This is a genomic window from Niveibacterium sp. 24ML (genome assembly GCF_026586805.1).
GTDB lineage: Bacteria > Pseudomonadota > Gammaproteobacteria > Burkholderiales > Rhodocyclaceae > Niveibacterium.
Genome location: NZ_JAPFHA010000006.1, coordinates 111,224 through 168,894, shown reverse-complemented (window position 1 = coordinate 168,894; position 57,671 = coordinate 111,224). Strand labels below are relative to the sequence as shown.

47 protein-coding genes, 1 other RNA gene, 1 pseudogene and 1 riboswitch (2 of these 50 running past the window's edge) are annotated in these 57,671 nt (G+C 66.0%); of the genes and pseudogenes, 29 read left to right on the top strand and 20 right to left on the bottom strand.

The genetic code is table 11. From position 1 onward, the window contains the following. Together OPU71_RS07580 and OPU71_RS07575 are read left to right on the top strand one after the other, a co-directional pair. A pseudogene (locus tag OPU71_RS07580) lies at positions 1-1,495 on the top strand (ribonucleoside triphosphate reductase); it begins 761 nt to the left of the window's first position. An 8-nt stretch (positions 1,496-1,503) separates the two neighbouring features. Beyond that, positions 1,504-2,235, top strand: coding sequence for an anaerobic ribonucleoside-triphosphate reductase activating protein (locus OPU71_RS07575; protein ID WP_267726868.1), 732 nt, complete (start codon positions 1,504-1,506; stop codon positions 2,233-2,235). A gap of 67 nt (positions 2,236-2,302) precedes the next feature. On the opposite strand, the gene OPU71_RS07570 is transcribed toward OPU71_RS07575, so the two are convergent. From OPU71_RS07570 to OPU71_RS07560, 3 genes are all read right to left on the bottom strand, one after another. Beyond that, entirely contained in the window at positions 2,303-4,357 is a 2,055-nt protein-coding gene (locus OPU71_RS07570) for a PhoX family protein (protein WP_267726866.1), read from the bottom strand. A gap of 105 nt (positions 4,358-4,462) precedes the next feature. Further along, positions 4,463-5,926 carry a carbonic anhydrase gene (locus OPU71_RS07565; protein ID WP_267726862.1) on the bottom strand — a complete coding sequence of 488 codons (1,464 nt, stop codon included), beginning with the start codon at positions 5,924-5,926 and terminating at the stop codon, positions 4,463-4,465. Positions 5,927-5,985: 59 nt separating this feature from the next. Continuing rightward, the gene (locus OPU71_RS07560; RefSeq protein ID WP_267726859.1) at positions 5,986-6,927 is read right to left on the bottom strand and encodes a DMT family transporter; all 942 of its coding nucleotides are present in this window, start codon (positions 6,925-6,927) and stop codon (positions 5,986-5,988) included. Between the two features lie 3 nt (positions 6,928-6,930). Here OPU71_RS07560 and OPU71_RS07555 point away from each other — a divergent pair, with 3 nt between their 5' ends. The 5 genes from OPU71_RS07555 to OPU71_RS07535 all read left to right on the top strand — a co-directional run bounded on the left by OPU71_RS07555 (position 6,931) and on the right by OPU71_RS07535 (position 13,713). Beyond that, positions 6,931-7,311 carry a Crp/Fnr family transcriptional regulator gene (locus OPU71_RS07555; RefSeq protein WP_267726858.1) on the top strand — a complete coding sequence of 127 codons (381 nt, stop codon included), beginning with the start codon at positions 6,931-6,933 and terminating at the stop codon, positions 7,309-7,311. Positions 7,312-7,493: 182 nt separating this feature from the next. Continuing rightward, positions 7,494-8,483, top strand: coding sequence for a substrate-binding domain-containing protein (locus OPU71_RS07550; RefSeq protein ID WP_267726857.1), 990 nt, complete (start codon positions 7,494-7,496; stop codon positions 8,481-8,483). Positions 8,484-8,518: 35 nt separating this feature from the next. Next, complete coding sequence (locus OPU71_RS07545) at positions 8,519-11,578, top strand: ATP-binding protein (RefSeq protein WP_267726854.1); 3,060 nt, start codon at positions 8,519-8,521, stop codon at positions 11,576-11,578. A 462-nt stretch (positions 11,579-12,040) separates the two neighbouring features. Next, a complete protein-coding gene (locus OPU71_RS07540) occupies positions 12,041-12,820 on the top strand; it encodes an alpha/beta family hydrolase (RefSeq protein ID WP_267726849.1) in 780 nt (259 codons plus the stop codon). A gap of 206 nt (positions 12,821-13,026) precedes the next feature. Beyond that, the gene (locus OPU71_RS07535) at positions 13,027-13,713 is read left to right on the top strand and encodes an alpha/beta hydrolase (protein WP_267726846.1); all 687 of its coding nucleotides are present in this window, start codon (positions 13,027-13,029) and stop codon (positions 13,711-13,713) included. 38 nt (positions 13,714-13,751) lie between these two features. On the opposite strand, the gene OPU71_RS07530 is transcribed toward OPU71_RS07535, so the two are convergent. From OPU71_RS07530 to OPU71_RS07515, 4 genes are read right to left on the bottom strand one after another with little or no spacing between them, the layout of a single operon-like run. Then, positions 13,752-14,771, bottom strand: coding sequence for a TIGR00266 family protein (locus tag OPU71_RS07530; RefSeq protein ID WP_267726844.1), 1,020 nt, complete (start codon positions 14,769-14,771; stop codon positions 13,752-13,754). Between the two features lie 17 nt (positions 14,772-14,788). After that, positions 14,789-15,469: a TIGR00266 family protein gene (locus tag OPU71_RS07525; RefSeq protein ID WP_267726842.1), complete on the bottom strand. Its 681-nt coding sequence runs from the start codon at positions 15,467-15,469 to the stop codon at positions 14,789-14,791. Between the two features lie 11 nt (positions 15,470-15,480). Continuing rightward, complete coding sequence (locus tag OPU71_RS07520) at positions 15,481-16,143, bottom strand: TIGR00266 family protein (RefSeq protein ID WP_267726840.1); 663 nt, start codon at positions 16,141-16,143, stop codon at positions 15,481-15,483. Beyond that, positions 16,118-17,317, bottom strand: coding sequence for a M48 family metallopeptidase (locus OPU71_RS07515; protein ID WP_267726838.1), 1,200 nt, complete (start codon positions 17,315-17,317; stop codon positions 16,118-16,120). The genes OPU71_RS07520 and OPU71_RS07515 overlap by 26 nt, the downstream gene beginning before the upstream one ends. A 364-nt stretch (positions 17,318-17,681) precedes the next feature. Between OPU71_RS07515 and OPU71_RS07510 the strand changes: the two genes are divergently transcribed. The 4 genes from OPU71_RS07510 (at position 17,682) to OPU71_RS07495 (ending at position 22,119) form a co-directional block, all read left to right on the top strand. Continuing rightward, positions 17,682-19,115 (top strand): alkaline phosphatase, encoded by a 1,434-nt coding sequence (locus OPU71_RS07510; protein WP_267726836.1) that lies wholly within the window; start codon positions 17,682-17,684, stop codon positions 19,113-19,115. 29 nt (positions 19,116-19,144) lie between these two features. Continuing rightward, the gene (locus OPU71_RS07505) at positions 19,145-20,521 is read left to right on the top strand and encodes an alkaline phosphatase (protein WP_267726833.1); all 1,377 of its coding nucleotides are present in this window, start codon (positions 19,145-19,147) and stop codon (positions 20,519-20,521) included. A gap of 164 nt (positions 20,522-20,685) precedes the next feature. Next, positions 20,686-21,375: a hypothetical protein gene (locus tag OPU71_RS07500; protein WP_267726830.1), complete on the top strand. Its 690-nt coding sequence runs from the start codon at positions 20,686-20,688 to the stop codon at positions 21,373-21,375. A 66-nt stretch (positions 21,376-21,441) separates the two neighbouring features. Continuing rightward, positions 21,442-22,119 (top strand): glycine-rich domain-containing protein, encoded by a 678-nt coding sequence (locus tag OPU71_RS07495; protein ID WP_267726828.1) that lies wholly within the window; start codon positions 21,442-21,444, stop codon positions 22,117-22,119. A gap of 66 nt (positions 22,120-22,185) precedes the next feature. Here the strand turns inward: OPU71_RS07495 and OPU71_RS07490 are convergent, their stop codons facing one another. Further along, on the bottom strand, positions 22,186-22,992 hold the full coding sequence (locus OPU71_RS07490) for a mechanosensitive ion channel family protein (protein ID WP_267726826.1): 807 nt from the start codon (positions 22,990-22,992) through the stop codon (positions 22,186-22,188). A 285-nt stretch (positions 22,993-23,277) separates the two neighbouring features. Between OPU71_RS07490 and OPU71_RS07485 the strand changes: the two genes are divergently transcribed. Further along, complete coding sequence (locus tag OPU71_RS07485) at positions 23,278-27,306, top strand: EAL domain-containing protein (RefSeq protein WP_267726824.1); 4,029 nt, start codon at positions 23,278-23,280, stop codon at positions 27,304-27,306. Positions 27,307-27,321: 15 nt separating this feature from the next. On the opposite strand, the gene cobU is transcribed toward OPU71_RS07485, so the two are convergent. Then, on the bottom strand, positions 27,322-27,846 hold the full coding sequence (cobU, locus tag OPU71_RS07480; protein WP_420712364.1) for a bifunctional adenosylcobinamide kinase/adenosylcobinamide-phosphate guanylyltransferase: 525 nt from the start codon (positions 27,844-27,846) through the stop codon (positions 27,322-27,324). Between the two features lie 65 nt (positions 27,847-27,911). Then, a riboswitch (cobalamin riboswitch) is annotated at positions 27,912-28,137 on the top strand. 171 nt (positions 28,138-28,308) lie between these two features. Here cobU and OPU71_RS07475 point away from each other — a divergent pair. From OPU71_RS07475 to OPU71_RS07460, 4 genes are all read left to right on the top strand, one after another. Next, a complete protein-coding gene (locus OPU71_RS07475; protein WP_267726821.1) occupies positions 28,309-30,132 on the top strand; it encodes a TonB-dependent receptor domain-containing protein in 1,824 nt (607 codons plus the stop codon). Positions 30,133-30,173: 41 nt separating this feature from the next. After that, entirely contained in the window at positions 30,174-31,187 is a 1,014-nt protein-coding gene (locus OPU71_RS07470; protein WP_267726819.1) for a FecCD family ABC transporter permease, read from the top strand. Continuing rightward, the gene (locus OPU71_RS07465) at positions 31,187-31,963 is read left to right on the top strand and encodes an ABC transporter ATP-binding protein (protein WP_267726817.1); all 777 of its coding nucleotides are present in this window, start codon (positions 31,187-31,189) and stop codon (positions 31,961-31,963) included. Before OPU71_RS07470 ends, OPU71_RS07465 begins: the two co-directional genes overlap by 1 nt. 74 nt (positions 31,964-32,037) lie before the next feature. After that, positions 32,038-33,930, top strand: a complete 1,893-nt coding sequence (locus tag OPU71_RS07460; protein WP_267726815.1) for a M48 family metallopeptidase — start codon at positions 32,038-32,040, stop codon at positions 33,928-33,930. Here OPU71_RS07460 and OPU71_RS07455 read toward each other — a convergent pair whose 3' ends face one another. Continuing rightward, the gene (locus OPU71_RS07455; RefSeq protein ID WP_267726813.1) at positions 33,931-34,797 is read right to left on the bottom strand and encodes a cobalamin-binding protein; all 867 of its coding nucleotides are present in this window, start codon (positions 34,795-34,797) and stop codon (positions 33,931-33,933) included. 185 nt (positions 34,798-34,982) lie between these two features. On the opposite strand from OPU71_RS07455, the gene OPU71_RS07450 reads away from it, so the two are divergent. The 9 genes from OPU71_RS07450 (at position 34,983) to OPU71_RS07410 (ending at position 41,194) form a co-directional block, all read left to right on the top strand. Then, on the top strand, positions 34,983-35,186 hold the full coding sequence (locus tag OPU71_RS07450; protein WP_267726811.1) for a hypothetical protein: 204 nt from the start codon (positions 34,983-34,985) through the stop codon (positions 35,184-35,186). Continuing rightward, positions 35,186-35,482 carry a cell division protein ZapA gene (locus OPU71_RS07445; RefSeq protein ID WP_267726809.1) on the top strand — a complete coding sequence of 99 codons (297 nt, stop codon included), beginning with the start codon at positions 35,186-35,188 and terminating at the stop codon, positions 35,480-35,482. The genes OPU71_RS07450 and OPU71_RS07445 overlap by 1 nt, the downstream gene beginning before the upstream one ends. 101 nt (positions 35,483-35,583) lie before the next feature. Further along, positions 35,584-35,764: non-coding RNA, 6S RNA (gene ssrS / locus OPU71_RS07440), on the top strand. Positions 35,765-35,820: 56 nt separating this feature from the next. Then, positions 35,821-36,312 carry an EVE domain-containing protein gene (locus tag OPU71_RS07435; protein WP_267726807.1) on the top strand — a complete coding sequence of 164 codons (492 nt, stop codon included), beginning with the start codon at positions 35,821-35,823 and terminating at the stop codon, positions 36,310-36,312. A gap of 70 nt (positions 36,313-36,382) precedes the next feature. Beyond that, on the top strand, positions 36,383-37,192 hold the full coding sequence (locus tag OPU71_RS07430) for a sulfite exporter TauE/SafE family protein (protein WP_267726805.1): 810 nt from the start codon (positions 36,383-36,385) through the stop codon (positions 37,190-37,192). A gap of 105 nt (positions 37,193-37,297) precedes the next feature. Then, a complete protein-coding gene (locus OPU71_RS07425) occupies positions 37,298-38,065 on the top strand; it encodes an ABC transporter substrate-binding protein (protein ID WP_267726803.1) in 768 nt (255 codons plus the stop codon). 65 nt (positions 38,066-38,130) lie between these two features. Next, complete coding sequence (locus tag OPU71_RS07420; protein WP_267726800.1) at positions 38,131-38,886, top strand: amino acid ABC transporter permease; 756 nt, start codon at positions 38,131-38,133, stop codon at positions 38,884-38,886. A gap of 22 nt (positions 38,887-38,908) precedes the next feature. Beyond that, entirely contained in the window at positions 38,909-39,640 is a 732-nt protein-coding gene (locus OPU71_RS07415) for an amino acid ABC transporter ATP-binding protein (RefSeq protein ID WP_267726959.1), read from the top strand. A gap of 39 nt (positions 39,641-39,679) precedes the next feature. After that, on the top strand, positions 39,680-41,194 hold the full coding sequence (locus OPU71_RS07410; RefSeq protein WP_267726797.1) for a DcaP family trimeric outer membrane transporter: 1,515 nt from the start codon (positions 39,680-39,682) through the stop codon (positions 41,192-41,194). Between the two features lie 56 nt (positions 41,195-41,250). Here the strand turns inward: OPU71_RS07410 and OPU71_RS07405 are convergent, their stop codons facing one another. Continuing rightward, positions 41,251-41,922 (bottom strand): GntR family transcriptional regulator, encoded by a 672-nt coding sequence (locus OPU71_RS07405; RefSeq protein ID WP_267726793.1) that lies wholly within the window; start codon positions 41,920-41,922, stop codon positions 41,251-41,253. 284 nt (positions 41,923-42,206) lie between these two features. Here OPU71_RS07405 and scpA point away from each other — a divergent pair, with 284 nt between their 5' ends. The 4 genes from scpA (at position 42,207) to accC (ending at position 49,269) form a co-directional block, all read left to right on the top strand. Beyond that, positions 42,207-44,357: a methylmalonyl-CoA mutase gene (gene scpA, locus OPU71_RS07400; RefSeq protein ID WP_267726789.1), complete on the top strand. Its 2,151-nt coding sequence runs from the start codon at positions 42,207-42,209 to the stop codon at positions 44,355-44,357. A 204-nt stretch (positions 44,358-44,561) separates the two neighbouring features. Continuing rightward, the gene (gene meaB, locus OPU71_RS07395) at positions 44,562-45,536 is read left to right on the top strand and encodes a methylmalonyl Co-A mutase-associated GTPase MeaB (protein ID WP_267726785.1); all 975 of its coding nucleotides are present in this window, start codon (positions 44,562-44,564) and stop codon (positions 45,534-45,536) included. Between the two features lie 93 nt (positions 45,537-45,629). Continuing rightward, a complete protein-coding gene (locus tag OPU71_RS07390; RefSeq protein WP_172200875.1) occupies positions 45,630-47,162 on the top strand; it encodes an acyl-CoA carboxylase subunit beta in 1,533 nt (510 codons plus the stop codon). Between the two features lie 118 nt (positions 47,163-47,280). Continuing rightward, complete coding sequence (gene accC, locus OPU71_RS07385; RefSeq protein ID WP_267726778.1) at positions 47,281-49,269, top strand: acetyl-CoA carboxylase biotin carboxylase subunit; 1,989 nt, start codon at positions 47,281-47,283, stop codon at positions 49,267-49,269. Positions 49,270-49,478: 209 nt separating this feature from the next. Here the strand turns inward: accC and OPU71_RS07380 are convergent, their stop codons facing one another. The 9 genes from OPU71_RS07380 to OPU71_RS07340 all read right to left on the bottom strand — a co-directional run. Continuing rightward, on the bottom strand, positions 49,479-51,056 hold the full coding sequence (locus OPU71_RS07380; protein ID WP_267726774.1) for a hypothetical protein: 1,578 nt from the start codon (positions 51,054-51,056) through the stop codon (positions 49,479-49,481). Between the two features lie 38 nt (positions 51,057-51,094). Further along, positions 51,095-51,565, bottom strand: a complete 471-nt coding sequence (locus OPU71_RS07375) for a VOC family protein (protein ID WP_267726770.1) — start codon at positions 51,563-51,565, stop codon at positions 51,095-51,097. 468 nt (positions 51,566-52,033) lie between these two features. Beyond that, positions 52,034-52,477 carry a hypothetical protein gene (locus OPU71_RS07370; protein ID WP_267726769.1) on the bottom strand — a complete coding sequence of 148 codons (444 nt, stop codon included), beginning with the start codon at positions 52,475-52,477 and terminating at the stop codon, positions 52,034-52,036. 2 nt (positions 52,478-52,479) lie between these two features. Further along, complete coding sequence (locus OPU71_RS07365; protein WP_267726767.1) at positions 52,480-53,001, bottom strand: hypothetical protein; 522 nt, start codon at positions 52,999-53,001, stop codon at positions 52,480-52,482. Further along, positions 52,995-54,092, bottom strand: a complete 1,098-nt coding sequence (locus tag OPU71_RS07360) for an FIST signal transduction protein (RefSeq protein ID WP_267726765.1) — start codon at positions 54,090-54,092, stop codon at positions 52,995-52,997. The genes OPU71_RS07365 and OPU71_RS07360 overlap by 7 nt, the downstream gene beginning before the upstream one ends. Beyond that, the gene (locus tag OPU71_RS07355; RefSeq protein WP_267726764.1) at positions 54,089-54,568 is read right to left on the bottom strand and encodes a PhaM family polyhydroxyalkanoate granule multifunctional regulatory protein; all 480 of its coding nucleotides are present in this window, start codon (positions 54,566-54,568) and stop codon (positions 54,089-54,091) included. The genes OPU71_RS07360 and OPU71_RS07355 overlap by 4 nt, the downstream gene beginning before the upstream one ends. Before the next feature lie 54 nt (positions 54,569-54,622). Continuing rightward, positions 54,623-55,300 (bottom strand): hypothetical protein, encoded by a 678-nt coding sequence (locus OPU71_RS07350; RefSeq protein ID WP_267726763.1) that lies wholly within the window; start codon positions 55,298-55,300, stop codon positions 54,623-54,625. Positions 55,301-55,334: 34 nt separating this feature from the next. After that, positions 55,335-56,186 carry a class I SAM-dependent methyltransferase gene (locus tag OPU71_RS07345; RefSeq protein ID WP_267726761.1) on the bottom strand — a complete coding sequence of 284 codons (852 nt, stop codon included), beginning with the start codon at positions 56,184-56,186 and terminating at the stop codon, positions 55,335-55,337. A gap of 50 nt (positions 56,187-56,236) precedes the next feature. Then, positions 56,237-57,671, bottom strand: partial view of a substrate-binding domain-containing protein gene (locus OPU71_RS07340; RefSeq protein ID WP_267726759.1) — the 3' portion only. The gene runs 473 nt beyond the window's last position; 1,435 of the gene's 1,908 nt are visible here — the last part of the coding sequence; the start codon falls outside the window, past its right edge; it ends in the stop codon at positions 56,237-56,239.

Genomic DNA, 57,671 nt, shown 5'->3' with positions numbered 1-57,671 from the left:
GGATCGCCTCGGCTACGACGAGGTGCGCCAGTGCATGCAGGAGCTGGTCTACAACCTCAACGTGCCATCGCGCTGGGGCACGCAGACGCCCTTCACGAACCTGACTTTCGACTGGGTCTGCCCGGAAGACCTGAAGGAGCAGATCCCCTACATCGCGGGCGAGGAAATGCCCTTCGCCTACGGCGATCTGCAGGCCGAGATGGACATGATCAACCGCGCCTTCATCGAAGTGATGATGGAGGGCGACGCCAAGGGCCGCGCCTTCACCTTCCCGATTCCGACCTACAACATCACGCCGGAATTCGACTGGGACCACGCCAACTGCGTGCCGCTGTTCGAGATGACGGCCAAGTACGGCCTGCCTTACTTCCAGAACTTCGTGAACAGCGAACTCAAGCCGAACATGGTGCGTTCGATGTGCTGCCGGCTTCAGCTCGACCTGCGCGAACTCTTGAAGCGGGGCAACGGACTTTTCGGCTCGGCCGAGCAGACCGGATCGCTGGGCGTGGTGACGATCAACTGCGCGCGGCTGGGTTACGTGCACCGCGGTGACGAGGCGGCGCTGTTTGCGCGCGTCGATGAACTCGTCGAACTCGCCCGCACCAGCCTTGAGATCAAGCGCAAGGTGATCCAGCGCCACATGGATGACGGCCTCTTCCCCTACACCCGCCGCTATCTGGGCACGCTGCGCAATCACTTCTCGACCATCGGCATCAACGGCGTGAACGAGATGATCCGCAACTTCACCGACAACGCGGACGACATCACCACGCCGGCTGGCGAAGCGCTTGCCCTGAAGCTGCTCGATCACCTGCGCGCACGCATGAGCCAGATCCAGGAAGAAACCGGCCACCTCTACAACCTCGAAGCCACGCCGGCCGAAGGCACCACCTACCGCTTCGCGAAGGAAGACCGCAAGCGCTGGCCCGAGATCCTGCAGGCCGGCACCGACGACCACCCGTACTACACCAACTCGACGCAGTTGCCGGTCGGTTTTACCGGCGACCCCTTCGAGGCGCTGGAGCGCCAGGAGGCGATGCAGTCGAAGTACACCGGCGGCACCGTGCTGCATCTGTACCTGGGCGAGCGCATCGACTCCGCTGACGCTTGCAAACAACTCGTGCGCCGTTCGCTCGAACGCTTCCGCGTGCCCTACATCACCATCTCGCCGACCTTCTCGATCTGCCCCAAGCACGGCTACATCGCCGGCGAACACAAGTTCTGCCCGAAGTGCGACGAGGAACTGCTGGCGAAGAAACGCGCTGCCGCGCCCTTGCACTGACCCCCACACAGGAGCCCGAACATGATTCACGAAACCCGTACCGAACGCTTCGCCGGCCACCCGGAATTGAGCGATGCCGAACGCCAGCCCTGCGAGATCTGGACCCGAGTGATGGGCTATCACCGCCCGGTCGCATCTTTCAACCGCGGCAAGCAGGGCGAGTTCTACGAGCGCCAGTACTTCCGCGAAACCGCGTGCTGCGGCAAGGTCTGACGCCGCCGATGGACTTGCCCGAACACGACGCGCCGCGCCCACCCTGGCAGCAGCGCATCCAGGTCGGCGGCTTCAACGCGTTCTCCACCGTCGATTGGCCCGGCCGGCTGGCCGCCGTGGTATTCCTGCGCGGTTGCCCCTGGCGCTGCGGCTACTGCCACAACCCCGAGCTGCAGACCCGTACCGGCCCGGCGCCGATCGCCTGGGACGATGTCGAAGCGCAGCTCGCGCGCCGGCGCGGCTTCATTGACGGGGTGGTGTTCTCCGGCGGCGAACCGACCGCCGATCGCGCGCTGCCCGATGCGATTGCACGCGTGCGGGAACTGGGCTTTGCGGTTGGCCTGCACACCGGCGGCGCCTATTCGGAGCGGCTCGAAGCCTTGTTGCCGCAGCTCGACTGGGTTGGCTTTGACCTCAAGACTGACCCTGCCGAGTACGAAACCGTCACCGGCGTGCGCGGCAGTGGCGCGCGCGCCTGGGCGTCGGCGAAGGCGCTGGTGGCCGCCGGCGTCGCGCATGAGTTCCGCCTCACCTACCACGGCGCGCTGGTTTCGCCCGCTGCGGCGCAACGGGTTGCACAGCTTGCGGCGCACCTGGGGGTGGAGGACTTTGCCTTGCAGGCCTTCCGCGCCGAAGGCTGCGGGCAGGACTGGCTGATGCGCGAGGCTGCGCTGCCGGCGGCGCTCGTGTCGCGGATCGAACCCTTGTTCCCCCGCTTCAAGCTGCGCAGCGCCAGCTGAAGGGGCTGCGGCAGAATGAAAAAAGCCCGCACATCGCTGTGCGGGCCTTTTCCGTTCTGGCGGGAGGTCAGCTGCCGACCTTGCCGCCGTCGTCGCGCCAGATCACCACGGTGGCTGAGCGCGGGCGCCCGCCGGCGCCGTTGTCCGGCCACTTGCTGAAGGCGAGCGGATTGCGCGCGATGTAGTCGTCCATCCCCTGGCCGGCGGCCGGCGTCGGCCGGTTCGGGTGGCTGCCCACTTCGCCCGGGTGCTGCACGTTGATGAACACCGTTTTCTGATCCGGCGTGAAGCTGATACCGGTGATCTCGCAACCGGCCGGGCCGACGAGGAAGCGGCGGATTTCCTTTGTCGTCGGGTCGGCCACCAGCATCTGGTTGTTGCCCTGGCCGGCGTAATCACCGGTGTTGGCGAAGCTGCCGTCTGACTGGATCCACATGCGGCCGTCGGCGTCGAAGGCAAGGCCATCCGGGCTGTTGAAGGTGTTGTCGACGGTGACGTTGGCCGACCCGGCCTTCGGCGTGCCGACGTTGGCGGCGATCGTCGGGTTGCCGGCGATGACGAAGTGATCCCAGTCGAAGCTCAGCGCCGCGGCGTCCTTGCCGGCTTCGCGCCAGCGGATGATCTGGCCGTAGACGTTCTTGGCGCGCGGGTTGGCGTCGTCGGTGGTGGTGCGGCCGCTGTTGTTGGTCAGCGTGCAGAACACTTCGCCGGTCTTCGGATTGGCGGCCACCCATTCCGGGCGGTCCATCTTGGTCGCGCCCACTGCGTCGGCGGCGTTGCGCGTCATGATCAGCACGTCGGCCTGCGTTGCGAAGCGGGTGTCGGCGGCGAGGGTGGGGTTGGCCACCTTGTCGAGCAGGATCCATTCGCCCACGCCCATCGAATCGCCGGTGGTGGCGCCATCCAGGAAGCGCGCCACGTAGAGCTTGCCGGCATCGAGCAGGTTGCGGCCGCTGGCCGGGTTGGCCGGGTCGTATTTGGCGTCGGAGATGAACTTGTAGATGTACTCGCCGGCCTGGTCGTCACCCATGTAGACCACCACGCGGCCATCCTTGGCAATCACCAGTTCGGCGTTCTCGTGCTTGATGCGGCCCAGCGCGGTGCGCTTCTTCGGCGTTGAAGTGGGGTCGAAGGGATCGATCTCCACCACCCAGCCGAAGCGGTTGGATTCGTTGGGCTCGCTGACATAGTCGAAACGCTTGTCGAACTCTTCCCAGCGGTAGCCGGAGCTCTTGCCGGAGAGGCCGTAGCGCTTCATCAGATCGTTGCGGGTATCCGCGCCGCTGGTGGTGCCGAAGTAGCCGTTGAAGTTCTCTTCGCAGGTGAGGTAGGTGCCCCAGGGCGTGAAGCCATTGGCGCAGTTGTTCAAGGTGCCGAAGACCAGGGTGCCGGTCGGGTCGGCGCTGGTGGCCATTGCGGCGTGGCCGGCCGCCGGGCCGGTGATCAGCATCGGCGTGTTGGTATGGATGCGGCGATTCCAGGCGGAGCCGACTTGCACCTTCCAGCCGCCGGCTTCCTTCTTGATGTGCACCACAGAAACGCCGTGCGCATGCTGTGCCTTGCGCACCTTGTCCAGCGTCCACGGGGCGAGGAAGTCGGTCTGCGCCGGATCGGCCTTGAACAGGTATTCGTAGTTGCAGTACTCGTGGTTGAGCACCAGCAGGCCTTCATCGCTGCGCGGCTTGCCGGCGGCGTCGTTGAAGGGGAAGAAGTGCATGCCGTCGTGGTTGTCGCCAGCCTGCAGCGCTTGCTCGGCGCCGCTCTCGGAGGCATCGCCCTTCCATGCCGGCGAGTTCGCGAACAGGGCGTCACCCCAGCGGTACAGCACCGCGTGGCTGTAGCCTTCCGGCACGACGATGGCATCGCTGCTGGAGGTGGCGACGGCCTTGAAGTTCATCATGGCAACCGGCGCGGGCGGCGTCGGTGCAACCGGCTCCGGCGTCGGGGCTGCCGTGCTGTCACCGCCACAGGCGCTGAGCGAGCCGCCCAGAAAGGCCAGCGCGCTGAAGCCAAAGGTGTTCTTGAGCATCGTGCGGCGCGACATCGTGCGCGCAACGACCTGGTCGATGTGTTCGTTCGCGGACGGGTTGACCGAAATCGCGTCGAAGTCTTTTTCTTGCATTGTTATCAGCTCCTGAAGGGGCGCCGCGCTGCGGATTGCAGGGCGACAAGCGGCCGTGATCTTCAGGGAGCTGTGTTGCTGCTTGTTTACCGGCGTGTTACAGCTTCAGCGCGACTCCTTGATGATGCGGTCGCCCGGCGGCTGGATCGGACGCGCGTTGTTGCGGTAGAAGCGCGAGAAGATCGAAATCTGCTCCGGCGAGATCAGCACCGGCTGCCGCATCACCATCCACAGCACGCCCTCGCTGCATGGCGGCGTGGTCAGCGAGCCCATGTAGGTGAAGTAGCTGCGGTCGGCCGGCAGCAAGTCGGCCGGGTTGATCGCGACACTGGGCTGGTACGACACGTTCTTCTCCAGCGGCAGGTTGTTCCACAGCGTCTGGATCAGCGGATGCTCGGCACCGCGATCGAGCAGCACCGCGATCACCGCGAGCTTGCCGTCGAGATCCTTGTGTACCAGGTGCGCCACCATGTCGAAGCTGCGGCCATCAATCCGCTCTTCGGCCGGGCGGTGGAAGTGGAGCTGCTGCAACTCATAGTTGCGGCCCATGATCTGCATGTTGAGCCCGGCGCCCACGCTGACCTGGATCGTGTGGCCGTTGTCGACGATACGGAAGTAGCTGGGCTTGTAGTCGAACTTGATCGGTTCGAGCGCCACCTTGATGCCGTCGCGGATGTCGATCGGCGACTGCCGCGTGCCGCTTGCGCAGGTGGCAAATTCGGGCTTGAGGCGCGACCAGTTTTGCGGCCCGGTCTCGCCCTCGTAGCTCCAGTGGCCGTGCACATGCGCAGCCGGCATGGCTTCTGCCGCGTGGGCCGCAGTTTCGGTTGGCGCGGGCTTGGGCGCGGGTTTGCGCGCCGGCGGTGGGCGGTAGTAGCGCGGCGTGCTGCTGGGGGCTGCCGTGGGCGGTGGCGCGACCGGTGCGCTCGCGTGAGCTGGCGCCGGCGCTTCGGCAGCGCGCGGCGCGGGTTTGGGCGGCAACTGGATCAGTGGCTTGCCGGTGATCGGTTTCTCCGGTAGCGGCGGTTCGGCTTTCGCTTCGTCCTTCACCATCTGCAGATCGGCGTGGCGCACGGCCGGACTTGCGCGCTCGATCCTTGGTGCTGGCGCAGCGGGTTTGGCGCGCTGGCTGGCTGCCTCGGCCGCATTCGCGATCCTGGCCAGTTGCTGCAGCGATGCGGGCTTGCAGACTTCCTTGTAGAAACGGTCGTCCAGCGTACCGGGCTGGATCGTGATCGGCTTTTGTGTGCCGGCGGACTCTTCGCGAATCGTCAGGCCCTTGCTGTCGAGGTACACCCGCTTGACGGTCAGGAAGGTCTGGCTGCGGCAGTCGTAGCGATTGAGCGCCTTGATCGTCTTGTAGCCTGCGCTTTCCACCTCTTCGTCGGCGAGTACGATGCGGCCCCAGGCCACCTTGGTGCCGGCATCCGACGCCAGAACGCTGTCGCGATCCAGATCGATTACCCGACCCTTCTCGCGCGCGATCTGCAGCCAGTCGGCGCCGCAGGCTGGCGGGGCGATGGCGCTGAGGGCGGTGAAGGCGAGCAGGCTCAGGAAAGGGGTGCGCATGGTGCTGCTCCGGCAAGGGCTCCTGACCGTATTTTCGGCCTGCGCTGGCAATGCTTGAGCTAATCGCGCAAGACCAGAACCCCCGCCGACAGGATCAGCACCCCGCCGGCCAGCGTGCCGAGGCCGATCGGCTGGCCCAGCAGGGCAATGCCGGCCACGGCGGTGACCACCGGTTCGAAGGTGGACAACATTGCCGAGCGCGTGGCCCCGAGCCGGCGCAGGCCCGCCAGAAAGCTGCTGACGCCCAGTACGGTGGACAGCAAGGCGATCGCGAGTACGCCAGCCCAGGCGGCCGCGCTATGCGGCAGCACCAGGCCGGTGGGCAGGCTGAGCGCGGCCATCGCAAGGCAGGCGGCACTGCACACCACAGCCGCCTGCGAGAGCGCGGGCACCGAGGCGGGCAGGCGCCGCCCAGCCAGGGTGTAGAGCGCGTACATCAGGCCGGCGAGCGCGCCAAGCGCAACGCCGGCGGGCTGCGCTCCGTGCGCATAGCCGATCGTGAGGGCGCAGCCGAGCAGCGCGCAGCCCAGCGCGAACAAGCGTCTCGGCGTGGCGCGTTCGCGCAGCAGCAACCAGGCGAACGCGGTGACGAAGGCCGGGTAGAGGTAGAGCAGCAGCGCCACCACCACCGCCGGCGCCATCGTCAGCGCGGTGAAGTAGCACAGCGCGACACCGGCATAGCCAAGGGCACCCATGCCGGCCAGCAGCCAGAGCGCACGCCCGCGCGGCAGCGGCAAGCCCCGTACGCGGACAATCGCCCACAAGATGGCGGCGGCAAGGCCGAATCGCAGCGTCAGCAGATCGGTCGGGCGCAGGCCGTCTTGCCAGGCGAAGGCGCTGAACAGCGGCATCAGGCCAAAGCAGCTGGCCGCCAGCAGGATGAAGCCGGTGCCGGCAAGTTTGTCTCGATCGAATCGGGGCATCGGGGTCAGGTATCTTGGGGCGTGGGGGACTTGCACCGGCACGCTGCGGTAGTCATCGGTGGGCTGTTGTCCGGACATCCCGTGCTCTCACAGCTTGATGCCGAAACGCCTGCCGCGCCGATTTTCGCACTGATCGAACGCAACGGCGGATTTACACGCCGCATGCTCGCCGGTTTGTCGATCCGGCTGCCTTCGCGGGGGCAGGATGTCGAGTCCTGTTCGCTGCGCTCGTCGACCCGGCGATTGTTTGGCGACCTGCTGCGCAATGCCGACGAAGCCGGCGGCCACGGCGCCGAGATCGACCTGGAAAACAGCCAGCGGCTGCTTGCCTCGCGCCTGAACCTGACGCCCGAGAGCGTTTCCCGCATCCAGCATGCGCTCACCGAAGCCCGGCTCATTTCGGTGAACGGCAAGCACATCAAGATCCACGACCTCGCCAAGCTCAACGCCTACGAGGGTTGAGGGCCTCCGGGCGCGTGCCACGGCCGCCGCATGGTGTGATGCCTGCGCGAAATCAGACAACAAAGGCTCAGGTTTCCGGCCGCGCGGTCGATGATCAGGCTTGTATCGGCCGAATCGCGACGCCCGGGGGCATGGTGCCGCTGTGTGCCGAGCCCGTCGCCATCACTGCCTTGGGGGGCGCCATGAAGCTGCTTCGCCTGATTTCAGCCGTGTTGCTGGGCCTGAGCCTGTTCGCCTGCAGCGATTCCAGCGGCCCGAGCATTACCACCACGGCCTCGTCGGGGCCGGCCGACAAATCGGCGAGCCCGGTGGCGGCCAAGCCGCGGGTGGGCCTGGTGATGAAAACGCTGACCAACCCGTTCTTCGTCGAGATGGAGAAGGGCGCCCGCCGCGCCGAGTCCGAGCTGGGCATTGAATTGCTGGTCAAGACGGCGGCGCAGGAAACCTCGATCGAACAGCAGATCCTGCTGGTCAATGACCTCACCGCGGCGAAGGTGGATGCGATCGTGATCGCGCCGGGCGATTCGCAACGCTTGATCCCTGCGCTCAAGAAGGCGGCCGATGCGGGTATCAAGATCGTGAACATCGACAACCGGCTCGACGCGCAAGCCGTCAAGCAAGCCGGCCTCGCGCCGGTGCCCTTCGTGAGCGTCGACAACCATGCCGGTGCCTACAAGGCCGCGCGCTTTCTGGTGCAGGACGTGTCGGCGCCGACTCAGGCGGCGATCATCGAAGGCATTCGCAGTGCCGACAATGCGCGCCAGCGCATGGAAGGCGCCCGCCGGGGGCTGCTTGAAAACAAGGCGGTCACGGTGGTTGCGTCGGAAACGGCGAACTGGAAGATCGACGAGGCCTACGAAGTGAGCAAGGCAATCTTCGCCAAGCATCCGCAGGTCAAGATCGTGTTTGCCGCCAACGACATGATGGCCCTGGGGGTGCTCAAGTATCTGCAGGACAGCAAGCGTGAGGGCGTGAAGCTGGCCGGCTACGACGCCCTTGCCGAAGCGTTGGCCGAGGTCAAGGCCGGGCGCCTGACTGCAACGGTAGATCAGCAGGCCGCCGAGCAGGGCTTCCAGGGCGTGGCGCTGGCGCTCAAGCTGGCGCGCGGCGAGGCGGTGCCGCCTGAAACGGTGATCGACACCCGCCTGGTCACTGCCGCGGCACAGCCCTGAGCGCTGCCCGAAAGCGGTATCGCGAGTTCGCGCCGGTGCGACGGCCCCTCAACATCACGGTCAAGATGCTCGGCTACCTGCTGGTGGCCGGCATCGTGCCGCTTGCGGTGCTCGGCGGGGTGGCGCACCAGATCTCCGCCCGCGTGCTGGTCAGTCAGGCCGAAGCGGCCCAGGTGCAACTGCTGGGCGTCTTCGGTTCCTACCTGAAGCTCTACCAGGATCAGATTGAAGACCTGAGTGCCAACATCGCCGGCAACGAGGCGATCGGCGCAGCCTTGCGCGGGGCGGAAGGGGGGCAGGCGAGCCAGATCGACGCGCTGCGCACTCGCGCCCAGGTCGGCTACATCCTCAACAACTATGTGCGGGTGAAGGGCCTCATCGCGATCGACCTGTTCTCGAACCAGGGCGAGCACTTCCACATTGGCGAGACGCTCAGCTTCGGCGAAGTGGATCACCCCCTCGTGGGGCGCCTCACGCGCGAAGCGGCAGCCGCGCACGATCAGGCGATCTGGCGCGGCATCGGGCCGAACATCAATGTCACCTCATCGCACCGCATGGCGAGCACGGTGATCCGGGAGATCCAGCATTTCTCGCCCGACACCGGGCGATCTGACAGTGTTGGCGTGGTGGTGATCAGCCTCAGCGACGAGATCATGCGCGAGTTCGTGCGCAGCAGCGGGCTCGCGGCGGGGACCACGCTGATGCAGATCGACCGCGCCGGCCGCGTCGCGCTGCATTCAGACGGGCGCCTGATCGGCGAAGCACTGGCGCCGGCCCTGCTGGATCTGGTGCACGCGGGCTCCGCATCGCGCGAACTCACGCTCGATGGCGAGCCGGTGCTGATGCGCTCGCGCCCGATCGCCGGGGATCGTGGCTACATCGTTGCGCTCACCCCGCGTCGTCTGATCACCGAGCGGGTCGCCCAGCTGAGCTACGCCACCCTGGCCTTGTTTGCGGTCGGCCTGATCGGCGTGGTGATGCTGACCTTGCGCTACGCGAAGAACGTGGTGCAGCCGATCCGGGCGGTGTCCGAGGGCTTCCGCCGCCTGCAGGCCGCCCCCGGCGCACCGCATCAGCCCTTGCCGCAGGCCACTTCACCGGATGAGATCGGCCAGTTGGTGCAGGGCTACAACGGCCATCTGGCGATGCTCGACGAACTGCGGCGTACCGAAGACAAGCGCCGCGAAAGCGAGACCATGCTGGTGACGGCGATCGAGGCGATCGACGAAGCCTTCGTCGTGTACGACGCCGATGACCGCCTGCGCTACTGCAATGAAAAATACCGCGACATCTACCGGGATTCCGCGCCGGTGATCCAGCCCGGGGTGCGCTTTGAAGACGTGATCCGCTACGGGGCCGAGCGCGGCGCGTATGCCGACGCGATCGGGCGTGTCGACGAATGGGTGGCCGAACGGCTGGCCGAGCATTTGCGCGGCGATACCCAGGTGGAGCAGCGCCTGGCGAACGGGCGCTGCCTGCGGGTGGTCGAACGCAAGACGGCGCAAGGGCTGATCGTCGGTTTCCGGGTAGATATCACCGAGCTCAAGCAGGCCAAGGACGCGGCGGAGAGCGCCAGTCGCGCCAAGAGCGAGTTCCTCGCCAACATGAGCCATGAAATCCGCACGCCCTTGAACGCCATGCTGGGGATGATGCAGCTGGCGCTGGAGACCCCGGACGACGTCGAGCGCCGCGCGTGCATGGGCAAGGCCCTGCGTGCCACCGATGGGCTGCTGGTCATCATCAACGACATCCTCGACTTCTCGAAGATCGAAGCGGGCAAGCTCGCGATCGAGCATGTGGCCTACGCCCCCGCCGAACTGCTCGCCGAGTTGCGCGAGCTGTATGACCCGGTGGCGGCCGAACAGGCGCTCGCCCTCACGCTGGCGGCCGAAGGTTTGCCGGCGGCGGTGTGGGGCGATCCGCTGCGGGTGCGGCAGGTGTTCTCCAACCTGCTCAGCAACGCGCTCAAGTTCACCCGCCAGGGCACGGTGCAGATCGGCATGTCGATCTGCGAGTGCGATGGCCGGCCTTGCATGCGCGCCGAAATCACCGACAGCGGCATCGGCATCGCGCCCGAGGACCTCCCCAGGCTCTTCAGCTCATTCTCGCAAGCTGATGCCTCCACCACGCGCAGGTTCGGCGGCACCGGGCTGGGCCTGGCGATCAGCAAACGCCTGGTCGAATTGATGGGCGGGCGCATCGGCGCGGTGAGCGAGCCGGGGCAGGGCAGCACCTTCTGGTTCGAGCTGCCCTTGCATGAAGCCCCGGCCTCGGCGCTGCCCGCCAAGCCTCAAGGCGCGCCGGAAGCCGAGGCGCTGTCGCTTGCCGGCAAGGCGGTGCTGCTGATCGAAGACAACCCGCTCAACCAGGAGGTGGCAACGCGTTTCCTGCAACGGGCGGGGCTTGTCATCACACTTGCCGACAACGGGCTCGAAGGCTTGAAGGCGCTGCGTACGGGGCGTTTTGATGTAGTGCTGATGGACTGCCAGATGCCGGTGATGGACGGCTACGAGGCCACCCGCCAGCTGCGCGCCGAGGGCTGGACGCTCCCGGTCATTGCGATGACGGCCAATGCCCTGCTTGGCGACCGCGAAAAGTGCATCAGCGTGGGCATGAACGATTACATCGCCAAGCCGGTGATTGCGGATCAGCTCTACCAGACGCTGCGCCGCTGGATCTTTGGCCTGCACACGGATGCCGGGCCGCAGGCAGGGCAGGTGCCGCCCGGTGTATCGCCCGCCACAGGCGGCGCGCGCGCGCACCTGGATCTGGCGGCGGCCCTGGCACGCATGGATGGCATGCGCGAGCTCTACGACGAACTGGCCGCCATGTTCCCGGCCGATGCCGAGCAGACGCTGCAAAGCCTGCAGACGGCATTGGCCGCCGGCGATCTTGCTAGTGCCGCGCGCGCGGCGCACACCCTCAAAGGCAACGCCGCGAGCCTGGGGGCAGAACGCTTGCTGGACTGCGCCTTCGTACTTGAACGTGCTTGCCGCGACGCTGCGCCGGGCCAGGCCATGGCGGCGATGCCGGCGCTTGTCGAGGAACTCGATGCGGTGAAGGCCAGCCTCGCCGCGATGTCGAAGCTGGCCTGAGCGCGCCCCGGCGCCAAGCCTCAGGGCTTTGCGTTGCGCCGCCTCTTGCGCGCCGAACCCGCGCATCCGTGCCAAAAATTGAAGACCTGCCGTACTTCCGGGCCGCCGAACGAGGCCTCGCCGGCCATCAGTTGCTGGCGGCAGCAAATCGAGCGCTTGAAGGATTGGATGCACTGCTTCCGCGGAGCGAACCTGCGCGCATCCAGGCCGGGCAGGGGATCTCTTCATGGTCGCGGGCGCGGTGATCCGCTGCAAAGTGTTCGATCACGCTGCTCGGCTAAGGTCTCCGGGTTTGGTCGGGGGCCAGCGTTGGCGCAAGGCCCGGCTGACGACCTTGACTCGCATCAACGCGCGGGTCGCAGCGGGCCTTGCCAGCGTCCGCCGCGGGATCGGAAGGGGCGCATCGATCTGGGCGCCACGCTGCGCGGGTGCCTTGGAGGGCGTGATAGCCTTGCATCCCTCATGTTCCGGGGTGTGCTCGAAATGGCGGGTTGGATTCGCGTTTGTGTCGGCGCGCTGCTTGCGCTGCAAGGCGTATCGGCGCTGGCGCTTGAAACCGCCATCGTGACGCCGCGCGGTGCGCGCGTCAGCATGCTGGTCGACGTACCCGATGGCGCCGGGCCGTTTCCCGCCATTGTGATCGCGCCGGGGCAGGGCTATCACATGCGCTTGCCCCTGATGGCGCAGAGCGCCGAACGGCTAAGGGCCGCCGGCGTGCTGGTGTATCGCTTTGATTGGGCCTATCGCGGCCAGCCCGGCGCGGCGGGCGAACCCTCCGAAGGGCTGCTCGCCGAGGCGCAAGACCTCAGCAGTGTGATTGACGCCATGCGCAAGGATGCGCGCGCCAACCCGAAGCAGTTGTTCATCGCCGGCAAATCGATGGGCTCGGTGGTGGCCTGGCGTGTGATGCGCACGCAGCCGGATCTGCGGGCTGGCGCATTCCTGACGCCGATCTGCAGTGACGAGAAGGACGGCAGGATCGAATCCGCCGCCGAGGAAAACTACCCGCACGATGCGCAGCACAAGCGGCCGACCTTGTTCCTGGCCGGCGATCAGGACCCCCTGTGTGCGCCCAGCGTGCTCTACCGTTATGCCGCGTCGCTTGGCGGCCGGGCTCGTGTTGCCGTCGTCGCCGGAAACCACAGCCTCGCGGTGCCGGCGGACGAACCGGCCAGCGCGGCCAATCTGGACCTGGCGACGCACAGCCTGGTCCGCTTTGTGGCGGACCAGCTGAAGCGCTGATCGTCGGCTGTGCTGACCCGCATGGACCTTCGATGCGGGCCGCTCACGATGCACGGCTGCACGCTGCACGAACTCCCGGCGGGAGGGGCGCTTGTTGCGAGTTCTCGGCTGGGCATCTTGCAGCCTGCGCACCCTTGCCGTGATCATTCGCAGCCTGGCGCGGCCGCTTGGGGCTGGCGTTTTGCATCACTCTGGAGTGTGTGACGATGATTGAGACCTTGCCCGCGATTGAGATCGAGACCGCGCCCAAGCCTGACTTTTCGGTGATCTGGCTGCATGGGCTGGGGGCCGACGGGAGCGATTTCGAACCCATCGTACCGGAGCTCGGCTTGCCGGACGATGCGCGGGTGCGCTTTGTCTTCCCGCACGCGCCGATGATGCCGGTGACTTGCAACGGCGGTTACATCATGCGGGCCTGGTACGACATCAAGTACCTCGATGGCAGCACGCGCGATGTGGATGAGGCCGGCGTGCGTGCTTCATGCGAAGCGGTGCGCGCCTTGATTGCGCGCGAAAACGCGCTCGGCGTGCCGACGCACCGGATCGTGCTGGCCGGATTCTCGCAGGGTGGGGCGATTGCCTACACGGCGGGGCTGTCGCATCCGCAGAGGTTGGCCGGGGTGATTGCCCTGTCGACCTACCTGCCGGCGCGCCAGATGCTGCTCGATTCGCTCAGCGCGGCGAGTCGCGCGACGCCGATCTTTGCCGCGCATGGCACTCACGACGATGTGGTCGGGCCCGCCTTGGGCGAGGCGGCACGTGCCTGCCTTGCGGCGGAAGGCTACCCGATTGCGTGGCACACCTATCGCATGGCGCACTCGGTGTGCATTGAAGAGATTGCAGAGATCGGCCGCTGGCTGGCCGAGCGCCTGCGCGAAGCGGCGCCAGCCTGATCGCCGGGCGGGGCGCCCGGCAGCCCCGCGCCGGTGCCTCAGGCTTCCTTGCCCACGCGGCGATACTGTTCGGCCCAGGCCAGCAGTGCGCCGGAGGTGCGGGTCTGCACCCACACCCGCCCCTTGCCGCGGAAGCGGCAGACGAAGCCTTCGCCCGAGAAGAACAGAGATTTGTAGCCGCCGAATTTCTCCAGCTTGTAGTCCAGCCCTTCGGTGAAGGCGACGATGTTGCCGGTGTCGACCACATACTCGCCGTCGACTTCCTTTTCGATCATGCCGCCGTAGGTGTTGAACCACAGATCGCCGGTGCCGGAGGCGCGGATCAGGAAGAAGCTCTCTCCCGAGAAGAAGCCCTTGGTAAAGCCTTGCCACTTGGTCTCGAGCGTGACGTCCGGGTCGCAGGCGACGAAGGCGCCGTTCTGCAGGAAGAGCACCTCGCCCCCCTTCAGGTAAACGTGTGCCAGATCGCCCGGTGCGCCGGGGGCGATACCGATTTCGCCGGCCACCGTGTCGGCACTGAACTCGTTGACGAAGATCGACTCGCCGGTGACAAGGCGCCCGAGCCCGCCGCTGAGCTTGGTCTTCATGCGGATGCTGGTGTCCATCGTCGCCATTGCGGCGGCTTCAACCTTGATGCTGTGGTTGGCCGGCAACTGCACGGTGAGGAAGGCGAAGTCCGGCGCGCCATCGATGCGGAACTGGAAGCCGGGCTGCTCGGCCGCCGCACGCGGCTGGGGCGGCGGCGCGGCTTCGGGCGCCGCTGCGGCAGGCTTTGCGGCCGGCACGGCGGCGCTTGTTACCGTGGCGCTTGCTGAGGGGGCGGCCTTCGCGGCGGGGGCGTCGTGGTGGCTGTGTTCGGCGTTCAGGCCCATCTTCGCAAGCGCCTGGCAGTAGCGTTCGGCGGTGTCGGCGTCGAGGCCCACTTTGATCGTGCGCGGCAGCGTGGTCAGCAGTTCGGCTGCCTTCTCGGGCGTGATCTTGAAGGCCTGCGCGAAGGCCGCCTGTGCGGCCGCAGCGTTGGGGGTGGCGTAACCGGTCACGCTCACTTTGTAGGTCATGTCGTGTCCTCTTCCTGTTACTTGCGGCGCTTGAGCGTGGGCCGCAGCGAGAGGCCGAAGCTGCCCGGATTGTGCGACTGGCACCAGACGGTGCCGCGCCCCTTGAACTTGCACACCAGGCCTTCACCGCCAAGCATGGAATGCAACCAGCTCTTGCCGGCCTTGGTGAGCGAGAAGTCCAGCGATTCCTGGAAGGCGACGATGTGGCCGGTATCGACGATGTGTTCGCCGTCCACCTCGATCGGGTAGATCGCGCCGAAGGCGCTCAGCACCACTTGCCCGCGGCCCGAGAGCTTCAACCAGAAAAGGCTCTCGCCGGAGAGCAGGTTCTTGAAGCCCTGCCAGCTGGTATCGATCTCGACGCCCTCTTCGCAGGCCACGAACGAGCCGGCCTGCACCATGAGCGCATCACCGTCGACGCGGTAGGCCATCATGTCGCCCGCCAGCGCGGTGCCCAGCACGACTTCGCCGGCGCCCTGCCGGGCGCTGAAGTGGTTGAGGAAGAAGGATTCGCCGCCAAGCAGGCGCTTGGCCGCCTTGAGCAGGCCGCCCTTGCCGCGCTTGTGCGTGGTGGTTTCGATATCGAGCCCGCCGCTCATCGCGATCATGGCGCCGGACTCGGTGGTGCAGCGCTCGCCCTGCGCAAGTTGCAGCGTAGCGGCGGTGTTGCCGGGCTGGTGAGTGAATTCGATTTTCATGCCTGTTCCGTTCAGCGCAGCTTGGGGTTGATCCAGCCCGTCAGGCCGGTGAGGCTGCGGGTCTGCACCACGATGCGCCCCCTGCCGGTGACGCGGGTGACCAGGCCTTCGCCGCCAAAGAAGCTGGAGAAGAGGCCGCCCGCCAGTTGCAGCTTGAGTTTGATGCCGGGCTCGTAGGCCACCAGGTGGCTGCTGTCGACGATGTATTCGCCGTCGACCTGCTTGTCGAGCAGCGCACCGTAGGCGCCGTACCACACGGTGCCGCTGCCGCTGACCACGGTGCGGAACAAGCCCTCGCCGGCAATCCAGGAGACGAAGCCGGCAAATCCGAGCCCCAGCTTGATGCCTTCGGTGCTCGCCAGGTAGGCGCCGGGCTGCAGGTAGAAGGTGTCGTTGTGCAGATCCAGCGCGCGTATGCCGCCGGGGGTGGGCTGCACCAGCGTCATCGACCGCGCGGCCGGGGTGTTGTTCTTGAAGACGCTGACGAACAGGCTCTCGCCGGCGAGGTACTTGCGCAAGAGCCCGGCGATCAAGCCGCCGTTCATGCGCGCCTGCAGGTCAAGGTCGGCGGCCATGCTGCTCATGGCGTCGGACTCGGCGATCACGCTCTCGCCCGGTTCCAGCGTCACCGCCAGGTAGGAAAAGGCATCACTGCCCCGGATCTGCGCTTGCATTCGTGTCTTTCGTGGTGGGTTTGCTGACAAATGCCTTCACTGCTTCCTGCAGTACTGCGAAGGCCGCGCGGTCATCGCGCCAGGTGAAGGCGGGCAGGGTCTGGATTCGCTGGTCCAGATTGGCGATGCGCTCGTCGGTTTCCGGGTGGGTTCCCAGATAGGCCAGCGCACTGCGGGCGGCGTCCTGCACCTCGTCGTCGCCCAGTTGCTTGAGTTGCCGGTGCTCTTCATCGCGGATCGCATGGAAGAAGGCGACCAGCCCGCGCGGATCGATCCTGGCCGCGAGCAGCAGATCGATGCCGGCGCGGTCTGCCTCGCGCTCGAAGTCACGCGAGTACTTCTGGTTGATCAGCATCGGCGCTGCACCCGCCACCGCGGCCAGCAGGCCCGAGGCATCGCCCAGCAGCGCCTGCGCGATCGCGTAGAGGCCGACGCTCTTGATCACCGAACGCACACCATGCTGTTCGGTGACATGCGCGATCTCATGCGCCAGCACGCCCTGCAGTTGCGCCGGGGTGCCGGCCTTGAGGATCAGCCCCGAGTGGATCACTACCTCGCCACCGGGCAGGGCGAAGGCATTGAGGCTGGGGTCATTGACCACATGAAAGCGGTAGCGGTAGCGCTTGCCCGCGTGCGCGACGAGCGGATCAACCAGTGGCTTGAGCAATGGCGCGGCGTGCGCTTCGGACATGAAGTCCTGCTGCACGCGGAATTGCTTCAATGCGGTTTCGCCGAGCGATGCCTCCCACGCCACCGGCAGGCGACGCGCCAGCGCGTCGCTCAGGCCATCGAGCGAAAAGAACAGGATCACCGGCAGCGCCACGATCAGGGCCAGGCCCGCAAACAGGCTGCCCCAGCCGAGCCAGCGATGGCGCCGTCGGGCCTTCACCAGCGCCTGCGCCGCCGGATGCGCGGCGAGCCGGGCGTGCGCGATCAGCGCATGGTCGGCGGTGTAGAACTGCCAGCCGGGCAGTGCCGCATGTTCGATGAAGATCAGGCGATTGTTCGCGCCACCCAGCGTCAGGCGCAGCAGGCCATCGATCGGCAGCGCCAGCACCTGTTCGCCGCGCGTGAAGTGGAGGTGGCCGCCATCGAGCACCATGGCGCCGCTGCATCGCCCGCCGGGGAGCGATTCGTGGAAGGCATGGGCAGCAAAAGTTTCGGCTTGGGGCATCAGCACTCTCATGGGGGGCGTGGTATTCGCGGCGGGGGCCAAGCCCGGGCCTGCGCGCGCCACGGCGAGCAAGGGCGCGACACCAGCGCATCGTCATGCGGGCATGGCCGCGCCTCATCAAGTGGCGTGAGATTCTGACGCAAATTTGCTCAGACACGTCGGCAAGTGGGCCGCCATGCTGTGAGCCATCCCTGATCGTGCCAGACATGGCAATGCGTGCTGCGCAGCCGGGGCCGCGCGGAAGGATGATGAAAGGTGCGCGGCAATTGCCTGCCTGTCATGAATTCGTAACCCTGCCGATTGCCTGACTGTCATGACAGCACTTTAGCCTCGCGGTTCCGATTGATCTTTGGAGTTACGCGCAATGCGCTTCTCGAACTACGCGCTCTCGCTCATCGCCGCCGCCACCGTGGCCGCGTGCGGCGGCAAGGACAGCACGCCGCCGGAACCGCCGGTGGTGGTCAAACCTGCTCCGACCAACGTCATCTTCTTCCTCGGTGACGGCATGGGCATCGCCACCACGACCGCTGCCCGCATCTACTCGGTGGGCGAAGACGGCGAACTGACGATGGACACGCTGCCGGAAACCGGCTTCGTCAAAACCTTCTCGAACGATGCGCAGGTGACCGACTCGGCGCCCTCGATGGCCGCTTACATGACCGGCGTGAAGATGAACAACGAGGTCATCTCGATGTCCGCCGACACCGTGGCGAAGAGCCCGAACGCGGATGGCACCGGCAACTGCGGCAGCGCCAATGGCACGCCGGTTACGACCCTGCTGGAACTGGCCAAGGCCGCCGGCCGTGGCACCGGTGTGGTGACCTCGACCCGCGTGACGCACGCCACCCCGGCGGCGACTTATGCGCACGTTTGCCACCGCGATGCCGAATCGGACATCGCCGCGGCGCTGGTGCCCGGCGGCGCCGGCTACAACGACAAGCTCGCTGACGGCATCGACGTGGTGCTGGGCGGCGGCAAGCAGTTCTTTGTTGCCAAGGATGCGGGCGGCAAGCGTGCCGATGGCCGCGACCTCACGGCGGAACTCAAGGCCAAGGGCTACACCGTGGCGACCGACCGCGCCGGCTTCGACGCAATCGATGCCACCAAGGCCGGCAAGTTCGTCGGTCTGTTCGCCTCCAGCCATCTGAGCTACGACCTCGACCGCGACGCGGCCAAGGAGCCGAGCCTGGCGGAGATGACGATCAAGGCGATCCAGCGCCTGCAGCAGAACGAGAAGGGCTTCTTCCTGATGGTGGAAGGCGGCCGCATCGACCACGCGCTGCATGAAACCACCGCGAAGAAGGCGCTGCAGGACACGATCGCCTTCGACAACGCGATCAAGGCTGCGCTCGACGAAATGAAGAAGACCGACCCGACGCTGAAGAACACCCTGATCGTCGTCACCGCCGACCACGACCACACCCTGGTGCTCAACGGTTACGCCAAGCGCACCGGCAAGAGCAGCGCCGGCAACCCCGGCGTGCTGGGCCTGCTGCGCAACTACACCGACGGCAGCATTGCGAAGGACGCCGACGGCAAGCCCTTCACGATCATCGGCTTCGGCAACGGCGAGAACCGCCCGGCCGGCAATCGCAGCACCTTTGCCGACCTGAGCGACGAAGTGGTGTTCGCCAGCACCTATCACCAGGAAGCGGCCGTGCGCATGGGCGCTGGCTCCGAAACCCACGGCGGCACCGATGTCTTCATCGGCGCAACCGGCAAGGGCGCCGACACGATCGGCGGCTTCGTGGACAACACCGCCGTGTTCGGCCTCGTCAAAGCGGCGGCCGGACTGTGATCGGCGCAGCATCACCGCAAGGATTCAACATGATCAAGAAAACCCTGATCGCCGCGCTGCTGTGTGCCGCCGGCTCCGCCCACGCTGCCGGTGAAGCGAAGAACGTGATCTTCTTCCTCGGCGACGGCATGGGCCCGACCACCGTCACCGCCGCGCGTATCTACAAGTACGGCGAGAGCGGCGCACTGAGCATGGAAAGCCTGCGCCGCACCGCACGCATCAAGACTTTCTCGAACGACGCGCAGACCACCGACTCGGCGCCCTCGATGGCCGCCTACATGACCGGCGTGAAGATGAACAACGAGGTGATCTCGATGTCCGCCGACACGCTGGCCAAGGCGCCTGCCGCCGACGGCAGCAGCACCTGCCCGGCCAGCGGCAACGGCACCGCCGCGGTGACGCTGCTGGAGCTGTCCAAGGCCGCCGGCAAATCGGTGGGTGCAGTCACCACCACCCGTGTTACGCACGCCACGCCGGCTGCAACCTTTGCCCACATCTGCCACCGCGATGCCGAAAACGACATCGCCGCGCAGGCGGTGCCGGGCGGCGCCGGCTACAACCCGGCGCTCAAGGATGGCCTCGACGTGCTGATGGGCGGCGGCCGCCGCCACTTCCTGCCGAAGGCCAGCAGCGGCAAGCGTACCGATGGTCGTGATCTCGTCGCCGAGATGAAGACGGCCGGCTACACCTACGCGGATACCGGCACTGCGCTGGCCGCCGTGGATGCTGCCGCGACCAGCAAGCTGCTCGGTCTCTTCCACATGGACCACGCAGACTACGAGCTGGATCGCGTGAAGAAGAGCCTCGACCAGCCCAGCCTTGCGACGATGACGAAGAAGGCGATCGACGTACTCGCGAAAAACCAGAAGGGCTTCTTCCTGATGGTGGAAGGCGGCCGCATCGACCACGCACTGCACGGCACCAACGCCAAACGTGCGCTGGAAGACGCAGTGGCCTTCGACGACGCGATCAAGGCTGCGCTCGATGCGATGCAGGCGAAAGATCCGGGCCTGAAGAACACCCTGATCGTCGTGACCGCCGACCACGACCACACGATGACGATCAACGGTTACTCCAAGCGCGGCAACCCGATCCTCGACATCTCGCGTTCGTACAAGGACAACACGCCGAACAAGGACGCCGACGGCAACACCTACACCACGCTGGTGTTCGGTAACGGCCCGACGCGCAAGGATGTGCGGACCAGCATCGAGAGCGGCGAGGCCGACAAGACTCAGGCGCTGCACGATGACTACCTGCAGGAGACCGCGTTGCGCATGGGCTCCGAAACCCACGGTGGCGGAGACGTGATGCTGATGTCGTCCGGCGCAGGCAGTGCCGGCTTCAAGGGCACCCTCGACAACACCAAGGTCTTTGGTCTGGTGCGCAGCGCGCTGGGGCTGTGATCGCGTAATAAAGAACCTGCCGTGCGGGCCGCCTTGGCTCATCACCCTTTGCGCTGGCCCTCTCCCCGGCACGCAGCGGGTGAGCCGATGCGGCGCAAAGGGCTGGTGTGTGTTTCGCCGGCGGGGCCGCAAGCCTCGCCGGTATCTTTGCTTTCTGGAGTGTCATGAACAAGTCGATTCTTTGCGCCCTCTTCGGCGCACTTCCCCTGCTGGCCGCTGCAGCGCCCGGCGACGCGCTGCAGGCCACGGTGCAGGTCGAATCCCGCTGGATCACCGCCGACGGGGTCGAGAAAACCACCCGTTTCTCCGAGCGCCTGGTGCGCAGCGAGAGCCATGTGTGGACCGAGCGGATCAAGCCAACCGGTACGCCCAAGGCCGAGGCGGACGAACACCAGCATGCCGGCGAAGCGCATCTGCACCCCTCGGATCTTGCCGGTGCAGCCAAGCTGATCGGCCGCGACAAGCAGGGCGCGGTGAGCCTGAGCTTCATCCGCACCGACCTGAAAACCCGCGTCGACATGAGCCCGCGTGACTACGACGCGGTGGGCTTTGACGGCAAGTGGGAAAGCGCCTGGTCGCTGGTCGATCCGGCCCTGATCAAGCGCCTCGCGCTGAGTACGCGCGCCAGTAGCGAAGCCGGTGCGCGCTGGTATGAACGGCGTGGCGAGGGCGAGTACCTCCGCGTGCTGTGGTCTGATTCGCTCAAGCTCGCGCTGCGTATCGAATCCGGCCGCGACGATGGCAGCCGTGCCTCGCGCACCGTGGTGAAGCTGGACCCGGCCGCCGCGCCCGCCCAGCCCTGGGCCAAGCTCGCAGGCTATACGCGAAAAGACTACACCGACCTGCTCGACTGATCCGCGACGGCGGCGCGCTGTCGCCGTAATATCGCCGCAACATTGTTTGAGCAGGCTGTTGCGGCGATGAACACAACAACAATAATCCTCATCGGCGGCGCGGGCGTCGTGCTCTTCGCCCTGGCCCGCCAGCGCTACCTGGTAGCGCGCCAAGAACGGCGCGAAAGCGCGATCCTCGATTTCGACTTCTACAAACTGCTCGGCTGGCGCTTCTCGCAGAAGCGCCAATCCCTCAGCCCGGAACAGCGGCAAAAGGTGTTCCGCGCGCTGCGCCAGTACTTCCTGATCTGCCTGGATGCGCGCGGGCGCTTCGTGTCGATGCCCTCGCAGGCGGTCGACGACGCCTGGCACGAGTTCATCCTCTTCACCCGCAACTACGAACAGTTCTGCCGCCGCGCCTTCGGCCGCATGCTGCACCACACCCCGGCCGAAGCGATGAGCTCGCCCACGCTGCCGACCGAGGGCATCCGCCGCGCCTGGCGACTGGCCTGCAAGCGCGAGGGGATCGACCCGCGCAAGCCGGATCGCCTGCCGCTGTTGTTCGCGCTGGATGCGGAGCTGGGCATTGCCGATGGCTTCCGCTACAGCCTCGATTGCGAGCGCAATCCGGGGAGCGGCTACTGCGCGGGCGACATTGGCTGTGGCGGCGGCAGTTGCGGTGGATCAGGCGATTCGTCGGCCAGCGATGGGGATGGTGGCGGCGACGGAGGCGGTTGCGGCGGTGGTTGCGGGGGCGGAGACTGAAGCCCGCGACGCCGCGAAATGAAAAGGGCAGCCTAGCGGCTGCCCTTTTTCATGATTCAGCGCCGATCAGCCCTGACGGACATGAAAGTGCTGTTCCGGCACCGGGTAGCCTGCCGCGCCGCAGGTATCACGGATCGCCTTGTTGGTGTCGAAGTACACCTGCCAGTAGTGGTCGGTATGGCAGAAGGGGCGCACCGCCAGCACCGGGCCCATCGGCGTGAAGTCCAGCACCTCGACGGTGGGCGTCGGTTCGGCGACCACGTTGGGGATCTGAACGAGCGCCGCCTTGAGGCGGACGATCGCGTCGTTCACGTCGACCGCGTGGTTCAGTTGCGCAGTGCGCTCGACGCGGCGATACGGGTTGGTCGAGAAGTTCTGGATCGTGTCGCCGAAGATCTTGTTGTTGCCAACGATGGTGAGCACGTTGTCCGGCGTGTTGATCGCCGAAGCGAACAGGCCGACCTCCATCACCGTGCCTTCGATGCCGCCCACCTTCACATAGTCGCCCACCTTGAAGGGGCGCAGCACGACGAGGAAGGCGCCGGCCGCGAAGTTGGCCAGCAGGCCGGCCCAGGCGGCGCCGATCGCCACGCCCATCGCGGCGACCAGGGCGGCGAAGGAGGTCGTCTCAAGCCCGAAGTAGCCGAGGATCGCCACCACCAGCACGATGTTCAGCGCCACGCTGACGATGTTGCCGACGTAGCGCAGCAGGGTCGGGTCGACATGCTGCCGCGTCATCGCGGCGGAGATCCCGCGCACTGCCAGGCCGATGAGCCAGCGGCCGATGATCCAGACGGCCAGCGCCCCGAGGATCTTGAGGCCAAAGGTGGTGAGCTGGGTGCTTGCGGTCTCGATGATGTGTTCGATATTCATGCGGGGCTCCTGGGGCAGCGGGGTGTCGGAAAGGGGGGGCGTGTGCCCTGCCTTTGGCGCCGGCAGGGCAGCAGCGCGCAGCATAGCGCGAGCCTCAATGCCTGTGTGTGCCCGATTTGGGGGCGTGTCATCGCCCGGCCACTTCAGTTGTGGGCGTGCACGACGTTAATGTTTGATCGGGCGAGCGTCTTGAGGGGCCAGCGCGATGCGGGCAACACGGGCGCAAGCGCAAACGGAGGGCCGCAGGTGGCGACAGGGCTGGGCGAAAGTCGACGGGGTTTCGCAGTGACGCTGCGGGCCAACGCCTGCCTGTGCCTTGCTTACGCGGCGGCTGGCTGGCTGGGTTTGCTGCTGGCGGTACCGCCCGGTTATGCCTCGCCGGTTTTCCCAGCCGCCGGCCTTGCGCTGGGCTGCGTGCTGGTGCTGGGGTGGCGCCTCTTGCCCGGGGTCTGGGCCGGATCTGTCTTATTGAACCTTTGCCACGGCTATGAGCTGACCGGCAGCATCAATGCATTGCCCGCGGTGACGGTGGGCTGCGCAGCCGCCTTGCAGGCCTGGGCCGGGGCATGGCTGGTGCGCCGCTTCGCAAGCCCTTCCTTGCGCCTGGATGAGCCCGGCGAAGTCGTGCGTTTCATGCTGATCACGGTAGGCAGTTGCGTCGTGGCGGCAACGCTCGCCCTCGGCGGCCTTTACCTGCTTGGCGCAATGCCCGCTTCGGGCCTGGTCTTTTCCTGGTGGAACTGGTGGCTGGGCGATGCAACCGGCGCGATCATCTTTACCCCGCTGACCTTGCTGGCGTTAGCCCGGCGTGGCCTTGGCTGGCGCAGTCGGCGCTGGGCGGTTGGCCTGCCGCTGCTGGTGGCGCTTGGGGTGCAGATCCTCCTCTACCTGCAGTTCAGTGCCTGGGAGGCGGATCGTGTCAGGCAGACGCTGGAGCGAGATGCCGAACTGGTGCAGCGCACCTTGCGCGAAGCGGTGCAGCCGCCGGTTGAAGTGCTGGGGAGCCTGCGCCAGTTCATCGAGAACTCCGAGTCGGTGACCGATGAAGAATTTCACCGTTTCGTAAAGCCCTGGCTTGCCAACAACGCCTCGGTGCTGGCGCTCGGGCGCGCGCAGTCGGTGCCGGCAGGATCGCGCAGCGCGTTCGAGTCGCAGATGCGCGCTGAGGGTAAACCTGATTTTGCGATTGTTTCGCGCGCCGAGGTGGGCCCGCCGCAGCCGGTGCCGCCGGGAGATGATCAGGATCGCCTGGTGGTTTCGAGGGTTGAGCCCGCCGCGCCGAATCGCCTTGCGCTGGGTCTGGATCTGTACACGGTTGCGATCTCGTCGCAGGCGATTGCGCGCAGCCGCCAGCAGAATCAGGCGGCCGCGACGCGGCCCTTCCGCCTGACCCAGCAGCGCGATCCGCATGCACGCGGCATCGTCGTCTACCTTGCGCATCGCGCTCATGCGGCGGCGGACAGCGAGACGGTCGCCGGGCCGGCTTTTGGCGGCGTGGTGTTTGCCGCCTTTTCGCTCGATGTGCTGATCGAGCGCCTTGCGCGCGCCACGCGGCAAGGGCTGGCGATCTGTCTGCTGGATAGCAGTGAAGTGCCTGCGATACGCATTGCGGGCAAACCCGGCTGCGAACAGCACCGCGATGGCCCGTTCGTGGCGCGATCGGTCGTGGCGGTGGGCGATCGGGCCTGGGCGCTGCGCGCCGAAGCCTCGCCGGAATACCTTGCAGCGCAGACCGGGGTGTTGCGCTGGTGGGCGCCGGCATTCGGCATGCTGGGCAGCGCCCTGCTGGTGGCCTTCGTGTTGACATCGGCGGGTCGCACGCGGCGTGTGCAGATGCTGGTCGAGCAGCGGACCGCCGAGCTGCGCGCGGCGACCGATCGCTTCAGCGGCATGCTCGAGCGGATCAAGCTCGCGGCGGTGCAGCTCGATGTCGAAGGCCGGGTGAGTTTCTGCAACGACTACCTGCTCAATCTGCTGGGCTATCGCGCCGACGAAGTCATCGGCCGCGACTGGTTCAGCCTGGTGTTGCCCGAAGCCAGGCGTGAGCCGGTGCGCAAGGTGTTCCAACGGCTGATATCCGATGGCGCTGAACCGCAGCATTTCGAGAACGAAATCTTTACGCGGGCGGGCGAGCGCCGCTACCTGGCCTGGAACAACACCTTGCTGCGGGATGCGGCCGGCAAGGTGCTTGGCATTGCCAGCATTGGCGAAGACATCACGCTGCGGCATCTTTCGGATCTGGAGCGTGAAAAGGCCTGGGCGCTGCTGCATGCGGCCATTGCACAGTCGCCGGCGGGCATCCTGATCGTGGATGCGCCGAGCATGCGTTTGCGCATGGTCAACCCCGCCGCAATGCGAATCCGCGGCCGGCAACCGAGCGAAATGACTGCGCTGGAGGACTTCGTGCAGGGCTGGCAGGTCTTCCACCCGGACGGCAGCGTCTGCGAGGTGGCCGATCTGCCGCTTGCGCGCGCGGTACGTGGCGCCCAGACGACCGAAAACGCCGAGTTCATCGTGCGCGACGAAGCGGGCCAGGAGCGCTGGGTTGCGGCCAACGCCGCCCCGGTGCGTGCGGCCGACGGGCGCATCATTGCCGGCATTGTCGTGTTCAACGACGTCACGCTGATCAAAGAGCAGCAGCAGCGCCTGGCGCACATGGCGCACTACGATGCGCTCACCCGCCTGCCCAACCGCACCCTGCTGGCAGATCGGCTTGAGCTGGGGCTGCAGCAGGCTGAACGCGACGGCAAGCTGCTGGCGGTGGCCTACCTCGATCTGGACGGCTTCAAGGGCGTCAACGACCGGCTTGGGCATGAGGCGGGCGACAATCTGCTGATCGACGTGGCGGGGCGTTTGCGTGGGGCATTGCGTGGCGGGGATACCGTTGCGCGCATCGGGGGCGACGAGTTCGTGCTGCTGCTGCGGGAGCTGGGCGATTTCGCCGAGTGCGAACACGCCCTCAAGCGCGTGCTGGCCGAAGTCTCCGCGCCCTACCTGCTTGAAGGTGAAATGGTCGAAGTTTCGGGAAGCATCGGGGTTACGGTCTATCCGACCGATGGTGCCGACCCCGACACGCTGCTGCGTCATGCCGACCAGGCCATGTACGTGGCCAAGCAGTCCGGCCGCAACCGCTATCACTTGTTCGACGCTGAACTCGATCGCCGGGCGCATGTTGAACGCGCCTTGCTGGGTAGCATCGGGATCGCCATCACCCAGAATCAACTCGTGCTGCACTACCAACCGCGGGTGGATCTGCACACCGGCCGGGTGGTCGGGGTCGAGGCGCTGGTGCGCTGGCAGCATCCGGAACGCGGCTTGCTGCCGCCGTCCGAATTCCTGCCGCAGATCGAGGGGCATGCCTTGTCGATCGCGCTGGGTGAGTGGGTCATCGCCGAGGCGGTGGGGCGGCTGGCACAGTGGCTCAGCCACGGCATCGAACTTCAGGTAAGCATCAACATTGCGGCCCGGCACCTGCAGAGTGCAACGCTGATGAGCTTCATCTCGCAGACCCTGCGTGAGCACCCCTCGGTGCCGGCCAGCGCGCTGGAACTGGAGATCCTCGAAACCGCCGCGATTGAAGACCTGCAACAGGTCAGCGGCGTGATCGACGCGTGCAAGCGGCTTGGCATCCGCGCGGCGATTGACGATTTCGGCACCGGCTACTCGTCGCTGTCCTACTTCAAGCGCCTGCCCGCAGAGGTGATCAAGATCGACCAGAGCTTCATCCGCGACATGCTGGGTAACCCGGAAGACATGGCAATCGTGGAAGGGGTGATCGAGCTGACCCGCGTGTTCAGCCGCACCGCGGTGGCCGAAGGGGTGGAGACGGAGCAGCACGGTCTGATGCTGCTGGCGCTGGGCTGCGACCAGGCGCAGGGCTATGCGATCTCGCGCCCGCTCAATGCGCAAGCGCTGGTGAGCTGGCTGGCGAACTACCAGCCGTTTGAAAGCTGGCGCCGGGGGGTTAAACAGCTACGGCGGGAGGACTTCCCCTTGCTTGCCGCCGAGGTTGAGCACCATCAGTGGATCGAGCAGTTGCGCACCGCGCTGGCGGCGCAGGCGGGGGATCTGCGCGCGCCACGCCTGAGCGCAATCCATTGCCGCCTGGGTAAATGGCTTGAAACCGCCGATGCCACGCGCGCCGGGGTGGCGGATATCCGCGCGCTGCATGAGCGCCTGCATCAGCGCGCCGAAGCGCTTTGCGAGCTGCACGACGCGGGCGAGCGCGCGGCCGCGGCGGCAAGCCTTGCGGAAGTCGTGCAGCTGCAGGAGCGCCTGTTCAAGTGCGTGCGCGTCTTCATCGGCGTGAGCTGAAGGCGCGGCGGGCGTTCAGCCTTTCAAGACCAGTGGCAGGCCTGCCGCGATGAACACCACGCGCTGCGCCATGGCCGCCGCCGCCTGGTTCAGGCGACCCTGCGCATCGCGGAATGCGCGCCCGAGCGCGGTGTCGGGCACCAGCCCGAGTCCGACTTCGTTCGATACCAGGATGACGCGTCCACCGCAGCGCTTGAGCGCGGCCAGCAGTTCGGCCGCGGCGGCTTCTCCGGCGGCATCGCCGTGCTCGGGGGCGGAGGCCAGCAGGCGATTGCTCAGCCACAGCGTCAGGCAGTCAACGATCACGCATTGCCCGGCGCGGGCGTGAACGATCAGTTGCTGCGGCAGATCGTGCGGGGCTTCAACCGTTTTCCAGCTCGGGTCGCGTTCTGCGCGGTGGCGCGCGATGCGGGTGCGCATTTCTGCGTCGAAGCCTTCGGCCGTGGCGATCAGCGTCACCGGCAGTGCGCCGGCTGCGGCGCGCTGGGTGGCGTGGCGGCTCTTGCCCGAGCGTGCGCCACCGAGGATGAGTTCGATCATCAGACAAAACCTTGCTGCGGTGCGAAACCCGCAATGTTAAACTCGCGCCCCTGCTCCGGCCCAGGCCGGAGTGCCGTCTGAAAGGTGCTCTGGCGCGTCTGCGCGCCGGGGTTAAACGGGAAACAGGTGAATCCGCTCGTCGCGGACCATGCCTGTGCTGCCCCCGCAACGGTAGGCGAGAGCCCGGCGTCATCGGCCACTGGGATACTTCCCGGGAAGGCGACGCAGGGCAGGCGTGAGGATTACGCTGGCTCGCAAGCCCGGATACCGGCCCGTCAGACACCCGCGCTTGCTTGGCCGCCCGGCGGTGAGGCTCGCGCGTTGGAGGACAGGCCGCGGGGTGTCGGCTGATCAGCCAGCGCGCCTTGGCGCCTTGCCTGTTCGTTTCCCTGCTGTGCTGTCCGTGTGCCATGTCCGGCGCGCGGGGTCGCGCGCTTGGACGATCAGGGAGTCTCTTGCAAAATGAAGTGCCTTTGGGTTCGCCCCGTCTCTGCCGCCGTGCTTGCGGCATTCTCAAACGCTGCGTTGGCGACCACCGCCGCCACCGAGCCGCCTGAAACCGTGGTGATCACCGCCACGCGGCAGCCCACCCGGATCGCTGAAACCCTCGCCGATGTCACCGTGCTTGAACGCGCCGACATTGAACGTGCCGGCAATGTCAGCCTCACCGAGTACCTCGGCCGTCAGCCGGGTCTGCAGTTCTATTCCAATGGCGGGCCGGGCAAGGCTTCTGGCCTGATCGTGCGCGGTACCAGCGCCGCGCAGAGCCTGGTGCTGGTCGACGGTTTGCGCGTGGGTTCGGCCACCAGCGGCGGTGCCTCGCTGGAGCATCTGTCGCTCGACGACATCGAGCGGATCGAGATCGTGCGCGGCCCGCAGTCAGCCTTGTATGGCTCGGATGCCATGGGGGGCGTGGTGCAGGTATTCACCCGCCGCGCCAGTGCGCCGTTTGCCGCCGACGCCTACGCCGGCGTCGGCACTTACGGCAGTCAGGACTATGCGGCTGGTGTCTCCGGCCGGCAGGGCGCATTCAGCGGCAGCCTGCGTGCCAGCCATACGCAGACCGACGGCTTTTCGGCCACCACCGATGCCGAGAAGCAGCCCTACAGCTACGACCCGGACGACGACGGCTACCGCCGCACCAGCGTATCCGGCAGCCTTGGCTGGAAGATCGCCGAAGGCCATGCGCTGGAACTGAGCGCGCTGCAGAACAAGGGCCGCAGCTGGTACGACGGCGGGCCGGGCTTCGATTCGCATGTCGATGCCAAAGTCGCCACCTACGGGCTGGCCTTGCGCGATCGCTTCACCGACATCTGGAACAGCACGCTGCGCGCGGGGCGCTCGATCGATGACAGCCGCGACTACGGCCCGTGGAACCCCGACGGCGTGAGCTTCCGCACCGAGCAGGATCAGGTGTCGTGGCAGAACGATGTGCGCATCGGGCCCGGCGCCTTGATGCTGGGCGCCGAGTGGCTGCGCCAGCAAGCCACGGCCGAAGGCAGCTTCGATACCGACCGCACGATCGGCGCGTTCTTCGCAGGCTGGAGCGCGCACTACGGCGAGCACCGCATCCAGATCAACCTGCGCAACGACGACAACTCGCAGTTCGGTGCCCACACCACCGGCACGCTGGCATGGGGCTGGCAGTTCACCGAGGCCTGGCGTGCGCGCCTGGGCGGTGGCACGTCTTTCCGCGCGCCCACCTTCAACGATCTCTACTACCCCGGCTATTCCAATCCTGACCTGAAAGCCGAGCAGGGCGAGAACGTCGAAGCCGCGCTGGCCTGGGCCGCGGGCGAGGGGCGCGCGTCGCTGACCGCCTACCAGAACCGGGTGAGCGATCAGATCGCGCTCGATCAGAACTGGCAGCCGCAGAACATTTCGCGCGCACGCCTGCAGGGGGTGACGCTTGAGGCCGCCAACACCTGGGGCGCCTGGGTGGTGGATGGCTCGCTCGATTGGCTGGATGCCCGGAACACCGATACCGACAAGCAACTCGCGCGTCGCGCGGAATGGATGGCGGCGTTGAACGCCAGCTATGGCACCGAGGCCTGGCGCGGCGGCGCGGAGCTGCGCTACGTGGGTGATCGCTACGACGACGCGGCCAATCTGAACAAGCTTGACGCCTACACGCTGGTCAACCTGTTCGCACACTGGAGCGTGGCGCCGCAGGCACGGCTGGAATTGCGCCTGGACAACCTGTTCGACGAGCAGTACGAAACCGCGCGCGGCTACGGTACGGCTGGCCGCAGCGTGTTTGCCGGCGTGCGTGTGAGCACCCGCTGAGCGCGCAGAAAGTCAGCCGTGCATTACAGGGGCGCGCGACAATGAGTGCCGTTTCCATTCCGATCGCTCGTCTGCCGATGCGCCCCCGTCGCGTTTTGATTGTGCTTGTCTGCCTCGCCGCCGGCGTGTTGCTGGCGTTGTTCGCCGCGCTCGCGGCCGGCGAGGTGGCTGCCGGGCCGGCCGCGGTGATCAACGCATTGCTGGGGCACACCGAGCAGATCGAATCGGCGGTGGTGGCGCAGCTGCGCTTGCCGCGCGCGCTGGCCGCCTTGGGCTGCGGCGGCCTGCTCGCGCTGGCCGGTGCCCTGATGCAAGTGCTGTTGCGCAACCCGCTCGCCGATCCGTACGTGTTGGGGATCTCCGGCGGTGCCGCGGTGGGTGCGCTCTCGGCGCTGCTGTTCGGCCTTGCTGCGCCATGGGTGGACGGCGCCGCCCTGGCCGGCGCGCTGGCCACGATGTTCGCGGTGTTCGCGCTCTCGCGCGGTTCCGGTAGCTGGACGCAGACCCGCCTGCTGCTGACCGGCGTTGTCGTGGCGTCTGGCTGCGGCGCGGTGGTTTCCTTGTTGCTCACGCTGAGCCCCGACCGGGCCCTGCGCGGCATGCTCTTCTGGCTGATGGGCGACGCCGGCGCGGCAGACCGCCCCGGCCTGGTGCTGCTGGTTCTGGCTGTGGGCGTACTCGCCGCCATGCCCCTGGCGCGCGAACTCAATCTGCTCTCGCGCGGCGAGCGCCATGCGCGGGCCCTGGGGGTCGACACCCGCCGGCTTGGTGTCGTGGTGTTTCTGCTCGCCTCCTTGCTCACGGCGGCGGCGGTGACTTCAGTGGGCTCGGTTGGCTTCGTCGGCCTGGTGGTGCCCCACCTGTTGCGCCTGCTGCTGGGCAATGACCAGCGCCTGCTGCTGCCGGCCTCGGCGCTGGGCGGCGGCGGCCTGCTGCTGGTGGCCGATACCGCCGCGCGCACCGTGATCGCACCGCTGCAACTGCCGGTGGGAGTGCTCACTGCCTTGATCGGCGTCCCCGTTTTTCTCTGGCTGCTGGCGAGGCACCCGCGTTGATGGCGGATGCTGCGTCGCCATTGTTGTGTGCGCGCGCACTCGATGTGAGCGTGGCACAGGTGCGGGCCGTGCGGCGGCTCGATCTGGATCTCGCGCCGGGCCACCGTCTCGCGATCCTGGGCCGCAACGGGGTTGGCAAAAGTACGCTGCTGGCGGCGCTGGCCGGTTTGCATCCCTCGCATGGGCGGCTTGAATGCGGTGGCCGGGCGCTTTCTGCGTGGCCCGCGCGCGCGCTGGCGCAGTTGCGCGGCTGGCTGCCGCAGCATCCCGACGACCCTTTTGCCAGCAGTGTCGAAGAGGCTGTGCTGGTTGGCCGGCATCCCTGGCTTGAGCGCTTCGAGTGGGAGAGCGAGGACGATCAGCGCATCGCCGCCAGCGCACTGGCGGCTATGGGGCTCGCCGGCTTTGCGCGGCGCAATGTACAAACGCTCTCCGGCGGCGAACGGCAGCGCGTTGCCATCGCGGCCTTGCTGGCGCAAACCCCGCAGCTCTACCTGCTCGATGAACCGCTGACGCATCTTGACCTGGCGGGCCAGATCGCGGTGCTCGATCACTTCCGCGGCGTGGCGGCGGGTGGCGCGGCGGTGGCCATGGTGCTGCACGACATCAACCTGGCTTTGCGCTGGGCGAGCCACCTCCTGATCCTCTTCGGCGAAGGCGACTGGCTGGCAGGCAGCGTGGCCGAGGTGGCCTCGGCCGAGATCTTTGGCCGCGCCCTCGGCCACCCGCTGCATGCCCTGCACGATGGCGAGCGGCTGTACTTTGTGCCGGCCTGACTTGTCGGGCGCCGGTGCGCGCCGGTCGGCTTTCTGCTTGCAGCCGTGCCGCATTGCAGGAAGACTGCTCACCTATGCGTGAACAGGATTTCGAACGCCTCTTTGACCGCGCCCGCCACCGGGCTTTGCGCTTTCCGCGCCTGTTCCGGTTTCTCGTCACGCTGCGCGCCGGCGCGGGCGTTGGCTTCGTCATGCTGCTTGGCCTGGCGGCGGTGCTCACCCTCGGCTGGGCGCTGACACCCGTGTTCGACGGCGGTTTCAGCGAGGCGCCGATCGCAAGCTTCTTCCGCGGCCTGCTGTCGATTCCGGCCCTGCATGTCCTGATGCTGGTGTCGCGGATGCTGCGGGGCCGCTTCCCGCCGCCGGACGGGCATGCCTTGCAGGCGGCCGAAGCGCCGGCCTTGTTTGATCTGCTCGAACGCATGCGGCGTCGTTTCGGCACCCCGCCGATTCACACCGTGTGCATCACGGGCGAACTGAACGCCGCGATCACCCAGCGGCCCAACCGCTTCTGCGGGTTGCCGATGCGCAATACGCTGGTGATGGGGCTGCCGCTCGCGCTGGCCACGTCGCCGCGCCAGTTTGTGGCGGTGCTGGCGCATGAGTTCGGTCACCTGCGGCGTCAGCGCCTGGCCTTCGGCGGGCTGGGCTGCTACCTGCGGGCGCTGTGGCATCAAGTGCTGGAAAACATGGAAGCCACCACCAGCCCGCTCCAGCCGCTGTTTGCGCGCATCACCGAAATCGAAACGCCGCTCTACTGCGCAGAGTCGCTGGTGTTGTCGCATCTGGATGAGCTTGAGGCCGATGCCTGCGCGGCCGAAGTGGTGGGCGCCAAACGTCTGGGTGAGGCGCTGGCAGAAATCGCGCTCAAGCACCGCTTTCTGGCTGACGACTATTGGGCCAAGGTGTATGCCCAGGCCAATCATTCCGAACGCCCCTCGATGCTGCCATACCGTCACATGGCGGCGGCCCTGCGTGCCGGCTTCGACCGCGAGGCCTTCGCCGACTGGTTCGATTCCTTGGCGGACGTGGGTAGCGATGAATCGCGCCTGAGCACCCACCCCAGCCTGCGCGAGCGGGTGCAGGCGCTGGGCCTCGACGAGCCGGTGGAAAGCCACGCGCAGGGCGGCGCGGCAAGGCGTTTTCTGGGCGAATCGGTCGCGCGCCTGGCAAGCGATCTCGATCAGCAGTGGTGGCAGGGGCAGCAACGCAGCTGGCGCAAGCGCCACTGGGAGGTGACCCGCGCGCTCGACAAGATCGCACGGCTCGAGTCCGAAGGCGCCCAGCTCGGGGTCTCCGAGCGGCTTGAACTGGCGCTGCTGGTGGAGCGCTACGCCGGCGATCGCGATCCGCTTTCGGTCTACCGCGAGTTGATGCCGCAAGCGCCGGGCCGCCCCGACGCGCTGCTCGCAATGGGGCGCCTGCTGCTTGGCCGTGGCGACCCGACCGGGGTTGCGTATCTGCGCCGCGCGATTACCGAGGACGACGCGGTCGGCTTGCAGGCGGCCGCGCTGCTGATCGAACACTACGAAAGCAGTGGGATCGGCGCCGCCGCGCGGCCCTACCGCAAGCGCCTTGGCAAGCTGTTGCGGCAGGCGCAGCTGGTGCAGGCCGCGCTGGACGCGCCGCTTGATGCGCTACGTTCCTTGCCGCCGGGCCTCGAGATGCACGAGCTGCGCGCGCTGGTACGCGACCTGCGCCCGCGCGACGCGATACGGCGTGGCTACGTGGTGCGTCGCCGCTGCGAGATGGCGCCGCGCTGGCGCGCCTACATCCTGGTGTTGTGTGCTGACGCCTGGCGGATGGACGAAGTGCACGAACTGGCTGGCGAGATCGAAGGTGGCATCACCATTCCCGGCCTCTGGCGCGTGATTGTCGTGCAGGCGGGCAGTACCGAAGAGGCAGTCATGTGCGAGGTGCGTGGCGCACGCTTCTTCTCGCGCAAGGATGGCGCGGTACGGCCCTGATCAGCGCGCCTGTGCCATGCGCGCACGGGCCTGGTCCAGCGCGGTGCAGACTTCGTTCGCCCCCGCCAGAATGCGCGGCCCGGGGCGGTTGAGTTCGTCGCCCGACACATAGATCAGGTTCTGGAAGCGCACTGCGGGAAGTTGCGGCCAGCGCTTCCATCCCTCCAGCGAGCCCTTGTCGGTCGCCGGCTCACGCCCGGTCAGGATCGCCTCCGGCGCTGTCGCCAGCACCGCTTCGTGCGTCACCGTCGGCGCGATCGGGCCAAGGCTTGCGAACACATTCTGCCCGCCGCACAGGCTCAGCACGCCACTGACCATGTGCTTGCCGTTGAGTGTCTGCAGCGGGTCAGACCAGACCTGGTAGAACACTTTCACCGGTGCACGCTGGGCGAAGCGGCTGCGCAGGCTGGCAAGGCCATCGCGCAGCGTGCTCGCAGCGCTGTGGCCGGCCTGGGGGTTGCCGGTCAGGGTGCCAAGCCGTTCGAGGTTGGTGGCAATCGTTTCGAACTCCCGTGGCTCGCTCAGGTATACCGGAATCCCCAGCGCCCGCAGCCGGTCCAGTTGCGGCGAAGGATTCCCCGAGGCCCAGCCCACGACCAGATCCGGTTTGAGCGCAATGATTCGTTCCAGATCCAGCGCGTGATAGCCACCCACGCGGGGCAGTTTCTCCGCGGCCGGCGGAAAGTCGCTGTATGCGGTGGCGGCGATTACTTTCGCGCCTGCCCCGGCTGCGAACAGCAACTCGGTGGCATGCGGCGCCAGGCTGATGACGCGCCGGGCGCTCGCCGGCAGGGTCACCCGCAAGCCGGTGTCGTCAATCACGCTGACTGGCGCGGCCAAGGCTTCGGTGCAGAGCCACAGGCTCATCGCGGCAAAAATCTGCAACGCGGATGAGGCAGCGCGCGTAGAGGGCCTTTGATGCTGCATGGCAGTGCGCTTTCAATTCTGTTTGCAAGTCCATGATTCTACTGTCATGGCAAGCTGCCTTTGCTTTGCTTCAGTGTGAATTGTGGCGCTTGACCCCACCGCCAACGGCTCCTAAGATCGGCCGCATGGAACAGGAACTTTCATCGCTTGAATTCAAGCTTGGAACGCTGGTGCAGCAAGTGCATCTATTGCGCACCGACGGCGTGGCTTTGCGTGAACGCGTTGCCGCGCTGGAGGCCGAGAACCAGCGCCTGAAGGCCAAGCTTGATGTCGCAACAGCCCGCATCGAATCGGTGCTTGCGATGATTCCCGAGACGATGGAGTCGTGATGGAGAACGTTGATTTCGCCGTTCTGGGGCGTGAGTACAGCGTCTCGGTCAAGCCGGAAGAGCGAGAGTCCTTCCTCGCGGCAGTCGGGCTTGTTGACGCAAAGATGCGTGAGTTTGATGCGCGGACCAAAGCCGCGTCCGAAACACTTGCGGTGATGACTGCCATCAACATTGCACATGAATTGGTGCAACTGCAGACCGGCGCAGGATTGGATCTGCCAGACTACCGGCGTAGAATGAAGGCCATGGGCGAGCGCATCGACACTGCGCTGGCTCAGCAAGAAACTCTGTTCTAGCTTGACCGACTTGGTGGCTCTGATCGCCGCCAACGAGAAGAATCTGGATTTGGCAGTCGACAGGGTCGGTTGCCGCGGGGTGTGAAGCACCCCGCAACGGTTTTCCCCTGCGGTGTTCGTTTGGGTCGTAATTTCCTTGAACCAATGTCTTCGCGACATGGTTGCCGACCAACAAACCGCTGTTGTGAGCTCCCCTTTGCGGGAGCACCTGATGCGGCAGGAACGCGACCGCCCTGAACCCAGGTTCAGGATGCCGATTCGAACGGCACAGGCGGGGGATCCCATCATGCAGGGCGCGGAGCACGGCTTCGCGCCCTTCGCGTTTGTGGGCGATGCGCATGCAATACTGGTTGATGAAGTCCGAGCCTGAGGATTGTTCGATCGACGATCTGGCTGCCAGGCCGGGCCAGACGGTGCCGTGGTACGGCGTGCGCAACTACCAGGCGCGCAACTTCATGCGCGACCAGATGCAGGTCGGCGACCGGGTGCTCTTCTACCATTCATCTTGCGCGGAGCCCGGCATCGCAGGGCTTGCGGAAGTCGCCTGCGCGGCTTATCCCGACGAGACACAATTCGACGCCGCGAGCCGATATTTCGATGCGAAGTCGTCGCGCGAGGCGCCGCGTTGGTTGCATGTGGATGTGCGTTTCCTTGCGAAGACGCCGCTGATTTCGCTTGCCGTACTGCGCTGCCATCCTGCGCTTGCGCAGATGCGGGTGTTGCAGAAAGGCAGTCGGCTTTCGATTACGCCGGTCGAGCCGGAGGAATGGCAGTACATCATCGATCATCTGATTGGCGCCGTGACGCTGGCGCCGGGTACCGAAGGCTGAGGCCGAGCGGATCGATCGAGCGAAACCCACGCGATGCAGTGGGTGTTGAGTCAAGGGGGTAAAGCATTGCATGGCACCTGATCTGTGGTGGTTCGCATACGGCACGCTGGGGCTGGTTTCCGGGTTCATGGCGGGGCTGCTTGGTGTGGGCGGCGGAGCGATCATGGTGCCCGTGCTTGCAATGGTCTTCACCGCGAGCGGCGTGCCGCATGAGCATGTGCTGCACCTGGCGCTCGGGACGTCGATGGCGACGATCATATTTACGGCAGTTTCGAGTCTGCGGACCCATCATGCGCACGGCGCGGTCATGTGGGATGTGGTGCGCGCATTCGCTCCGGGGATTGTGGCCGGCACCTTGATCGGCACGGTGATTGCTGCGCATGTGAGCACGCGTGGTCTTGCCGTGTTTTTTGCCTGCTTCATTTCGCTGATTGCGATCCAGATGGCCTTCAATCTGAAGCCTGCGGGCAGCCGGCCTCTGCCGGGGGCGCTTGGGCTTGCAGGGGTCGGGTCGGGGATTGGTGTGGTTTCCGCGCTGGCCGCCGTGGGTGGGGGCGCGATGACGGTGCCTTACCTGACCTGGTGCAGCGTTCCCGTGCAGCGGGCGATCGGCACTTCGGCAGCGGTCGGGCTGCCGATAGCGCTTGCGGGGACCGTGGGTTACTTCTGGAACGGTTGGTCGCAGGAAGGTTTGCCTGCGGCGGCAGTTGGGTTTGTCTACCTCCCGGCGCTGCTATGTCTGGTTGTCACCTCCATGCTCACTGCCCCGATCGGAGCGCGGCTTGCCCATCGCCTGCCGGTGACGACACTAAAGCGGGCGTTTGCTGCGTTGCTGGTCGTGCTGGCCGGTCGGATGCTCTGGAACGTCCTGAGTGTCTGATGAAGTCCACACTTGTTGTAGACGCGACCACATCGCCTGCCTAAACTCTTTAGCATCGTCCCGCTTCGGGGCGCCCCTCGTACTTTTGAACGGAGATGCAAACCGATGCGTGCGATCCATTCTTTCGCGCTCGCCCTTTTGCTTGCTTGCGGCGTATCGACGGCCCAGGCGCGCGACTGGGCAAGCATCAAACAGGCCGGCAGCATCATTGTGGCCAGTGAGGGTGCCTATGCACCGTTCAACTACTTCCAGGGTTCAACGCTGAGCGGCTACGAAATCGACGTGATGAACGCGATGGCGGCGAAGCTGGGCTTGAAGGTGGAGTGGCGCGCACTGGGCTTCGATGCGTTGATCGCGAGCATTCGGCAAGATCGTTTCGATGCGGCCATTGCGAGCCATGGCGTGACTGAAGAGCGCCAGAAGTCGGTCGACTTCACCAACCCGCACTATTGTTCCGGCGGGCAGATTGTTACCAAGCGCGGCGGCCCCACCAAAGGCGCAGAGCTGGCCAACAAGGTGATCGGTGTTCAGCTGGCAACCACCTACGCCGAGGCTGCCAAGAAGGTGACCGGCGCCAAGGAGGTGAAGACGTTCCCGAAGGATACCGATGCGCAGCAGGCGCTCCTGGCCGGCAGGGTTGATGCCTGGGTGACTGACCGCTTTGTGGCGAAGGCGGCCGTTGAAAGGAATGCCGGTGCAGGACTCGTCACCGGCGAGCTGTTGTTCGTGGAGCGCGTTGCAACCGTTGTTCGCAAGGGCAATGGCGAGTTGCGTGATCAGCTGAACAAGGCGCTGGCCGAGATCAAGGCGGATGGCACGCTCAAGAAGATCTCGGAGAAGTACTTCAAAGAAGATATCAGCTGCCAGAACTGAGTTCTGGCCCTCGTTTTCTGATCTGGCGTGGGCCATGAATGCTCGCGCCTTGTTAGCGGTTCGCCATGACTTCTAGACTCAAGGATCGCGACGCTCTGGTGCTGGTGGGCTCGGTGCTCAGCCTTGGTGTCGTGCTGTGGCTCATGTCGGCGCCGCTCGCGCATCTGCCGGCCCCGATCGGCCCTGCTGCGCAGCAGTTTTCGGAAGGCGCGCGCGTCACGATCCAGCTCACGCTCGTATCGGCAGTGTTCGGCCTGCTGCTCGGCGTGCTGGGCGCATTGGGCAAGTTGTCGGCCGTGGCGCCGGTGCGCTGGCTTGCGGATCTGTTTGTCTGGGTGATTCGCGGTACGCCCTTGTTGCTGCAGATCCTGTTCTTCTATCTCGCCTTGCCTGCCGTGCTGCCAGGCGTTCAGTTGTCGGAGTTCTGGACCGCCGTTGTGGCCTTGTCGCTCAACGTGGGCGCCTACAACGCCGAGGTGATCCGCGCCGGCATCAATGCCGTGCCGAGCGGCCAGGTGGAGGCGGCCCGCTCGCTGGGGCTTTCGCGCTTCAATACTTTTCGCGACATCACCTTCCCGCAGGCCGTGCGGATCTCGCTGCCGCCGCTGGCCAACAATCTTGTGGCCTTGCTCAAGGATTCTTCGCTGGCCTATGCGATTGGGGTGGTTGAGCTGTCCATGGTGAGCAGCCGCGTGCAGGCCGAGAGCTTCCAACCGGTGCCGGTGTTCCTGACGGTCGCGGCGATCTACCTGGTGCTTACCACCACTTTTACCCAGTTCGCCGGTGCGCTGGAGCGCAAGCTGGCAGTCGGAAAGCGGTGACGCGATGAGCAAGGGCGAGGTCATCATTTCGGTCGACAAGGTCGTCAAGCGCTGGGGCAGTTTCACTGCGCTCAACGAGGTGTCGGTGTCCTTCAAGGAAGGCGAGGTTGTCTGCATCATCGGCCCGTCTGGCTCCGGCAAGTCGACCCTGTTGCGAACGATCAACCGGCTTGAAGAGCACGATGGTGGACGCATCGTTGTCGATGGCATTGAACTCGACGGTGACACGCGCCACATCGATGCGGTGCGCGCGGAAGTGGGCATGGTGTTCCAGAGTTTCAACCTGTTCACCCACATGACGGTGCTCGACAACATCACGCTTGCGCCGCGCCGTGTGCGCAAGTGGCCGCGTGAGCAGGCTGAAAAGGTTGCGCGCGAACTGCTCGAACGGGTCGGTCTGCTCGCGCACGCACACAAATACCCTTCGCAGTTGTCCGGGGGGCAGCAGCAGCGGGTGGCGATCGCGCGCGCGCTGGCCATGCAGCCCAAGGTGATGCTGTTCGATGAACCCACCAGCGCGCTCGACCCGGAGATGGTCAACGAGGTGCTGCTTGTGATGCGCGATCTAGCCAAGAGCGGCATGACGATGCTGGTGGTCACCCACGAAATGGGATTTGCCCGCGAAGTGGCCGATCGGGTGATCTTTTTCGATGGCGGGCGGATTGTTGAAGAGGGTGATCCGGCGCAGTTCTTCACACGTCCGGCTCATCCACGTGCGCAGGCATTCCTGTCGCAGATCAAGCACGCCGGCTAAGGCGGCCGGGCTGACACCACAAGTACGGGAGATCAACCGATGACAATGAGACTTCGCGTCATGGCCGCCGCGGTAGCAGCGGCGTTCTGCCTGCCGGTGTACGCGGCGACCGATGCCAAGGTGATCGAAAGGCTGGAGCGTCAGATACAGGAACTGCAGCGCGAGGTGCAGGCGCTCAAAGCGGCCCAGCAGAAGAGCGATGCAACGGCCGCTGCGGCGAGTGCGGCCGCGGCTGAGGCCAAGGCGGCCAGCGCGACGGCCAGCCCGGCAGCGATCAAGGATCTGCAAGATCAGATCGAAGCGCAGGGCAAGGAGGCGGTCGTCAAGGGCGACATTCCTGGCTCGTATCGCCGCGCAGGCGAGGAAACTTCGGTGCGCGTCTACGGAGTCGCGGAGCTGAACCTGGTGCACGACTTTGGCGCCGACAACGGCGCGAACGACTACTCGACATTTGCGCCCTACATGCCGCTGGATGGGCAAAGCAATCGTGAAGGCATGACCTACATGCATGCGCGCACCTCGCGGATTGGCATTGAGGCGTCGACGCCCTCGTCGTATGGCCCGATCAACGTCAAGATCGAGGGCGATTTCAACAACGATCCGCGCACCGGCAATGCGGCGGTGACGGGCAGCCTCGAAACCATCTACACCCAGCAGTCGACCAACAGCTATGGCTTCCGCTTGCGGCATGCCTACGGCCAGGTGGGCGGTTTCCTGGTCGGGCAGACGTGGTCGAGCTTCATGGATGTGGATGCGCTGCCGGAAACCGTGGATTTCAATGGCCCGATCGGCGCCACTTTCATCCGCCAGCCGATGGTGCGCTACACCTACACCACGCCGGACATCGGCAACTTCACCGCGGCCATCGAGAGTTCGGTGAGCTACGTGCTCGACGAAACCGGCGTGGCCACGAGCGCCGGCTTCACGCGTTGGCCAGACCTCGTGCTGCGCTACGACAAGGGCTTCGATTGGGGGACGCTGAGTCTGCGGGCGGTGACTCACGAGTTGCGCGTCAAGGGTGGCTGGTGTCTCAACGGCGATACCAACGCTGATGGCAGTTGCGTGACGGCCGTCGATGCCGACACTTCAAAGCGGGGCTACGGCCTGGCCGCTTCCTCATTCATCAAGACGAGCGGCGACGACTTCCTCACTATCGCGCTCACCGGGGGCTCCGGCATCGGACGCTACTTCAACTATATCGAGGGGGCGATCTACGATCCGGGCGCGCAACAGATCTATGCCGAGAAGGCGCTTGGCGTGGTGCTCGGCTACCAGATCAAGCCGAGCGACAAGATCCGCTACAACCTTGCCTACGGCTATCAACGCAACTTCGATAACGACTACACCGATTTCGTGAAGCAGCAAGGTCTGGGCTCGGGGCAGTACGGCATCAACCGCATGGTGCAGCAGGCACACGGCGGCTTGTTCTGGAGCCCCTTCCCCAAGCTGGTGGATATCGGTGCTGAGGTGATCTGGGCGACGCGCGAAACACTAGATGGTGAGAACGGCCAAGACACTCGCCTGAACTTCTCGGGCAAGTATTACTTCCAGTAGCGGGGATTTCCAATCCAACCGAAGAGGCCAGCCGAAAGTCTGGCCTTTTTCTTTGTTCAGGCGGGGGCAAGGCGGCCCATCGCGCGCCGTCCTTGCAGGAGGTGGTTCTCCATTGCCGCCTGCGCAACGGGGCCGTCGGGCTTAAGCAATGCACTCACGATTGCGCGGTGTTCGGCCAGGGATTGCTCCAGCCGACCTTCCTGAAACAGGGAGTGGAAGCGCATCAACTTGAGCTTTTGCCGTGTTTCTTGCACCAGTTGCGTAAGCCAGCGATTGCCGGCGATCTCCTGCACGGCAAGGTGAAAGCGCTGATTGGCATCGAAGAAGGCCTCGATGCTCCCCGACGCAAAGTGAGACTCCAGTTCGCCGTGCAGCGCTTCGATGCGCAAGCGCGCAGCCTCGTCCATGCGCTGGCTGGCCTCATAGGCGCAGCGCCCTTCGAGCAGGGCGAGAATCGGGAAGATTTCATCCAGATCCTGCTCGGTCAGAAGGGTTACGGTGCAGCCGCGGCCCGGCGTCAGCGTCACCAGCCCTTCACTGGCCAGCACCTTCAGCGCCTCGCGCAGTGGGGTGCGTGAAATGCCGTACTCCGCCGTGATGGCTTGCTCATCCACCCAACTGCCGGGCGGCAGATCGTGCGCGAAGATGCGCGCACGCAGGCGCGCCGCGACCTCTTCGAAGAGCGCGATGCGCTCGATCCGCTGTGGCCCGTGAGCTTTTGCCGACACCTTTCGAAAGCCTCTTGTATTCATAATTATGGATAACGTATTATTGGTTCCGAGGGCTGTCAAGCCGGAATGCGTGCAGCGTTAGCCCTGTGGGCCAGCGTCGGCGAACTTGGGGGAGTGAGCCTGCACGCATGAAGACAAGCGCTGCGATGCGTCTGGGGGGAGGCATTGCAGCGTGTGATGGCAGCCCGGGCCGACCTGCGGGTCGGCCCCTTTTATTCCACCTGGCGTCGGATTCCGCGCAAGTGGCGGGGAGGCTCGGCGTCGGGCTACGGGAGTCTCGCATGTCGGAATTCAAGACGTCCGCTGATCTCGCTGCCTGGCAGGCAGCCGCCGCCAAGGCTGCGCCGGGTGGTGATCTGGCCAAGCTCAACTGGGTGACGCCCGAGGGCATTACCGTCAAGCCGCTCTACACGCGCGCCGACATCGCCGACCTGCCACACACCGATACGCTGCCCGGCTTCGCGCCCTTCGTGCGCGGCCCGCAGCCCACCATGTATGCCGCACGGCCCTGGACGATTCGCCAGTACGCCGGCTTCTCCACCGCCGAAGCTTCCAACGCGTTCTACCGTAAGGCACTCGCTGCTGGCGGGCAGGGTGTGTCGGTCGCCTTCGATCTGGCGACTCACCGCGGCTACGACTCCGACCATCCGCGCGTGGTCGGCGACGTCGGCAAGGCGGGTGTCGCGATCGACTCGGTCGAAGACATGAAGATCCTCTTCGACGGCATTCCGCTCGACAAGATCAGCGTGTCGATGACGATGAACGGCGCGGTGCTGCCGGTGCTCGCCGGCTACGTCGTCGCGGCCGAGGAGCAGGGCGTGTCGCAGGATCAGCTCTCGGGCACGATCCAGAACGACATCCTCAAGGAGTTCATGGTTCGCAACACCTACATTTATCCGCCGACGCCGTCGATGCGGATCATTGCGGACATCTTCGGCTACACCGCGCAGCACATGCCGAAGTTCAACTCGATTTCGATCTCCGGCTACCACATCCAGGAAGCCGGTGCGAACCAGGCAATCGAGCTGGCCTTCACGCTGGCCGACGGCATGGAATACGTGCGCACCGGCGTGAAAAGCGGGCTCGATGTCGACGCCTTCGCCGGGCGGCTGTCCTTCTTCTGGGCGGTCGGCATGAACTTCTATCTCGAAGTCGCCAAGATGCGCGCCGGCCGCCTGCTGTGGCACAAGATCATGCAGGGCTTCGGCGCGAAGAGCGCGAAGTCGAAGATGCTGCGCACCCACAGCCAGACCTCCGGCTGGTCGCTCACCGAGCAGGACCCGTACAACAACGTGGTGCGCACCACGATCGAGGCAATGGCGGCGGTGTTTGGCGGCACGCAGTCGCTGCACACCAACGCGCTCGACGAGGCGATCGCGCTGCCGACCGAGTTTTCGGCCCGCATCGCGCGCAACACCCAGATCATCATCCAGGAAGAGACCCACATCTGTAACGTGGTCGACCCCTGGGCCGGCTCCTACATGATGGAGACGCTGACGCAGGAAATGGCCGACAAGGCCTGGGCGCTGATCGAAGAGATCGAGAAGATGGGTGGCATGACCAAGGCCGTTGAATCGGGCTGGGCCAAGCTGCAGGTCGAGAAGTGCGCGGCCGAGAAGCAGGCGCGCATCGACTCGGGCAAGGATGTGATCGTCGGCGTCAACAAGTACAAGCTCGCGAAGCAGGATGCAGTCGATATCCTCGATATCGACAACACCGCGGTCCGTGAGTCGCAGATCGCGCGCCTAAAGTCGGTCCGTGCTGGCCGCGACGCGGCTCGCGTGCAGGCTTGCCTCGATGCGCTGACGCGTTGTGCCGAAACCGGAGAAGGCAATCTGCTTGCTCTGTCGATCGACGCGGTGCGCGCACGCGCCACCGTGGGCGAAGTGTCGGACGCGCTGGAAAAGGTGTGGGGCCGTCATCGCGCCAATCCGCAAACCGTCAGTGGGGTGTACGGAGGCGTCGTGGAAGGGCAGGAAGACTGGCAATCGCTGAAGGGCGAGATCGAAACCTTCGCCGCCGAGCAGGGGCGCCGCCCGCGCATCATGGTCGCCAAGCTGGGGCAGGATGGTCACGACCGCGGTGCCAAGGTGGTGGCTTCGGCCTTTGCCGACCTCGGCTTCGATGTCGACATCGGCCCGTTGTTCCAGACGCCGGACGAAGCCGCCCGCCACGCGGTCGAAAACGACGTGCACGCGATCGGCGTGTCGACGCTGGCGGCCGGCCACAAGACCCTGGTGCCGCAGCTCATTAGCGCATTGAAGGCGCAGGGCGCGGACGACATTGTCGTGTTTGTCGGCGGCGTGATCCCAGCGCAGGACTACGACTTCTTGTTCAACGCGGGTGCGGCCGGCATTTTCGGGCCGGGCACGCCGATTCCGACTGCGGCGCGCGAGGTGCTCGCGCAGATTCGCAAACGCATTGCTGGGTGAGGAGAGGATGCTTCTGACCGCAGAGACGCAAAGGACGCAGAGGGCCGCAGAGGACGAGACCATGCGTCAACCCGCCACGGGCGGCGTTCATGCGCTAAGTTCTGCTCCGTCAAACCCGCAGGATTCCCGCCTTCGTGGGAATCACGCATCGTTCCGCAATGCTTCGCCGCCCTCCGCGGCCCTCGGCGTCTCTGCGCCTCTGCGGTGATTACAGACGTCCACCCCCTCGCCGCTGATCTCATCGCCGGCAATCGCCGCGCGCTCGCCAAGGCGATCACGCTTGCCGAATCCACTCGCGCCGATCACCGCGCACAGGCAGACGCCGTGCTGCAGGCGGTGCTGCCTCGCACCGGCAAGGCGCTGCGGCTGGGTATCTCCGGCGTGCCGGGCGTTGGCAAATCCACCTTCATTGAAGCGCTCGGCCTGTGGTTGATCGAGCGCGGCCATCGCGTCGCGGTGCTGGCGGTCGACCCGAGTTCCAGCGTGACTGGCGGTTCGATCCTGGGCGACAAGACGCGCATGGAAGGGCTCTCTCAGCGCATCGAGGCCTACATCCGCCCCTCGCCCTCGTCGGGCAGTCTGGGCGGTGTCGCGGAGCGTACCCGTGAGGCGATGCTCTTGTGCGAGGCGGCAGGCTTCGATGTCGTGATCGTCGAAACCGTGGGCGTGGGCCAGAGCGAGACGACCGTGGCCGGCATGACGGATCTCTTCTGCCTGCTGCAACTGCCCAACGCGGGCGACGATCTGCAGGCGATCAAGAAGGGCGTGATCGAGCTGGCCGACCTCATCGTCATCAACAAAGCGGACATTGACCCGAACGCGGCGGCGCTGGCACAGGGGCAGATCCGCTCAGCACTGACGATGCTGCGTCCGCAGAACGCGGCTTGGACGCCACCGGTGCTGGCGCTTTCAGCCTTGCGTCAGGAAGGTGTCGCATCCTTCTGGGAAACGGTGGAGCGCTATCGCGACACGATGCAGGCGAGCGGCGATTTTGCCGCCAAGCGGCGCACGCAGGCGGTGGCGTGGATGTGGGCGCTGATCGAAAGCGGGCTCAAGGCGCGCTTCGATGCCCACCCCGCGGTGCGGGCTGCGCTGGGTGCGCTCAGCGAAGCGGTGGAACGAGGGGATACGACGCCGGGCGCAGCGGCTGGGGAGCTGTTGCGCCGGGCGGAGCAGTAAGGGCGGGGGGCCGGCTGCATTGCAGGGCGCCGCGTCGGGGGACGCATCGCTGCGGGCATGGCCGGCGGCGACACGACAATCTGGGGGACTTACATGCACGACATCATTCGTCAGCTCGAAGAGAAGCGCGGCGCCGCGCGGCTCGGCGGCGGGCAGAAACGCATCGAGGCACAACACGCCAAGGGCAAGCTCACCGCGCGCGAGCGCATCGAACTGCTGCTCGACGAAGACAGCTTCGAAGAGTGGGACATGTTCAAGGAACACCGCTGCCACGATTTCGGCATGGCAGAGCAGACGGTGCCCGGCGACGGTGTCGTCACCGGCTACGGCACCATCAACGGCCGCATGACCTTCGTCTTCTCGCAGGATTTCACGGTGTTCGGCGGCTCCTTGTCGGAAGCGCACGCCGAGAAGATCTGCAAGATCATGGACCACGCGATGAAAGTGGGTGCGCCGGTGATCGGGCTCAACGACTCGGGCGGCGCGCGTATCCAGGAAGGCGTTGCCTCGCTGGGGGGCTACGCCGAAGTGTTCCAGCGCAACGTGCTGGCCTCCGGCGTGATTCCGCAGATCTCGCTGATCATGGGGCCCTGCGCAGGGGGCGCGGTGTACTCGCCGGCGATGACCGACTTCATCTTCATGGTGAAGGACAGTTCCTACATGTTCGTCACCGGCCCGGAAGTGGTGAAGACGGTGACACATGAAGAGGTCACCGCCGAGGAACTGGGCGGCGCGCTGACGCACTCGTCGAAGTCCGGCGTGGCCGATCGTGCGTACGAGAACGACGTCGAGGCGATCCTGATGACGCGGCGGCTGGTCGACTTCCTGCCGGCGAACAACCGTGCCGGCGTGCCGGTGCGGCCGACCACCGACAGCCCGGACCGCATGGACGACTCGCTCGACACGCTGGTGCCGGACAACCCGAACAAGCCCTACGACATGCGCGAGCTGATCATCAAGATCGTCGACGAGGGCGATTTCTTCGAGCTGCAGCCCGAGTACGCGAAGAACATCATGATTGGCTTCGCGCGCATGGAAGGCCGCACCGTCGGCATCGTCGCGAATCAGCCGCTGGTGCTGGCCGGCTGCCTCGACATCAAGAGCTCGATCAAGGCCGCACGCTTCGTGCGCTTCTGCGACGCTTTCGGCATTCCGGTCGTCACCTTCGTCGACGTGCCGGGCTTCATGCCGGGCACCACGCAGGAATACGGCGGCATCATCAAGCACGGCGCCAAGCTCTTGTACGCCTACGCCGAATGCACCGTGCCGAAGGTTACCGTGATCACCCGCAAGGCCTACGGCGGCGCGTACGACGTGATGAGCTCCAAACACCTGCGCGGCGATGTGAACTTCGCTTGGCCCAGTGCCGAGATCGCAGTGATGGGGCCGAAGGGCGCCGTCGAAATCATCTTCCGCGAAGAGAAGGGCGACCCGGCCAAGCTGGCCGCGCGCGAACAGGAATACCGCACCAAGTTCGCCAACCCCTTCATCGCGGGGCATCGCGGCTACATCGACGACGTGATCATGCCGCACGAGACGCGCAAACGGATCTGCCGCTCGCTCGCGATGCTGCGCGACAAGAAGCTCGAAAACCCGTGGCGCAAGCACGGGAACATTCCGCTGTGAGTGGCCGGAGACCGGTTCTTACCGCAGAGACGCCGAGGTGCAGAGGGCCGCAGAGCCGCGTTCTCGTTTCCTTTGCGGCCCTTTGCGTCTCTGCGCCTCTGCGGTGAAAGGATTCTCAATGTTCGACAAAATTCTGATCGCTAACCGCGGCGAAATCGCCTGCCGCGTCATCAAGACCGCCCGCAAGATGGGCATCAAGACCGTCGCGGTGTATTCCGAGGCTGACCGCGACGCGCGTCATGTCGAGATGGCGGACGAGGCCGTGTGCATCGGCCCGGCACCCTCGAAAGAGTCCTACCTCGTCGGTGACAAGATCATCGCGGCCTGCAAGCAGACCGGCGCCCAAGCGGTGCATCCGGGTTACGGCTTCCTGTCCGAGAACGAGGACTTCGCGCGCCGCGTCGAGGAAGAGGGCATCGTCTTCATCGGGCCCAAGCATTACTCGATTGCGGCGATGGGCGACAAGATCGCGTCGAAAAAGCTCGCGCTCGAAGCCAAGGTCAACACCATCCCCGGTTACAACGACGCGATCGACACGCCCGAGCAGGCGGTGAAGATTGCGCAGGGCATCGGCTACCCGGTGATGATCAAGGCCTCCGCCGGTGGCGGCGGCAAGGGCTTGCGGGTCGCGTACAACGACCAGGAGGCGCACGAGGGCTTCGCCTCCTGCCGCAATGAAGCGCGCAACGCCTTCGGCGACGATCGCGTGTTCATCGAAAAATTCGTCGAAGAGCCGCGCCACATCGAAATCCAGGTGCTCGGCGATGCGCACGGCAACACCGTGTATCTGTGGGAACGCGAGTGCTCGATCCAGCGCCGGCACCAGAAGGTGATTGAAGAGGCGCCCAGCCCCTTCCTCACCGAAGAAGTGCGCCGTGCGATGGGCGAGCAGGCGGTGGCCTTGGCGAAGGCGGTGAAGTATCAGTCGGCCGGCACGGTGGAGTTTGTCGTCGGCAAGGACATGAGCTTCTACTTCCTCGAGATGAACACCCGCCTGCAGGTTGAGCACCCGGTGACCGAGATGATCACCGGCCTCGATCTGGTCGAGCAGATGCTGCGCGTGGCGGCCGGCGAGAAGCTCGCCTTCACGCAGGAAGAGATCAAGCGCGACGGCTGGGCGATGGAATGCCGCATCAACGCAGAGAACCCCTTCCGCGGCTACCTGCCCTCCACCGGCCGCCTGGTGACCTACCGCCCCCCGCAAGATATGCCGGGGATGGTGCGGGTGGATACCGGGGTGTATGAGGGCGGTGAGATCTCGATGTACTACGACTCGATGATCGCCAAGCTGATCACCCACGGCGCAAGCCGCGAGGAAGCGATCAGCCGCATGCGCTCGGCGCTGGATGCCTTCGTGATCCGCGGCGTCGCCAGCAACATTCCGCTGCAGGCCGCGCTGCTGCGCCACCCGCGCTTCCGCTCCGGCAACTTCACCACCGCCTTCATCGCCGAGGAGTACCCACACGGCTTTACCGGCGCGCCGGCGGAAGACGCGGAGTTGAGCCGCATGGCCGCGGTGGCGGCGGCGCTGTACCGCCGTACCGATATGCGCGAGACGCAGATTTCAGACCAGCTGCCCGGGCATCCGCGCAAGGTCGGCAATCACTACATTGTGCAGATCCGCGACCGCTGCTTCAACGTTGAACTTGAAGACATCGAAGGCGGGCAGCGGGTGCGCTGCGGTGATCTGCGGCACACGCTGGTGGGCGACTGGGTCTTTGGTTCGCCGCGCTTTGAAGGCTGGATGGACGGCGAGCCGATCGTCGTGCAGGTCGAACGCCACGGCTGGCACTGGAAGCTCTTCCATGCGGGCATCAACGTCAATGCGCTGGTTCTGGCGCCCAAAGCAGCGGCGATGCTTTCCTTGATGCCGCGCAAAGCCCGGCCAGACCTGTCGAAGTACCTTTTGTCCCCAATGCCGGGCCTTTTGACCGATCTTGCTGTTTCAGTCGGTCAGGAAGTCAAGGCAGGGGAGCGGCTTGCAGCAATCGAAGCAATGAAAATGGAAAACGTACTGCGAGCCGAGCAGGATTGTGTTGTAGCCGAAGTGCTCGCCAAACAGGGCGAGAGTCTTTCGGTGGATCAGCCGATCCTGCGCTTCCGCTAGCGCGCCAAGCGCCACAGCCCGAGTTGCCAAAAGAGCGGCCGGGTCACCAAAGGATCAAGGGGGAGGGGAGCCTGCAGTAGGGGCTCCCTCTTTTGGGCGGGGCCGGCCTCAAGCCGGTCCCCTCTTTTTACTGCAGCGTAGTGGTAGGACCCCCTTCAGGAACGGCCGCCTTCGGGCGGCCGTTCGCATTTGCGGTGGCTCGGCGGGCCTCAGTCGGGCGTGGTCTGGATGCGCTGTGCGATCCGGGTGAGGCCCTGGCGTGAGCGCTCGATCAGCTGCCTGGCCAGGCGCCCCTGCTGGCTTGCCAGCCGCTCGGCGGCCTGACCTTCCAGGATCATCGGCCGCAGGGTGTGGTCGGCGCTGTCGCGAAACGCCTCGCCGATGCGCTCAAGTTGTGCGCCGAACGACGCTTCGGCCTGTTCCAGTTGTTCGCGCAGCACGCGCTCGAAGGCTTCGCGTTTGTGCGCCAGCTCCTTGTCCTTGCGGCCTTGCGGATCGCTGAACCATTTGACCAGTCCTGCTACCACCATGGCGCCGCCGATCAGCGGTGCAGCTGGCGCGATCAAGGGCAAGACCGCTGCGGTGCCCAGTACATAGGCCGCCGCCCCCGAGCCGACGATCGACAGTGCGCCGGCGCCCAGGGTGAGTTTGGCTGCGCCATCAACCGCATTGGCCACCCGCGCGCCCATGCGCAAGGGCGGGATCAGTTGCGCGTAGCCGCTGTGATGCTGGCGTTCGAGAATCGACACGCGGGTGAGCTTCATGTCTTCCTGAAACAGCCGCAGGTCTTCGTACATCAGGTGCAGCGCTTGCTCACGCCGGCTGACTGCGCGGTTGACGCGGCGTTCAACATCCTTGCCGAACTGGCTGCTGCCGATGCGCTCCCACACCTTTGCCTGCTTCCAGTCGTCGGTTTTCAGGCGTTCGGCCACTTCGAGCATGAAGCCGTTGCCGGCGTCGTGCACCAGCTCGTCGATGTCCTCGCGGAAGGTCTGGCGTTCGAAATCGATGCGCGCTTCGACCATGGCAAGGCGCTGGCCGATCTGTTGGCGCAGCCGTTCGGCGTCGCCAGCGAGTTGCTGCGCCAGATTGCTCATGCCGCCGTTCTGCGCCACGCGCGCGGCGACCTGCGCCTCGAACTCGGCGATCCGCTCGCTTGCGGCCCGGGTGCTCGATTCGAGCGCGGCGCGCAGGCTGCCGGCAGGACAGCGCCCGTCCAGATAATCGGCCAGCGGGCCGTGCAGCGCCGTATCGCCGGTGAGATGAATGCACTCCTCGGCGAGCGCGACCAGGCCATCGCGGTCGAGCAGGCGCTTCGAGCCGCGCGACACGCGGGTCCACAGCGAAGGCGCGCCATCGGGCGTGGCGTCGAGCACCAGGTGGGTGGTGGGCTGCCCCAGAGCCTGAGCAAAGCGCTGGATCAGCTCGCGGCTGCGCGCGCCCTGGAGCTTGAGCAGCGGCATGGCCGCGTCGAGCGCGGCTGCGCGCACGCCCTGATCGACGCCCTCGCTTGCCGCGTGCAGATCGGCAATCGCCTGCGGCACCCCGATCGGGTGTTCGACGCCGTGCACCAGCAGCGCGGCGCTGAGCGCGGAATCCTCGGTGCGCCGCGCCAGCGCGTCGAGCGCGGCAAACTCGCTTAGGCTGATGTCGCCATCGTCGAGCGCCACCGCGCAGATGGCGCGCAGAAAGGCAGCCGGGAAGCCGCGGTCAGCGCGCAGGTGCTCATCCAGATCCGGTGCAGGCGGGGCGAAGCGGGTTGGCAGATCGGGCGACATGGTGGCCATGCGTGTCCTGTGTCTTTTGGTTGCGGGAGTAAGCTGGCTCAGGCCAGCAGATCGAAGGCCGCAATCACTTCCGGCGGCGCCTGCACCAGTTCGATCAGCACACCCTCGCCGCTGTATGGCGTAGCGTCATTGCCCTTGGGGTGGATGAAGCAGATATCGAATCCCGCCGCGCCCTTGCGGATGCCGCCGGGCGTAAAGCGCATGCCCTGCGCGCCAAGCCATTCCACCGCCTTGGGCAGGTCGTCGATCCACAGCCCGATGTGGTTGAGCTGTGGTTCGTCCACACGCGGCTTCTTGGCCGGGTCGATCGGTTGCATCAGGTCCACCTCGCAGCGCGCCACGCCCGCCCCCATGACGTAGATGTCTTCATCGACGTTCTCGCGCTCACTGCGGAAGTCGCCGGTCTTCTCAAGGCCGAACAAATTGCCCCACAGGTTCGCAAGCCGGGCCTTGTCGGCCCCCCCGATGGCGATCTGCTGGATGCCAAGCACACGGAACGGACGGCTCATGACGCACTCCTTCGTGACGATAGGTTTGCACTTTAGCGCTGCGCGCCCGCGCATGCCCGACACCGCGCAAGGAAATTCGCCTTTATCTTGCGAGTCGCCGCAACTGTGCCGGGCGTTCGTTGGGCCAAGCTTCGACATCAAGCCCTGCACATCTTGCGGCCCCGGAATGGGCACGTCGCCCGCACCGGATCATCGGCCCACCGCAGCACGTTTCGGATAGCGGGTTCATCGAGATGGGCTGTCGGCGCCCAGTTACAACCGCGAAAATTTGGGACCTGCCCGCCACATCCGCCCGCCGTTACCGCGCCATCGCGATGCCTCCGGAGAAATGAACGTGACAGCGCAGTGCGGGTTAGCCAAAGGCGTAACCCGCAATTCAAGGGGGCGCCATTTGGCAAGTGCTTGCTCTGCGCGGGTACGCCAGCGGCGGCCCCTCCCTACAGGGCTGCCAACCGAGCCGGCGACTTATCAAGGTTCTACATTGAGAATCCCCGGCGCGAACTCATAGTCGCAGCGCCATTTGTACTGCGAGGCCCCACCCCTTGTTGTGTGCACGTCGAGGGCGTTTAGTAGCGCTTCGATGATGCTGCGCTGTTGATGAGGGTCCGGATCAAGGGGCCCCATCTCTGCAATCCTCAGTTTCGCGTGGATGGCGTTCTCGCCCTCCCACGAGGAGCCAAGAACATCCCTCCGAATCCAGATCACCTTGCGATTCCAGTAGAACGTCCAGCGTGTAATGCCTTCATCAACGTCAGGCCGTCCTTCCGACACCTTGCGGAGATAGCTGTCCCGCTCGCGGTCGATGACCCAGTTTTCGATCATCAGCCTCCCCACTATGACTTCCTGGCTGATCGCCTCAAGTCCGTATTCCTCGGCGTCTGCCGAACTGATCTTTTCGTAGACGTATCCCATGTTCATTCCAACGCTTTAGTTGATGCTCGACCCTTGCAACTCGCGCGAATCGAAGACTGCACCTGAAGTCTCTGCCATGTTTTCATTTCCGCTCTTACCGGCATCCCCGGTGAGAGCGGCACATTGCGTTCATCCACCCGTATCGCATAGTGATCGAGTTTCAGCCGGGCCTGGAAGATGAAACCGTGCTTGTCGTCCTTGATCGCGTCGCCGCTCACGAAATTAACTTGGGCGGGAATCGTGCCGTCGTGGGTGAAGGGGAGGGTTTCGACCTCGATTTCGGCGACCTGGCCGGTTTTTACGAAACCGATGTCCTCGTTATCCTGCACCGTTTCGACTTCGGCCTGAGCCAGCGTTTCGGTGGTCTGGCGGCGGAGCCTTGGTTCAAAGGCGGGGCGTGTGATTGGCGGTGGGCGCAGGCGGCCCGCTTCGCGCTTCCTGCATTGCGATACAGCAGGATCCGTCGGATTTGCGTACCGCCCATGGCCGCAAGGCCGCAAGGCTTTCTCGCGGGGATTCAGCAAAACACCGTCAGCACACCGGTGTAGCCGTAGAGGCGTGCGCCGAGCAGTTCGCCCGAGGCGAAAAAGCCGGCCAGGGGAATCTGCCCGAACACGCGCTGGATCGCTTCGATTTCGCTGTCGTCGCGCTCGAACAAGGCGCCGCCGCGCCCGGTGCAGCTGACGTAGAGCAGGGCCTTGGGCTCGGCGGGGCAGCGGCTGCGCAGGCGCAGCAGCATGGCGTCCAGATCATGCGCGGCGGTTTCGGCATCGCGCCGCACGAAGAACACCTGTTGCCCTTCGTCGGGCTGGTCGTCAATCGCGAGGCGGCCGCCGTTGGGGTCGATGCCGATCACGTGGCGCACGGTGTAGTGGCTGGGGTCTTCTTCGTCGGCCAGCGCCAGGTGGATGCCGCGGGCGGCGCGGCGCAGGTCGTCGCGGTAGAGCGGGCTGGCGGTGTCGCGGAACACGGCCACGGCGCGGCGCCCGTCGAGCCGGCCGATGAGGTTGTCTTCCACTTCGCTGGCCACCCGTGGCGGCCCGAGCTGGCGGCAACCCTGGGTCAGTTCGCCCTGCAGCACGATGCGCGGATCGAAGGCCACGCCGCAGATGCCACCGGCGAAGGGGGCGTCGGCCAGCAGCATGGTGCCGTCGCGCCCGCTGGCCATGCCGCCGCACAGGTGCAGGCCGCTGAGTTTGCTGGCCATGTCGCGCACCAGGTCGGGCATGTCGGGGGTGGCCGGATCGGCATGGACGACGGCCGAGTGGGCGTCGAATTCCCGCTGGTGGGGCAGCGGACTGCGCCCGGAGAAAGTGCGGAAACTGCCTTCGGGCAGCGCCGCGATCAGCAGGCTGATGCCGGGGGCGTCAAGCTGTGCCCCTTCGCGGCCGACCACGCCGATTGCGCTGGCGCCGACCCAGTGTTCGACGCCGGTACGTTCGCGCAAGGCGCTGATGATGGTGTCGATCTCACCATTGAACCGGTCAGACCAGTAGCAAAACCCCAGGTTGGCGCCCGCGGGGAGGGCCAGGCGCTCAAGCGCGGTGTCGAGCGCGACACGCCAGTCGACTGCGAGGGCAAAGCCGCTCGCAAAGCGGCTGGCTGGCAGGCTCACTGTTTTTTGTCCGTCGCCTTGCGTGCGCGTGGCTTGCTTGCCGCCTTGGCGGCTTCTGCATCGCTTGCCGCGCTGCTGTCTGCCGCCTTGGCGCTCTGCACCAGGTTCCACGGCCACAAGGCGGCCGGGTTGAAGGGCTGCGCCGCGGGCTCGGCCGGTGCGCTGGCCTCTTCAGGTTTTGCATGGGGGGCTTCTGCGCGCGCCTGGGCGGAGGCGGCGGCGGCGCGGGCGCTCTCGCCCATCGCCTGCATCGCGGCCAGCGTGGCTCGCTGCATTTCGAGCCCCTGAATCGTCGTCTGCAGCATGCCCAGGTTCATCTTGAGCCAGCCTTCAACGGCTTTCATGTCGGTGATGCGCTTTTCCAGCTCACCAATGTCAATGGTCGGGGCGACCATGCCTGGCACGGCAAAACCGATCTGCCCCCACAGGCTCTTCATGAATTCGAGCGGGTCGGGCATCGTGTGTTCGCTGCTCATTGCGGTCTCCGGTTTGGTGCGGTCTTCGCTCTGATCATAGCCCAGCCCGGGCGCTCAGACTTCGTCGGCCTCTTCCGAGAGATCGCCGTCTTGCGCGGCGCGCCCCAGCGCGTCGGCCACATCGTCGAAGGGGTCTTCGAAGATGGCCATGATCTGCTTGGCCAGCGCGCGGGCGCCGTTGTTCAGTTGCGCCGGCAACTCTTCCGGCACGCGTTCCTGCAGCAAGACCTTGGAGGCCGATAGCGCGAAGAAGGGCGGCAGGATGCGCTCGCGGAATTCGAGCGGCAGGGTGTCGATCAGGCGCGTGGCGGCGTCAAGCTGGAAGCGGTTGCGCGGCCATTGCGAGGGCAGCGCCCAGGCTTTCGGGAAGAGGTCTAGATCGCGCATCACGGTGCGCAGATCTTCGGCCGAATCGCGGAAGGGGAGCAGCACCACGTCGGACATCTGGTACAGCGTGATGTCGGTAATCGAGCGGTTGGCGCCACCGTCGAGCACGCCGATCCAGCTCTTCAGATCGCGCAGCTTTTCAACCACCTTGTCGCGCGCCACCGGCGAGCGGGCGTCGGCAATCACATAGCGCCGGCCCACCGGCGAGAGCGGCTCGCGGTCTTCGTCGGTCATCACGCAGGCGACGCGGCGGCCCAGCAGGGTCAGGCCGTGGCTGAGCGTGTGCGAAAGCGTTGTCTTTCCGGTGCCGCCCTTGTTGCCGATGATCGAAATGATTTCTGCCATGGTGCGTGGGTCTCCGGGCCGCCGGCAGCAAGGCTCAGCGGGCTGTAATCGTGATCGGATGTGGCTTCTTTGCGGTGCGCCGCGTGGGCCAGATCAGGCGTGGGCGGGGCGTGTCACCCTCTTTAACGGCACCAATGGTGTAACAGTAAAGCCTTGTTTTGCGACGGTCAGCCACATCGAGCGTGCCGTCGGGGGCGACATCCGGCACCGCGAAGGAGTTGCTGATCAGCACCGCGCCCGGACGCATCTGCGCGCACGCCTTGGCCCACACCTCGGCCATCGGCACCGGCGAGAGGAAGGCGTAGACCACGTCATAGCCCGACCAGTCGGCCGCGAAGAAGTCGCCGCGCGACAGGTGCGCATTGCTTTGATGGCGCGCCAGCCACGCGCCGATGGCCGCCGGGGCGGGCGCTGCTTCGATGCCGTGCACCTGTGAGTCTGGCCGCAAGCGGGCAAATGCCCGCACGAAACTGCCGGTGCCGCTGCCGACATCGAGCACCGTGAGCGCCCCATCGGGCAGCGCGGCGCTCAAGGTGGCGACGGTCTTGCGATTGGAGAGAAACAAGGGCACTTGCGTGCGAAAGCTGGTCCAGTACACCGAGGCCAACAGCGCGAAGGCTGCGGCCCACACCCATGCCGGCAGGCCCAGGCCCGCTGCCGCCACCACGCCGGGCAGGAACACCAGGTGCAAGGGCAGCCACCAGCGATCGGCCCGCATCAGTGCGGCGGCGAGGGCGGCAAACACCCCCTGCAGGCTGGCAAGCGCCAGCAACGGCAAACCGTAGAGCACGCCGATCTTGTTCAGCAGCACGACGAAGCAGGCGCCCAGCAACTGGGCGACGAGGGCACGCGTGGCGGGGAAGTAGGCAAGGCGCATGGCACGCATGGTTCCCGAAGTGGGCGCCCGGACGCAAGTGCGCGCGGGGGATTGCGCCGTCAGTCTTGGCGGGCTTCGCCTGCGTGCGGCGGCGTCGGGTTGTGCCAGAGCGCCTTGCGCGCAAGCGGGGTGTCCGGTGGGAGCAGGGGATTGGGGAGTTCGATGATGCGCCGATCCGCAAGGCGCGCGCGGGCGATGGCATCGCCGTGGGTGGCCTGGAAGAGTTGCTCGAAGCGGCCGTCACGCATGGCCGCTTCCAGGCCGCGCTCGATCAGGCCGGCCAGCCTGGCGTTGTCGCGCCGGACGAAGAAGTAGATGGCGGTCGGGTAGTGCAGGGCGAGGGTGGGTTCGACGACCAGATCGTCGCCCGCCAGGCTTGCGGCTTCCTGCCACACTTCCGGCAGTCCGCGCGGATACCAGTCGAAGCGCTGCGCGGCAAGCATGCGCGGCAGGTTCTCTTCGACGCTGGTGCTGACCTGGAAGCCGGCGTCGCGCAGGATCTGCGTATCGGGCCAGTCGTGGCCTTGCCCGGCGACCAGGCGCTTGAGCTCGGCCGCTTCGGTGATTGCGGCAAAGCGCGGCAGCGCGTCGCGCCGCACCAGCGGAATCCGCCAGCCGAAGAGCCCCTTGTCAATCGGGATGCGGATGGCGCGGTACTGGGTTTCGCGCTCACGTGAAGTCATGCTCCACACGACCGACACTGCGTCGCCGGCTGCCATCTCGGCCATTGCGCGGTGTTGCTTCATGCTGACCCGCGACGGCTGCAGCACAAAGCGGGTGCCGGCTGCGCGCAGGGCCAGGTCAAGGAGCTCGATCGGGTAGTTCACGCGTTGGTCGTCGAGCGTTTGTGCGCGCGGGTAGCTGACGCGCAGGATGTTGTCATGGCCGGGGCCGGCGGGCGTGCGCCAGGTGCGGGCGTAGAAGCGCCGGTGTGCATCGGCTTTGCCGGCATGGGGGGCATTCAGGCCCCGCAGCCGCGCCGTGGTGAGAAGGATCGGCGCACTTTGCAAGTCGCTCGGGGAGAGCCCGGCAAATGCGCGGTTGAGTTCGTCGGCCAGCTGCCAGCCTTGCTGGTCAAGCGGCTCGCCGACCGACGCGATCTGCTGCGACTTGCCCGACGCGATGCGGCTGATGGCCACCGAGGCGCCGTCGCCGGCTGCGATGTGGCGGATGTCACTGCGCCCCAGTTCGGCAAGCGGCACGTTGATGTGGTCGAAGTAGACATCGTTGATGGCCACCGTGTGTGTCCACGCGCGTCCGTGGCGTGCATTGAGGGCAGCCACCGCGGCGGGGACGCGGTCGCGAGCCTGAGAAATCGGGATGTCCACGGTTTCGAGCAGCTCGCAACGGCGGCAGCTGGCCAGCACCGCCTGCAGGGTGGCGCTCTTGTGGGCGGCAATCGGGAAACGGCTGTCGCTGATCAGCACAATGCCGATCCGCCCGCTGTGGCTGTTGACCAGGTAGTCGGTGACCTGCTTCGCCACCGCGTAGGGT

Coding starts and splice junctions, on each gene's coding strand:
- OPU71_RS07575 (WP_267726868.1), top strand. CDS start 1,504: ATGGACTTGCCCGAACACGACGCGCCGCGCCCACCCTGGCAGCAGCGC.
- OPU71_RS07570 (WP_267726866.1), bottom strand. CDS start 4,357: ATGCAAGAAAAAGACTTCGACGCGATTTCGGTCAACCCGTCCGCGAAC.
- OPU71_RS07565 (WP_267726862.1), bottom strand. CDS start 5,926: ATGCGCACCCCTTTCCTGAGCCTGCTCGCCTTCACCGCCCTCAGCGCC.
- OPU71_RS07560 (WP_267726859.1), bottom strand. CDS start 6,927: ATGTCCGGACAACAGCCCACCGATGACTACCGCAGCGTGCCGGTGCAA.
- OPU71_RS07550 (WP_267726857.1), top strand. CDS start 7,494: ATGAAGCTGCTTCGCCTGATTTCAGCCGTGTTGCTGGGCCTGAGCCTG.
- OPU71_RS07540 (WP_267726849.1), top strand. CDS start 12,041: ATGTTCCGGGGTGTGCTCGAAATGGCGGGTTGGATTCGCGTTTGTGTC.
- OPU71_RS07535 (WP_267726846.1), top strand. CDS start 13,027: ATGATTGAGACCTTGCCCGCGATTGAGATCGAGACCGCGCCCAAGCCT.
- OPU71_RS07530 (WP_267726844.1), bottom strand. CDS start 14,771: ATGACCTACAAAGTGAGCGTGACCGGTTACGCCACCCCCAACGCTGCG.
- OPU71_RS07525 (WP_267726842.1), bottom strand. CDS start 15,469: ATGAAAATCGAATTCACTCACCAGCCCGGCAACACCGCCGCTACGCTG.
- OPU71_RS07520 (WP_267726840.1), bottom strand. CDS start 16,143: ATGCAAGCGCAGATCCGGGGCAGTGATGCCTTTTCCTACCTGGCGGTG.
- OPU71_RS07515 (WP_267726838.1), bottom strand. CDS start 17,317: ATGCCCCAAGCCGAAACTTTTGCTGCCCATGCCTTCCACGAATCGCTC.
- OPU71_RS07510 (WP_267726836.1), top strand. CDS start 17,682: ATGCGCTTCTCGAACTACGCGCTCTCGCTCATCGCCGCCGCCACCGTG.
- OPU71_RS07505 (WP_267726833.1), top strand. CDS start 19,145: ATGATCAAGAAAACCCTGATCGCCGCGCTGCTGTGTGCCGCCGGCTCC.
- OPU71_RS07500 (WP_267726830.1), top strand. CDS start 20,686: ATGAACAAGTCGATTCTTTGCGCCCTCTTCGGCGCACTTCCCCTGCTG.
- OPU71_RS07495 (WP_267726828.1), top strand. CDS start 21,442: ATGAACACAACAACAATAATCCTCATCGGCGGCGCGGGCGTCGTGCTC.
- OPU71_RS07490 (WP_267726826.1), bottom strand. CDS start 22,992: ATGAATATCGAACACATCATCGAGACCGCAAGCACCCAGCTCACCACC.
- cobU (WP_420712364.1), bottom strand. CDS start 27,846: ATGATCGAACTCATCCTCGGTGGCGCACGCTCGGGCAAGAGCCGCCAC.
- OPU71_RS07475 (WP_267726821.1), top strand. CDS start 28,309: ATGAAGTGCCTTTGGGTTCGCCCCGTCTCTGCCGCCGTGCTTGCGGCA.
- OPU71_RS07470 (WP_267726819.1), top strand. CDS start 30,174: ATGAGTGCCGTTTCCATTCCGATCGCTCGTCTGCCGATGCGCCCCCGT.
- OPU71_RS07465 (WP_267726817.1), top strand. CDS start 31,187: ATGGCGGATGCTGCGTCGCCATTGTTGTGTGCGCGCGCACTCGATGTG.
- OPU71_RS07460 (WP_267726815.1), top strand. CDS start 32,038: ATGCGTGAACAGGATTTCGAACGCCTCTTTGACCGCGCCCGCCACCGG.
- OPU71_RS07455 (WP_267726813.1), bottom strand. CDS start 34,797: ATGAGCCTGTGGCTCTGCACCGAAGCCTTGGCCGCGCCAGTCAGCGTG.
- OPU71_RS07450 (WP_267726811.1), top strand. CDS start 34,983: ATGGAACAGGAACTTTCATCGCTTGAATTCAAGCTTGGAACGCTGGTG.
- OPU71_RS07445 (WP_267726809.1), top strand. CDS start 35,186: ATGGAGAACGTTGATTTCGCCGTTCTGGGGCGTGAGTACAGCGTCTCG.
- OPU71_RS07435 (WP_267726807.1), top strand. CDS start 35,821: ATGCAATACTGGTTGATGAAGTCCGAGCCTGAGGATTGTTCGATCGAC.
- OPU71_RS07430 (WP_267726805.1), top strand. CDS start 36,383: ATGGCACCTGATCTGTGGTGGTTCGCATACGGCACGCTGGGGCTGGTT.
- OPU71_RS07425 (WP_267726803.1), top strand. CDS start 37,298: ATGCGTGCGATCCATTCTTTCGCGCTCGCCCTTTTGCTTGCTTGCGGC.
- OPU71_RS07420 (WP_267726800.1), top strand. CDS start 38,131: ATGACTTCTAGACTCAAGGATCGCGACGCTCTGGTGCTGGTGGGCTCG.
- OPU71_RS07410 (WP_267726797.1), top strand. CDS start 39,680: ATGACAATGAGACTTCGCGTCATGGCCGCCGCGGTAGCAGCGGCGTTC.
- scpA (WP_267726789.1), top strand. CDS start 42,207: ATGTCGGAATTCAAGACGTCCGCTGATCTCGCTGCCTGGCAGGCAGCC.
- OPU71_RS07390 (WP_172200875.1), top strand. CDS start 45,630: ATGCACGACATCATTCGTCAGCTCGAAGAGAAGCGCGGCGCCGCGCGG.
- accC (WP_267726778.1), top strand. CDS start 47,281: ATGTTCGACAAAATTCTGATCGCTAACCGCGGCGAAATCGCCTGCCGC.
- OPU71_RS07380 (WP_267726774.1), bottom strand. CDS start 51,056: ATGGCCACCATGTCGCCCGATCTGCCAACCCGCTTCGCCCCGCCTGCA.
- OPU71_RS07375 (WP_267726770.1), bottom strand. CDS start 51,565: ATGAGCCGTCCGTTCCGTGTGCTTGGCATCCAGCAGATCGCCATCGGG.
- OPU71_RS07370 (WP_267726769.1), bottom strand. CDS start 52,477: ATGGGATACGTCTACGAAAAGATCAGTTCGGCAGACGCCGAGGAATAC.
- OPU71_RS07355 (WP_267726764.1), bottom strand. CDS start 54,568: ATGAGCAGCGAACACACGATGCCCGACCCGCTCGAATTCATGAAGAGC.
- OPU71_RS07350 (WP_267726763.1), bottom strand. CDS start 55,300: ATGGCAGAAATCATTTCGATCATCGGCAACAAGGGCGGCACCGGAAAG.
- OPU71_RS07345 (WP_267726761.1), bottom strand. CDS start 56,186: ATGCGTGCCATGCGCCTTGCCTACTTCCCCGCCACGCGTGCCCTCGTC.